Source organism: Komagataeibacter diospyri (genome assembly GCF_006538165.1).
In the GTDB taxonomy this organism is placed as follows: domain Bacteria; phylum Pseudomonadota; class Alphaproteobacteria; order Acetobacterales; family Acetobacteraceae; genus Komagataeibacter; species Komagataeibacter diospyri.
The window spans coordinates 1-55,891 of the sequence record NZ_BDLU01000062.1; the positions used below are offsets into that span (position 1 = coordinate 1).

At 59.0% G+C, this 55,891-nt stretch carries 42 protein-coding genes and 1 tRNA gene; 25 read left to right on the forward strand and 18 right to left on the reverse strand.

What is annotated here, in order from left to right; all coding sequences use genetic code 11:
• Positions 1-72 precede the first annotated feature (72 nt).
• A tRNA-Met gene (locus tag MSKU9_RS13785) sits at positions 73-149 on the forward strand.
• 178 nt (positions 150-327) lie between these two features.
• Positions 328-840, forward strand: coding sequence for a hypothetical protein (locus tag MSKU9_RS13790; protein WP_141261969.1), 513 nt, complete (start codon positions 328-330; stop codon positions 838-840).
• On the opposite strand, the gene MSKU9_RS13795 is transcribed toward MSKU9_RS13790, so the two are convergent.
• A complete protein-coding gene (locus MSKU9_RS13795; RefSeq protein ID WP_227001092.1) occupies positions 837-1,550 on the reverse strand; it encodes a TetR/AcrR family transcriptional regulator in 714 nt (237 codons plus the stop codon). The two genes, MSKU9_RS13790 and MSKU9_RS13795, sit on opposite strands and share 4 nt — an antisense overlap.
• Positions 1,551-1,743: 193 nt before the next feature.
• Between MSKU9_RS13795 and MSKU9_RS13800 the strand changes: the two genes are divergently transcribed.
• From MSKU9_RS13800 to MSKU9_RS13815, 4 genes are all read left to right on the forward strand, one after another.
• On the forward strand, positions 1,744-2,886 hold the full coding sequence (locus tag MSKU9_RS13800) for an efflux RND transporter periplasmic adaptor subunit (protein WP_141261970.1): 1,143 nt from the start codon (positions 1,744-1,746) through the stop codon (positions 2,884-2,886).
• Between the two features lie 6 nt (positions 2,887-2,892).
• On the forward strand, positions 2,893-6,018 hold the full coding sequence (locus tag MSKU9_RS13805) for an efflux RND transporter permease subunit (RefSeq protein ID WP_141261971.1): 3,126 nt from the start codon (positions 2,893-2,895) through the stop codon (positions 6,016-6,018).
• Complete coding sequence (locus MSKU9_RS13810) at positions 6,018-7,520, forward strand: efflux transporter outer membrane subunit (protein ID WP_141261972.1); 1,503 nt, start codon at positions 6,018-6,020, stop codon at positions 7,518-7,520. Before MSKU9_RS13805 ends, MSKU9_RS13810 begins: the two co-directional genes overlap by 1 nt.
• 385 nt (positions 7,521-7,905) lie before the next feature.
• A complete protein-coding gene (locus MSKU9_RS13815) occupies positions 7,906-8,571 on the forward strand; it encodes an HAD family hydrolase (protein ID WP_141261973.1) in 666 nt (221 codons plus the stop codon).
• 482 nt (positions 8,572-9,053) lie between these two features.
• Here the strand turns inward: MSKU9_RS13815 and MSKU9_RS13820 are convergent, their stop codons facing one another.
• The gene (locus tag MSKU9_RS13820) at positions 9,054-10,202 is read right to left on the reverse strand and encodes a hypothetical protein (protein ID WP_141261974.1); all 1,149 of its coding nucleotides are present in this window, start codon (positions 10,200-10,202) and stop codon (positions 9,054-9,056) included.
• A gap of 56 nt (positions 10,203-10,258) precedes the next feature.
• On the reverse strand, positions 10,259-11,230 hold the full coding sequence (locus MSKU9_RS13825; protein ID WP_141261975.1) for a glycosyltransferase family 2 protein: 972 nt from the start codon (positions 11,228-11,230) through the stop codon (positions 10,259-10,261).
• A gap of 660 nt (positions 11,231-11,890) precedes the next feature.
• On the opposite strand from MSKU9_RS13825, the gene MSKU9_RS13830 reads away from it, so the two are divergent.
• The 4 genes from MSKU9_RS13830 (at position 11,891) to MSKU9_RS13845 (ending at position 16,400) form a co-directional block, all read left to right on the forward strand.
• Entirely contained in the window at positions 11,891-12,610 is a 720-nt protein-coding gene (locus MSKU9_RS13830) for a helix-turn-helix transcriptional regulator (RefSeq protein WP_141261976.1), read from the forward strand.
• A gap of 281 nt (positions 12,611-12,891) precedes the next feature.
• The gene (locus MSKU9_RS13835) at positions 12,892-14,460 is read left to right on the forward strand and encodes a hypothetical protein (protein WP_162853824.1); all 1,569 of its coding nucleotides are present in this window, start codon (positions 12,892-12,894) and stop codon (positions 14,458-14,460) included.
• Positions 14,457-15,257 carry a glycosyltransferase family 2 protein gene (locus MSKU9_RS13840; protein ID WP_141261977.1) on the forward strand — a complete coding sequence of 267 codons (801 nt, stop codon included), beginning with the start codon at positions 14,457-14,459 and terminating at the stop codon, positions 15,255-15,257. The genes MSKU9_RS13835 and MSKU9_RS13840 overlap by 4 nt, the downstream gene beginning before the upstream one ends.
• A gap of 177 nt (positions 15,258-15,434) precedes the next feature.
• Complete coding sequence (locus MSKU9_RS13845; RefSeq protein WP_141261978.1) at positions 15,435-16,400, forward strand: glycosyl transferase; 966 nt, start codon at positions 15,435-15,437, stop codon at positions 16,398-16,400.
• A gap of 146 nt (positions 16,401-16,546) precedes the next feature.
• On the opposite strand, the gene MSKU9_RS13850 is transcribed toward MSKU9_RS13845, so the two are convergent.
• Genes MSKU9_RS13850 through MSKU9_RS13855 form a run of 3 tightly spaced genes read right to left on the reverse strand, consistent with a single transcriptional unit; the run spans position 16,547 to position 17,282 of the window.
• Positions 16,547-16,792, reverse strand: a complete 246-nt coding sequence (locus MSKU9_RS13850) for a hypothetical protein (RefSeq protein ID WP_141261979.1) — start codon at positions 16,790-16,792, stop codon at positions 16,547-16,549.
• Between the two features lie 29 nt (positions 16,793-16,821).
• The gene (locus MSKU9_RS18285) at positions 16,822-16,977 is read right to left on the reverse strand and encodes a hypothetical protein (RefSeq protein ID WP_162851960.1); all 156 of its coding nucleotides are present in this window, start codon (positions 16,975-16,977) and stop codon (positions 16,822-16,824) included.
• Between the two features lie 20 nt (positions 16,978-16,997).
• Positions 16,998-17,282: a hypothetical protein gene (locus MSKU9_RS13855; protein ID WP_141261980.1), complete on the reverse strand. Its 285-nt coding sequence runs from the start codon at positions 17,280-17,282 to the stop codon at positions 16,998-17,000.
• 133 nt (positions 17,283-17,415) lie between these two features.
• On the opposite strand from MSKU9_RS13855, the gene arfB reads away from it, so the two are divergent.
• Together arfB and MSKU9_RS13865 are read left to right on the forward strand one after the other, a co-directional pair.
• The gene (arfB, locus tag MSKU9_RS13860; RefSeq protein WP_141261981.1) at positions 17,416-17,823 is read left to right on the forward strand and encodes an alternative ribosome rescue aminoacyl-tRNA hydrolase ArfB; all 408 of its coding nucleotides are present in this window, start codon (positions 17,416-17,418) and stop codon (positions 17,821-17,823) included.
• Between the two features lie 563 nt (positions 17,824-18,386).
• Complete coding sequence (locus MSKU9_RS13865) at positions 18,387-19,706, forward strand: site-specific DNA-methyltransferase (RefSeq protein ID WP_141261982.1); 1,320 nt, start codon at positions 18,387-18,389, stop codon at positions 19,704-19,706.
• A gap of 50 nt (positions 19,707-19,756) precedes the next feature.
• On the opposite strand, the gene MSKU9_RS13870 is transcribed toward MSKU9_RS13865, so the two are convergent.
• Positions 19,757-21,031 carry a histidine-type phosphatase gene (locus MSKU9_RS13870; RefSeq protein WP_162853825.1) on the reverse strand — a complete coding sequence of 425 codons (1,275 nt, stop codon included), beginning with the start codon at positions 21,029-21,031 and terminating at the stop codon, positions 19,757-19,759.
• 174 nt (positions 21,032-21,205) lie between these two features.
• On the opposite strand from MSKU9_RS13870, the gene MSKU9_RS13875 reads away from it, so the two are divergent.
• The 5 genes from MSKU9_RS13875 (at position 21,206) to MSKU9_RS13895 (ending at position 28,775) form a co-directional block, all read left to right on the forward strand.
• Positions 21,206-21,883, forward strand: a complete 678-nt coding sequence (locus MSKU9_RS13875; protein WP_141261983.1) for a hypothetical protein — start codon at positions 21,206-21,208, stop codon at positions 21,881-21,883.
• 53 nt (positions 21,884-21,936) lie between these two features.
• Positions 21,937-23,394, forward strand: coding sequence for a mannose-1-phosphate guanylyltransferase/mannose-6-phosphate isomerase (locus tag MSKU9_RS13880; protein ID WP_141261984.1), 1,458 nt, complete (start codon positions 21,937-21,939; stop codon positions 23,392-23,394).
• Between the two features lie 234 nt (positions 23,395-23,628).
• A complete protein-coding gene (gene pstS / locus MSKU9_RS13885) occupies positions 23,629-24,639 on the forward strand; it encodes a phosphate ABC transporter substrate-binding protein PstS (protein WP_162851962.1) in 1,011 nt (336 codons plus the stop codon).
• Between the two features lie 162 nt (positions 24,640-24,801).
• On the forward strand, positions 24,802-26,493 hold the full coding sequence (locus MSKU9_RS13890) for an OprO/OprP family phosphate-selective porin (RefSeq protein ID WP_141261985.1): 1,692 nt from the start codon (positions 24,802-24,804) through the stop codon (positions 26,491-26,493).
• 149 nt (positions 26,494-26,642) lie between these two features.
• Entirely contained in the window at positions 26,643-28,775 is a 2,133-nt protein-coding gene (locus tag MSKU9_RS13895) for an EAL domain-containing protein (protein ID WP_227002506.1), read from the forward strand.
• A gap of 117 nt (positions 28,776-28,892) precedes the next feature.
• Here the strand turns inward: MSKU9_RS13895 and MSKU9_RS13900 are convergent, their stop codons facing one another.
• The 3 genes from MSKU9_RS13900 to MSKU9_RS13910 form a co-directional block, all read right to left on the reverse strand.
• Positions 28,893-30,221: an ATP-grasp domain-containing protein gene (locus tag MSKU9_RS13900; RefSeq protein ID WP_141261986.1), complete on the reverse strand. Its 1,329-nt coding sequence runs from the start codon at positions 30,219-30,221 to the stop codon at positions 28,893-28,895.
• Between the two features lie 53 nt (positions 30,222-30,274).
• Positions 30,275-31,510: an NAD(P)-binding domain-containing protein gene (locus tag MSKU9_RS13905; RefSeq protein ID WP_141261987.1), complete on the reverse strand. Its 1,236-nt coding sequence runs from the start codon at positions 31,508-31,510 to the stop codon at positions 30,275-30,277.
• Positions 31,511-32,017: 507 nt separating this feature from the next.
• On the reverse strand, positions 32,018-32,299 hold the full coding sequence (locus MSKU9_RS13910; RefSeq protein WP_141261988.1) for a hypothetical protein: 282 nt from the start codon (positions 32,297-32,299) through the stop codon (positions 32,018-32,020).
• Between the two features lie 682 nt (positions 32,300-32,981).
• Between MSKU9_RS13910 and MSKU9_RS13915 the strand changes: the two genes are divergently transcribed.
• From MSKU9_RS13915 to MSKU9_RS13945, 7 genes are all read left to right on the forward strand, one after another.
• Entirely contained in the window at positions 32,982-33,182 is a 201-nt protein-coding gene (locus tag MSKU9_RS13915; protein WP_141261989.1) for a hypothetical protein, read from the forward strand.
• Positions 33,182-36,031 carry an ATP-binding protein gene (locus MSKU9_RS13920; RefSeq protein WP_141261990.1) on the forward strand — a complete coding sequence of 950 codons (2,850 nt, stop codon included), beginning with the start codon at positions 33,182-33,184 and terminating at the stop codon, positions 36,029-36,031. Before MSKU9_RS13915 ends, MSKU9_RS13920 begins: the two co-directional genes overlap by 1 nt.
• Positions 36,028-36,744, forward strand: coding sequence for a response regulator transcription factor (locus tag MSKU9_RS13925; protein WP_141261991.1), 717 nt, complete (start codon positions 36,028-36,030; stop codon positions 36,742-36,744). Before MSKU9_RS13920 ends, MSKU9_RS13925 begins: the two co-directional genes overlap by 4 nt.
• 495 nt (positions 36,745-37,239) lie before the next feature.
• Entirely contained in the window at positions 37,240-42,477 is a 5,238-nt protein-coding gene (locus MSKU9_RS13930) for an autotransporter domain-containing protein (protein WP_141261992.1), read from the forward strand.
• A 67-nt stretch (positions 42,478-42,544) separates the two neighbouring features.
• Positions 42,545-43,198: an invasion associated locus B family protein gene (locus MSKU9_RS13935; protein WP_162515744.1), complete on the forward strand. Its 654-nt coding sequence runs from the start codon at positions 42,545-42,547 to the stop codon at positions 43,196-43,198.
• A gap of 85 nt (positions 43,199-43,283) precedes the next feature.
• Positions 43,284-43,697, forward strand: a complete 414-nt coding sequence (locus tag MSKU9_RS18950; RefSeq protein WP_141261994.1) for a helix-turn-helix transcriptional regulator — start codon at positions 43,284-43,286, stop codon at positions 43,695-43,697.
• A 90-nt stretch (positions 43,698-43,787) separates the two neighbouring features.
• Complete coding sequence (locus MSKU9_RS13945; protein ID WP_141261995.1) at positions 43,788-44,168, forward strand: hypothetical protein; 381 nt, start codon at positions 43,788-43,790, stop codon at positions 44,166-44,168.
• Between the two features lie 58 nt (positions 44,169-44,226).
• Here the strand turns inward: MSKU9_RS13945 and holA are convergent, their stop codons facing one another.
• The 4 genes from holA to MSKU9_RS13965 all read right to left on the reverse strand — a co-directional run bounded on the left by holA (position 44,227) and on the right by MSKU9_RS13965 (position 49,383).
• Positions 44,227-45,246 carry a DNA polymerase III subunit delta gene (gene holA, locus MSKU9_RS13950; RefSeq protein ID WP_141261996.1) on the reverse strand — a complete coding sequence of 340 codons (1,020 nt, stop codon included), beginning with the start codon at positions 45,244-45,246 and terminating at the stop codon, positions 44,227-44,229.
• 5 nt (positions 45,247-45,251) lie between these two features.
• Positions 45,252-46,109: a hypothetical protein gene (locus MSKU9_RS13955; protein WP_141261997.1), complete on the reverse strand. Its 858-nt coding sequence runs from the start codon at positions 46,107-46,109 to the stop codon at positions 45,252-45,254.
• Between the two features lie 3 nt (positions 46,110-46,112).
• Positions 46,113-48,746 carry a leucine--tRNA ligase gene (gene leuS, locus MSKU9_RS13960; RefSeq protein ID WP_141261998.1) on the reverse strand — a complete coding sequence of 878 codons (2,634 nt, stop codon included), beginning with the start codon at positions 48,744-48,746 and terminating at the stop codon, positions 46,113-46,115.
• A gap of 103 nt (positions 48,747-48,849) precedes the next feature.
• Positions 48,850-49,383 (reverse strand): DUF3576 domain-containing protein, encoded by a 534-nt coding sequence (locus MSKU9_RS13965; protein ID WP_141261999.1) that lies wholly within the window; start codon positions 49,381-49,383, stop codon positions 48,850-48,852.
• Between the two features lie 230 nt (positions 49,384-49,613).
• Here MSKU9_RS13965 and MSKU9_RS13970 point away from each other — a divergent pair, with 230 nt between their 5' ends.
• The gene (locus tag MSKU9_RS13970; protein WP_141262000.1) at positions 49,614-51,650 is read left to right on the forward strand and encodes a glycoside hydrolase family 3 protein; all 2,037 of its coding nucleotides are present in this window, start codon (positions 49,614-49,616) and stop codon (positions 51,648-51,650) included.
• 152 nt (positions 51,651-51,802) lie between these two features.
• Here the strand turns inward: MSKU9_RS13970 and MSKU9_RS13975 are convergent, their stop codons facing one another.
• The 4 genes from MSKU9_RS13975 to hemW all read right to left on the reverse strand — a co-directional run bounded on the left by MSKU9_RS13975 (position 51,803) and on the right by hemW (position 55,704).
• Positions 51,803-52,864, reverse strand: coding sequence for a lytic transglycosylase domain-containing protein (locus tag MSKU9_RS13975; protein WP_141262006.1), 1,062 nt, complete (start codon positions 52,862-52,864; stop codon positions 51,803-51,805).
• A 32-nt stretch (positions 52,865-52,896) separates the two neighbouring features.
• A complete protein-coding gene (locus tag MSKU9_RS13980) occupies positions 52,897-53,340 on the reverse strand; it encodes a DUF1489 family protein (RefSeq protein WP_141262001.1) in 444 nt (147 codons plus the stop codon).
• 14 nt (positions 53,341-53,354) lie between these two features.
• Positions 53,355-54,422: a nucleoside hydrolase gene (locus MSKU9_RS13985; protein WP_141262007.1), complete on the reverse strand. Its 1,068-nt coding sequence runs from the start codon at positions 54,420-54,422 to the stop codon at positions 53,355-53,357.
• Between the two features lie 109 nt (positions 54,423-54,531).
• Positions 54,532-55,704, reverse strand: coding sequence for a radical SAM family heme chaperone HemW (gene hemW, locus MSKU9_RS13990; RefSeq protein WP_141262008.1), 1,173 nt, complete (start codon positions 55,702-55,704; stop codon positions 54,532-54,534).
• Between the last annotated feature and the right edge of the window lie 187 nt (positions 55,705-55,891).

Genomic DNA, 55,891 nt, shown 5'->3' on the forward strand with positions numbered 1-55,891 from the left:
GCGCCCATGATACTGTGCCTCAAGGCACGGGAAAGTCGGTCGCCGCCAGGTCTTCCAGTCACCCCTCACCACCGCGGGGTGGAGCAGCCCGGTAGCTCGTCAGGCTCATAACCTGAAGGTCATAGGTTCAAATCCTATCCCCGCAACCATGAATAAGTCCTTGATCGGACACAAAAAACCCGCCCTCACACGGCGGGTTTTTTGTATTTGGTCTCCAAAAGTCCTTATGTAGCCAAATGCAGCCCTGCCTAACGGTTTTGCGATCTCCTGCTCTGCTTTTCCTTACAGTATCGTGAAGGCAGGTATGTGTGGGAAAGGGGAAGCCACATGAATCAGACATGGGGCGATTTTCAGGCGGTTGTCCAGTTATCAGCAGGCTTGAATGTGGCGATTCTCAGCTTTGTAGATATCAGTCTGCCCGCCATAAAAGAGCGCCGGCGGGTGTTTGCAAAGGCGCAGCAGGAACTGGACATGCATCGTTCTGCACCGGGCAAGGTGACCAGTGCGGCACAGCTGGAACATGACTGCCAGGTGGATGAAATGAACGAGAAGCTGTATATGCTGTGGAAGGAATCATCCGCCTTCAGTAATGAAGAAGATTCCCTTATTCATTCTACTGGCATTCTTGGTTTTCTGGGCGCTGTCCTCAGCATGTTTTTGCTGTGGTATTCAGCGGAATATTATGATGTCGTCATTGGCACGACAGGAAAAATAGTTATTTCCCTGTCATTCTGCTCGCTCATCGGAGCATTTATCATCAACTTCATGACGGCATCACAAGCCAGCGTCTTTACTAAAAAGTGTAACGCGATCCGGCAGGAAATGCGCCAGAAGCTTTAGGATTCCTGTCGGAATGAAGTAGCGAACGTATTACAGTCCTGCTGGAAACCTGCCAGGAAAATTCGCGCCGCACGGTGAAAGCGCGGGCGCATGTTTTCTTCAATCCATGAGGATTCGGATGCGCAGGCCAGGCTCTGCAGCATCAGGTCGCCTATGCTCATGCCAAACAGCATGTTGCTGTACATATATATGTCTTCCACCACATAATGGTGCTGGCGTACATAACGTTCCAGCCAGCTGGTCAGCACGTTTCCCTTTCCCCCCGCGCGCAGGCTGGTCAGGATCTGCCGGATATCCGCTGATTCCTGTGATTCGGTAATCAGGGCACGGATCAGGCTGATCCGGTCGGGACGGAGAATGATCCGGCCAAGGTTCATCAGCAGTTCCGTCAGTTCCTCTGCCGGGTTCTCACGGTAGTGGCACTCATCCGGCGTGACGTTGAACAGCCGGCTGTTAATCAGGGCATGAAACAGGTCCTGCTTGGAATGGAACATCTGGTACAGCGTGCGCTTGGACATGGCGGAATGCTGCGCCACCTTGTCCATCGAGGCCGCATGGTAGCCGCATTGCTGCAGCACCTCGCTTGCGGCATCCAGGATTCGTTCCCGACGTTCGCATTCTTCCATTTCTGGCGGTCGGCCCGGTCCACGTCGGCGGTTTTCGCAATCGTGCGGCGCAGTCGCGGGGGCGTTATGTTCATTCTTGCTCATTCGTAATATGCTCCGACCGCTTTTGTGTGGGTGTCCTGCTTGACCGGCTTATGGATACGATATAGTTTTCTATTCATTGAAAACCAAATGGTTTCGTTATTTGGCTTTCTTATGGCGGCTATGTGCGGGAAAACGGCATACCCGTGATTCAGAAACATTTTATATATAACGGCCTACAAGCCGGTTGGTGACCATGATGCATTATTCCCGTGTCGTAGCCCCGGCGGCTTTGATACTTGCTCTGGCAGCATGTCAGCGGCATGCTGCTCCCCCCAAGCTTCCGCCACAGCCGGTCAAGATCGTGACGCTCAAGGCGGAACCGGTGGAAATCCACACGATGCTGCCGGGGCGTACCGAAGCCTTTGAAATCGCGCAGGTCCGCCCACAGGTCAGCGGTGTCATCCAGCAGCGCCTGTTTGTCGAAGGTACCGATGTGCAGGCAGGGCAGCAGCTGTACCAGATCGATCCCCGTGTGTATCAGGCGGCAGTGGATAGCGCACAGGGTCAGCTCCTGCACGCACAGGGCAGTGAAGTCACCGCCCGTGCCAAGCTGAACCGCTATGGGCCATTGCTCAAGGCCCATGCCGTCAGCCAGCAGGAATATGATGATGCGCTGGCCGCAGAACGCGCAGCACAGGGTGATGTCCTGACCGCCAGGGGGCAGCTGGAACGTGCGACGGTCGATCTGGGCTATACCCACATGAATGCGCCGATCACCGGGCGTATCGGCCGTTCCATCCTGACCGTGGGTGCGCTGGTGACCGCCAACCAGACGAATAACGTTGCCATCGTGACCCGGCTTGACCCGATTTACGTGGACGTGAACCTGCCCGCGACCGAACTGCTGCGCTTCAAGCGTGAACTGGCGCAGGGTCGGCTGACGCGTGCAGGCGATAACGCCGCCGCCATTACCATTTCGCTGGAAGACGGTACTACGTACGAACACTCCGGTCGGATGGAATTTTCGGAAGTGAATGTTGACGAATCGACCGCCACGGTCGTGGTGCGTGCTGTCATGCCCAATCCTGACCGCCTTCTGCTGCCGGGCATGTATGTCCATGCCCAGCTGGCCGAGGGAACAGACCCCAACGCCCTGCTGGTGCCGCAGCAGGCGGTGCAGCGTAACTCCCATGGTGACCCGCAGGTATGGGTGGTTGACGCCGATAACAAGGTAAATCTGCGGCCCATCACCGTCAGTCAGGCCATCGGCACGAACTGGCTGGTGACGGACGGCCTGAAGGGTGGCGACCGTGTGGTCGTCGAGGGCCTGCAGAAGATCCATCCCGGCGATACCGTGACCCCAGCGGATGTGTCCGCCCCGTCCAAGGCAGGATAAGCCCCCATGTCTCTGTCGCGCTTTTTTATTGACCGGCCCGTTTTCGCATGGGTGATCGGGCTGATCATCATGCTGGTGGGCGCGGTTTCGATCTTCCGCCTGCCAATCGCCCAGTATCCCAGCATCGCCCCGCCACAGATCGCGATTTCGGTCACCTATCCCGGCGCTTCGGCCGATACGGTGAACGATACGGTCGTGCGCCCCATCCTGCAGCAGATGTTCGGGCTTGATCATCTGGAATATATTTCCTCGCAGTCTTACGCATCAGGACAGATGGAAATCGACCTGACCTTCGCACAGGGAACCAATCCCGACATCGCGCAGGTGCAGGTGCAGAACAAGCTGCAGCTTGCGCAGCCCAAGCTGCCGCAGGAAGTGACGGCACAGGGACTGAGCATCACGAAGGCCGTCAAGAACTTCATGATGGTCATCGCATTCATTTCGACTGATAACAGCATGAGCGGTGCGGATATCGCCGATTACGTGGCGTCCAACATTTCCGATCCGCTCAGTCGTGTGACGGGTGTGGGTGACCATACGCTGTTCGGTTCTGAATATGCCATGCGCATCTGGCTTGATCCGTCGAAGCTGTACAAATATGGCCTGACGGTGGGCGATGTACAGGCCGGCATCCAGACACAGAACATCCAGGTTTCGTCCGGTGAACTTGGCGGCGTGCCTGCCGTGAAGGGCGCGCGTCTGGATGCCACCATCATCGGGCCGACGCGTCTGCGCTCCCCCGAGGAATTCGAGAAGATCCTGCTCAAGGTGCAGCAGGACGGATCACAGGTGCGTATCCGCGATGTCGCCCATGTGGAACTGGGGCCGCAGACCTACAATACCCACTCCTTCTATAACAACATGCCAGCATCGGGCATGGCGCTGAAACTGGCGCCCGGGGCCAACCAGCTTCAGACCGAAACGGCGGTGCGCGAGCAGATCAAGGAACTGGAACAGTTCTTCCCGCCGGGGCTGAAGACCGTTTATCCACTGGATACGGAACCCTTCATCGTCCTGTCGATCAAGGATGTGATCATTACCCTGATCGAGGCGATCGCGCTGGTGTTCCTGGTGATGCTGGTGTTCCTGCAGAATTTCCGCGCCACCCTGATCCCGACCATTGCGGTGCCGGTGGTGCTGCTGGGTACGTTCGGCATTCTTGCCGCCCTCGGTTTTTCCATCAATACGCTGACCATGCTGGCCATGGTGCTGGCGGTCGGCCTGCTGGTGGATGACGCCATCGTGGTGGTGGAAAATGTCGAGCGCGTCATGACGGAAAAAAAGCTTTCGCCCAAGGAAGCCGCCCGTCAGTCGATGGATGAGATTTCGGGTGCGCTGGTCGGTATCGTGCTGGTGCTGACGGCGGTCTTCCTGCCCATGGCGGCCTTCAGCGGGTCAACCGGGGTGATCTATCGCCAGTTTTCCATCACCATTGTCGCGGCCATGTGGCTGTCGGTGCTGGTGGCCATGGTCATGACGCCAGCCCTGTGCGCCACGATGCTCAAGCCCGGCAGTCATGAAAAGACCACCGGTTTCGCTGGCTGGTTCAACCGTCATTTCAGTCGCCTGACCAACAGCTACCAGAAGGGCGTGTCCCGTGTGCTGGGCCATGTCGGCCTGTCCATGCTGGTGTTCGTACTGATTACCGTGGGCGTGGGCTGGCTGTTCATGCGCCTGCCTGGTGGCTTCCTGCCCGATGAGGACCAGGGCCTGATCTTTGGTCAGGTCACAATGCCCGCCGGGTCCACGCTGGAGGAGACGGCAGCGGTCAACCGCAAGGTTGCCGACTATATCCTCAAGACCGAGGGCAAGAATGTCATATCCGTCTATTCCATGAACGGGTTCAACTTCGCGGGGCAGGGACAGAGTGCAGGCGCCTTCTTCATCCGGTTGAAGGACTGGGACGAACGGCCAGCCGCCAGCCAGACATCGGCTGCGATCGCCATGCGCATCATGATGCATTTCTGGATGGATCCGGTGGCGCAGATCTTTGCCATCAACCCGCCCGCCGTGCTGGAACTGGGCAACGCCACCGGCTTCGATCTTGAACTGGAAGACCGTGGCCACCTTGGCCATGCCAGGATGCTGGAAGCGCGCAACATGGTGCTGGGCATGGCGGCGAAGGATCACCGCCTGACGGCCGTGCGTCCCAATGGCATGGAAGACGCGCCGCAGTTCCACCTGAACATCGACCGTGAAAAGGCCAATGCGCTGGGCATCACCATCGCGGATATCAACACCACGATCGAAGGCGCGCTGGGGTCGATCTACGTCAACCAGTTCCTGCGCGATGACCGCGTGAAGCAGGTTTATATTCAGGGCGAACCGGATGCCCGCATGATCCCCGACGACCTGAACAGGTGGTATATCCGCAACGCCACGGGAGGCATGGTGCCGTTCAATGCCTTTGTGTCCGGTGAGTGGATCATGGGACCGCAGAAGGTGGAGGACTATAACGGCCTCAACGCCTTTGAAATCCTTGGCCAGCCTGCAGCGGGCTACAGTTCGGGTGATTCGATCGCCGCGATGAAGGAAATCCTGGCCAGGCTGCCCAAGGGTGTCGGCTACGAATGGACGGGCCTGTCCTTTGAACAGATGGCGTCAGGTTCTTCCACCGGGCCGCTTTATGCGCTGGCCATGATCGTCATCCTGTTCTGCCTTGCCGCGCTGTATGAAAGCTGGGCCATCCCCTTTGCCGTGCTGCTGGTCATTCCGCTGGGCGTGCTGGGCGCGATTGTCGCGACCCTGGGGCGTGGGCTTGCCAATGACGTGTATTTCCAGGTGGGGCTGCTGACCACCGTGGGGCTGGCGGTCAAGAACGCCATCCTGATCGTGGAATTCGCCAAGGCCTTCTTCGAAAATGGTGCAACGCTGGAGGAATCCGTGCTGGAAGCCGGGCGTGAACGCCTGCGTCCCATCCTCATGACATCCATTGCCTTCGTGGTGGGTGTGTTCCCGCTGGCGATCGCCACGGGGGCAGGGTCGGCGGCGCGTGTCGCGATCGGCACGGCGGTGGTCGGCGGCATGGTGACGGCGACGTTGCTGGCTGTCTATTTCGTGCCGCTGTTCTTTGTGGTCGTGCTGCGCCTGTTCCGTGTGCAGCGTATGTCCGAACGGACAAAGGGAGAGTAATGCAGATGACCGTTCTCCCCACACTCAGGCGCGTCGCCACGGCTGGCATGGCGGCAGTGCTGCTGGCGGGATGTACCATGATCCCGCACTACAAGCGTCCCACGCCGCCATTGGCCAAGACGTGGCCTGCCTATGCCAATACCGGCGATCCGGTGCAGGAAAATCCGCTGGCGGCTAATCTGGGCTGGGCGGAATTCTTTACCGACCCCCGGCTCAGGGCGCTGATTGCCATCGCCATTCGGCAAAACCGTGACCTGCGGCAGGCCGCGGCTGATATCCGCCGGGCACAGGGGCAGTACGATATCCAGCACGCCACCCTGTTCCCCGCCATCAGCGGCGGGGGCGAGGCGATATTTCAGGGACCTTCGGATGCTGCCGGTCTGAGCTTCGCGCCGGGTCTGGATACCGGTAACCCGCCCATGTTCAAATATTACCAGATGGGCATTGGCGTCTCATCCTACGAAATCGACCTGTTCGGGCGTATCCGCAGCATGTCGCGGGAAGCCGCGGAACATGCGCTCATGCAGCGCGAAAATGCCCGTGCGATGCTGATCAGCATCATATCGCAGGTGGCTACGGCCTATATTTCATGGCTGGGCGATCAGGCGCAGCTGCGCCTGTCGGATGAAACCATGGCGTCCCAGCAGCAGACACTGGACATGGTCAAGGCCCGTTTCGCGCATGGTGAAACGGATGAGATGAATGTGCGCCAGACCGAAACGCAGGTTGCGCAGAGCGGCGCCTTCCGTGATGAATCGCGCAGGCATGTGGCGCAGGATGAAAACCTGCTGACCCTGCTGATCGGCCAGCCGATCCCCGATAACCTGCCCCCCGCGCACCCGCTGGGGCAGCAGACCATCATGCAGGACCTGCCACCGGGCCTGCCGGCTGATGTGCTGGAACATCGGCCCGACATCATGTCGGCCGAGCATGACCTGCTGGCGGCCAATGCGGATATAGGAGCGGCCAAGGCTGCATTCTATCCCCGTATTACCCTGACCGCATCGGACGGGATCAGCAGCCTGCAGCCGCACAAGCTGTTCACTTCGGCAGCTACGACGTGGGGTGTTTCACCACAACTGCAGGTACCCCTGCTGAACTGGGGACAGAACAGCGGCAACCTGAAAGCGTCGCGCGCCATGCGGGCATCCAAGGCAGCCGCATATGAAAAAACGGTGCAGTCCGCCTTCCGTGAAGTGGCAGATGCGCTGGCCGCGCGTGATACCTACCGTGATGAAACCGCGCAGATGGACCGTTATGTCTCCACAACGGGGGATGCCTACCGGCTGGCCATGCTGCGCTACAGGGCAGGGACGGATTCCTACATCACATCCCTTGTCTCGCAGCGTAACTATCTGCAGGCGCAGCAGTGGCAGATATTCATCGCAGTGTCGCGTTACCAGAACCTTGTGACGCTATATCGCGCGTTGGGTGGCGGCTGGACCGAGCATACCCCCGCCCCCCAACCTTCCAAAGGACAGAAGGCCACACACAAGGGATAGGGCGTAGTCTTCAGGATATGTACGATACATTACGGTTCGGACATGTTGCATGCATGTCGGGCCGTAATGGCGTTCAAGTAACGTAAAAGAAATACTTAAATATATTAACAGAATACTCTGTATTATTTAAATTAAAATCCCAAATAAATTTAAAATATAAATAAATAATATCATATGTTTATGTTTTGTTGATTACGAAAAAATGTAAATTTTGTTCTTTCAATATAAAAAATCATATCATATCCTTAAATTATGGCTTCTGGCGCAATATGTTTTTGTTTCGGCGTACAGGAAGTGCATGAAAGGTAGGGTCTGAACTTTGAATTTACATAGCAAATCCGATAATCAACTGCCCGCTGCCGTGCGTCCCGATGGGAAGTTGCGCATGGTTATTTTCGATTGTGATGGCGTTCTGGTCGATGGGGAATACCTGTCCACCTGCATCATGGCGCAGGAAGCGCGAAAATATGGCTGGGACATTACGGACGAGCAGGCAAACAAACTGTTTACCGGCGGCGAACTGGCCAAGATCCGTGACCGCATCGCGCATGAAAGTGGCAGGACACTGCCTGATGACTGGGACATGCAGGTGCAGAACCGCATTGTCACCATGATGAAAACCGACGCCCAGACCGTGGATGGCGCGGAAGACATGCTGAAGGCCACACTTGATCTGGGCCTGCCGGTGCGTATCGGGTCCAATTCGTCCATGGCGGAAATGGACGCAAAATTCAGCAGCACGGGTCTGGACAGGATGCTGGATGAAGACCGCATCCATTCCGGGCGTGATCTGAACATGCCTAAACCACGGCCTGATCTGTACCTGTATGCGGCCGAACAGGACAACATTCCGCCGGGTAACTGTATCGTACTGGAAGATTCCGATGCCGGTGCCGAAGCCGCCCGCCGTGCGGGCATGGCCTGTGTGCTGCTAAGGGATCTGTCGCGGCCCGCGCCTGAGTGGCCGGGGTTGATCCGTATCGGGCATCTGTCGGAATTCGTGCCATTGCTTCAGCGCATCAGGGCGGAACAGAAGCAGGCAGCGGCATAAAAAACTGTTGGGGCTGGCATAGGTAAGAAGACGACCCGAGCATTCCAATCAGGATGCCAGCCCCGATAAAAATAAAAGTTTTTTTGGCGCCGCTTTTTTGAAAAAGGCGGCACCCTTTGAACGTCTAAAAAACACTCATCAAAAAATATTTTTTATATGTTCTCAGTAATGGAGCGCCGATTGCTCCGGTCTTATCCCAATATATCCTCTTTTGACGGTCAGATGTTCTTCTGCTGCAGGTTCATAGGTTACCGTGCAAGGGTATGCCCTAGCCCCTGCGGTACATACAGAACCCCTGCCTGACACTGTCGTTACCACATGATTTATCTGCCCAGCATATGCTGGATGTATGTATTCATGCTTATGGTATGATCAATATAATAATGCCGATAATCAGGTGACACCTGTGGCCTCATGCCCAGAATGAACGCAAATACATCGAATGCGAATAATATGATTGCAAGATATGTATATTTCTTCATTTAAATAAGGGCAATATGTCCATGGAACCACAGTTCAATAACAACGATATGCAGGGCAAACAGTAACGTCAAGATTGACCAACGCCTGACCCGGGCCTGCGTCAGGGTCAGGAAGGCCAGAAATTCAATCATCAATGGGTTTGAAAAGACATAGCGTTCGATTGAATCCAGACCTGTCGATCCCACCATCAATGCAACAAATGACATGATGGAAAAATTCAGGTACCATTTTTTTGCCAGCATTCCATAAATGAAATAGCAGGAAGCTATAAAATAGAGGCCCAGCTTTATTTTCTTTGCCTGCAGGAATGAATTAATAAAATTGGTCAGGAAAAAGCTGAAATGCTTTTCCCACCCTACTTCCACATGAGAAAACGCAAACCCGTCCCCCATGAGATGATAAAGATAGATCACGAAAATCGACAGCCCCGCCCCGGCTGCGGAAATCAGCAGAAAACTCTCCTGCACGGGAACAGCCATACGCTCCCAGGTAATGGAACGTGTCCGGAGGGTGATGCCAGTACGTCTGAAAAACCACCAGCCTGCAATCATGACCGCAGTGGGAAACCCGGTTGGACGGGAAAAACTAAGCAGGAAACAGGCAAATGCTGCCCCTAATATATGGTTTTTCCGGAGCAGGATTAGCGTGCCGATCAGGAATACACCATAAATCCCTTCCGAATACTGTGACGTATACCAGATATTGAAGGGATATATGACACAGAAAAGGGTGAAGCCGATCCGGTCCACATCAACTGCGCGTGCTGCAAGTTCCCTGTAACACAGATAAATCAGCACCGGCCATAGAGCCAGGTTAACCAGCAGTTCGGCCCACAACGTACTGATATGCAGGCCCATCTGTGTTGCGTAGGACATCAGGGGGTAAAGTGGAAAAAATGCCCAGTTCGCCTGTGTCAGTCCATCACTACCGTGTAACTGTGGTAATCTGTCGTACCCATTGCGGACAATACCCGTGTACCATTTACAGTCCCACTGGCATGTCGCGTGTGCGATATCGGCATAATAGGAAAAATGGGCAATCAGGGAAAGAAAACCAGAATTAAGTCCGCATAGCGCAAAAACGAAAACAAGAAATGCTATGCTACTCCTGTCTATATATTCTTTAAAATCCAGAAAATAGCGCTTCATGTTTTCTCCGGCTTTTTACGCAATGAAAATATATTATCCCTCCCAAGACATAATAACTATGATTTATTGAAACCCTCTTTTTCTTCAATATGGGACCGGGGACGCCGCTTGGTTTCCAGATATATCTTGCCCAGATATTCCCCGATAATTCCAAGGCAGAGCATCTGTACCCCTCCCATGAAGAACAGGGCGACAATAACCGATGCCCAACCCTGAATGGGATTGCCAATCATCTTGTTGATCAGCACTACCATAATGGCCAGAATGGAGATGAGACTGATGGAAAAGCCAGTCAGCGTAATGATCCTGAGGGGCATGACGGTCATGGAAGTAATACCTTCCAGTGCCAGTGCCATCATCTTGTGCAGCGGGTATTTGGAAACACCCACCGTACGTTCCCTGCGATCATAATAGACTTCTGCCGACGGGAAACCGATCAGTGGTACAAGGCCGCGGATATAGATATTACGCTCATGATATTCCAGCAGCGCATCACGCGCCCGGCTGCTTAAAAGACGGAAATCCGCGTGATTGAAGACCTGCTTGACCCCCATTACGGTCATGAGCCGGTAAAAAACCTCCGCCGTCATGCGCTTGAAGGCCGTGTCCGTCTGGCGCGAAGCCCGCACCCCATACACGACATCATGTCCGGTGGCATAAGACTTCACCATTTCCCCAATGGCGTTGATGTCATCCTGCAGATCAGCATCTATACTGATAATGGCATCGGCATCATCGGCATTGGCCAGACCTGTCAGCAATGCGGCCTGATGACCCTTGTTACATGACAGTTTCAGGCCACGGACGTGGGCATGGTTCCGGGTTGCGACACTGATCTGCTGCCACGTATCATCAAGGCTGCCATCATCCACGAATAATAGATAGCTGTTGGGACTGATCATCCCATCACCGATCATCTTACCAAGATAGCCGTCCAGTTCCATCAGGCAATAAGAAAAGACTTCCGATTCATTGTAACAGGGAACAACAATGGCAAGACGAGGCAGAGAGGGCGGCTGGGAATTCATATAACCTGACCTGAAACCGGAAGCACAAATGGTTAAAATCATAAACAGATAATGATAGAATTAATTTCCGGCAGCGTCAAAAAATGGAAACAGGTACGGCAATGCGTCCTGCCCACGCGCGTATATCCTTTCCTGTCTGACACGATCGGGGCGACAATATCTGTCGGTCGGGCCTGTGTTCTGTCCCCGGCATGTCACGGACAAAACTGCGTCCCGGAAGATCAGGATTTTTCCATAATAATGGAACCGGCTGTAAAAAATCGTTCAGACCAAAATAATAATAGATTGTTTGATTGTTCAGTTTATGATGACATCTTGAAATAAGAAAAATTTTTGAGGAAAGTTTTTTTAAAATATTCAGAAAATATCATATTTAAAAAATAATACCTAAAAACTTTCGCACGCAGTTCAACGGACAGGCATCATGCACACGCTGTTATTCTGCCCATTCCATCCGGAATGGCCCAACGTGCCCGGACAGGACGTCGGGACCATTTTCTCCACAGGTCTGATGCCCTTTTCTGTTCTGTAAGCCTTTGATTGCATTATCACGGGTGCCTCCTTATCGCGCATTACTGGGTATTGGTGTCATGTCCGCGGGTATGATAGGCGTGCAGAGGGAGACAATTTCATAACCAGACTGATTGCAGGATACGTTTTTTGAATCGCGACCTTTTTAACAGCCAGGCCATGGATACGCTGGACGCGATGCTGAACACGCGCACCGTGGATGAACTGGCAGCCCAGTTCCACAAGGCCGTCAGCCAGATCGGGGATTTCTACTGCGTTGCGGGTATCATAAAGAAATTCCGGCCCGGCGGCCTGCGTCCCACCACATCCAGCTATCCCACCCACTGGACCAGTCATTATATGGGTAGCAATTACGGACGGGTGGATCCGGTGATACGCCGCGCCATGACCAGCCATACAGGGTTCGGGTGGCATGCATGCGATCCGGTGAGGAAGCAGGAAAAGGCACTGGTCGCCGACATGCATGACCTGGGCATGCAGGACGGGTTTGTCATGCCAATCCATGGGCCGGATTCTTCGGTTTTTCTGGTCAATTTCGGACAACTGGCACGCAAGATGGTGTCGCGGCGTGTGCAGGCGGCCCTTTCAATGCTGACCATGCAGTATTACCAGCATTATCATTATCTGACGGCGTCACCGGAACCGGAAGCCCCGCCGCTGACACAACGTGAATGCGAATGTCTGTCATGGGTGGCGAATGGCAAGACTACAGTGGATATCGCGGATATCCTGACGCTAAATGAAAATACCGTAAAATTTCATCTCAAGAACGCACAGCGCAAGCTGGAATGCACCAACCGCGTCACGACCGTGCTCAAGGCCATCTCGCTTGGTCTGATTGTCATCTAGCATTCCCTGACCGGGCATTGTCCATGCTACCTGTCAGCCCTCCCCTTATGGGGTGGCAGGCTGAAGGATATGCCCGGCGCACCTGCATTCCGACAGTGTGATTTATGTAATGCCGGTACAGGATACGCCCTGTAACCCACGCTTCACCTGTGATCCGGGTAAAAAATAAGCGGGCCGGATAATCAATTATTAATTGATCTGCCCTAGCAGAATGACTGTGCGCGCCCGACTGGCGGTGTTGCCGCCCGTTATTCCATCCCGTCCCAGCCAAGGTAAAGACATTGTCCGCGGAGCCGCTCCTGACATTGACCCCGACCGAGCAACAGGATCTTGAAACCATAGAGAAATCAGGTCTGTTTGATGCTGATTTCTATCTTTCGGTGCATCAGGATGTTGCCGGGTCGAACATCGATCCCCTGCTCCATTACGTCAGATACGGCTTCCGGGAAGGACGCCAGCCCAACCGCAATTTTCGTCCCGCATCATACCTGCGTCAGTATCCCGATGCAGGCACAAAAAACCGCAACCCCTTCATCCATTTCCTGAAAACACATGGTGGTTGCCATATCGCCCATCATGGGCTGTTGCCCCGCTTCCATCTGGAAGACCTGAGTGTTGGTGCAAGAACGCTGGAACAGTTGCCGTTCTTCGCCCCTGATCTCTATCACGACATCAATCGCGACATTGAACGTACGACCACGGATATGGCCGAACATGCCCTGTTGTATGGCGTGCCGGAAGGGCGGCGTATTTTCGGTGCCCTGCATGTCTCACGCACACTGGGCGCGCTGTGCGCGGCCAAGGGGCTGGATGATGCAGATTACATGGCCCCCGATGGGCCGGTGCCCGACAGTATCGGGGTCTTTTACAATTCCCACGGGAATGTATTCATTCATGAAATCGCATCCGATCTTTGCACAACTTTGCGCGAAAGCGGCCTGAACTGTGTCCTGCTGGATGAAACCGGCAATCCCGATGACCGGCCCGAACTATGCATTTTCGTGGCCCCGCATGAATTCTTCCATCTGGGACAGGGCCAGGGCTGGGCCACGGGCGCCATTATCCGTGACGCCATCATGTTCAATACCGAACAGCCACAGACCCTGTGGTTTGAACGCGGCATCCCCTTCCTGCTGATGGCGGCAGGCGTGATCGACATCTGTCACCAGATGGCGGAAGGCTTCCGGCAGGCCGGGTTGCCCGCCATCCATTTCACCCCCAATATCGGCACGGAACGGGATTACCTGCAAAAAGGTGACATGCAGCATGCCATGGTGCGCATCCTGCCGCCTGCGTGTCGCAGGCGTCCCGACCGGTATACGCCCTTTGCCGACCGGCAACTGGATGTCAGTTTCTTTGGCGGCGTATCGGAACACCGGGAGAAATTCTTTTCCCGTAATGCCGGGTTCTTTGCACAATTCTGCAATTACTTCTATTATCGTAAATTCACCACACCGATCGACAGCAGTCCACGGGATAATCCCCTCTCACGCCTTGCGTCGCATGTTGCGGGGCATTCCCGTATCGCGCTGAACATTCACCGTGATGATTACGGATTTTTCGAATGGCACCGCATTGTCAAGGGTGCGATGGCCAATGGCAGTGTGGTGGTATCCGAGCCCTGCCTGCCGCACCCGGTCTTTCGCCCCAATGTGCATTTTCTTGAAGAAAGCGGTCGCCACATTCCCAACCTGATCGAATGGCTGCTGAACACGCCCGATGGTCAGGCAAAGGCGGAAGAAGTGCGCCTTGCCGCCATGCAGGCAATCGAGACCCCTGCCCTTAACCGTGCGCGCTGCACACGGATACGCGGGTTCATTTCGCATGTATGGAGCACGCCGGAGGCATGAGCATCACCGCCCCATGGATGGCCACGGGCCAGACAGCGTTTACATTCCGCAGCCGCCGCAAGAAACCGGCTGACCTTGTCAGCATATGCATCACCAATTTCAATTATGGCCGGTATGTTCTCGAGGCCCTTGATTCAGTCATGGCCCAGACGCATGCGGCCCTTGATCTGATCGTGGTGGATGACCATTCGGACAGGGATGAATCCGCAGCCCTGATTACCGCATGGATGGAAGAAAACCGTGAGCGTTTCTGGCGTTGCACCCTGATCGTGCATTCCCGTAATCAGGGACCATCCGAAGCCCGCAATACCGCCTTCAAACATGCCGTCGGCGCGTTTGTGTTCGTGATGGACGCGGATAATACCATCTATCCCCGCGCCATAGCCCGGCTGCATGATGCCGCGCGCGATGGCGGGTTCGACGCCACCTACAGCCAGCTTGAATATTTCGGCAAGGAACAGCGCATCGGATCGGCCGACATATGGGACCCCGCCCAGATGGCGCGCGAGAATTATGTTGATGTGATGGCCCTGATCCGCCGACAGGCATGGGTGGATGTGGATGGCTACAGCCATATTGACCAGGGCTGGGAAGATTATGATTTCTGGCTGAAATTCATCGACCATGGTTTCGAGGCCGCTTATGTGCCCGAAATCCTGTGCCGCTACCGCATGCATGGCAATTCGCGTACCACGAACGATGCATGGGCCGCCCATGAAAGCCTGCGTGCCATCATGGCCTTCCGTCACCCTGAACTCAGCGCACGCTATCATCTGCTTCCTGCCGCGAAGCCATGAAGGATAAAAAAGCAATAAAAGTTTCTGCTGATGCTTTTTTCAAAAAGCTTCGAAGCATGCCGTATTTTTGGAAAAAGGCAGCACGCAAAAACCTTCTGTAATTTGCCTGATATCTCAAGGCGGGTGCTGAAAACAGCTTTTGACAAAGGGATATTTCCGCCGTCCCGGCTTATCCCTATGATGCCGGGCATGACGCTGCATGCCCCCTGTGCCACACCTCCCGCCATCGGTCGCCGGATTATCGTCACCGGATGCGACCACACCTATTTCCATCTGGTGGACGAACTGGTCGCTTCCATACGCGATCATGCCGATACCCCCATTGGGGTAATCGATTGCGGGATGACAGCGGAACAGGTAGCCCGGTTACAGGGACAGGGCATACAGATCATCGCGCCCCATATCCCTGATTATGCCCCAGAACGCGCCATCCGGAATCGGCCCAGCCTTGCCATTAACATAAGCAAGCTGTGGCTGGACCAGATGCTGCCGGAATTCGACCTGATCGCGTGGCTGGATGCCGATACATGGGTGCAGGATGGACGTGCGCTGGAACAGGTGTTTGCTGCGGGTGAGGGGAGAGCACTGGCCATCGTACCGGAAATCGGCGCCAAGATCGCCAACCTGCTGGGGGTGCGCTGGATCTGTCCGGGGTGGATGCAGATCCGTTCTTTCCTTTACAAGAACGCCAGTCGCGCCCGGCTGCCGTTTCATATCCGCAAGCGCATCGGCGCAAAGCCCCTGCTGAATGCAGGCGTATTCTGCCTGCATCGCAATGCCACGATCTGGCCCGTGCTGCGACGGTGGCAGGCGCTGATCCTGCCACGGCGCGGCATGGCCTTTACACAGGACCAGCTATGCATGGCGCTGGCGGTCTATATCGATGGCCAGCCCGTCACCTTCCTTGATAACAGCCACAACTACCTTGGTCCCTGGCTGCTGGACGAAACCACCGGGCAACTTGCCAACCTGTTTTTTCCCCATCCGCCCGTGGGCATCGTGCACATGGCGTCCCAGAAGGCCATGCGCAGCGCGCTGGAAAATACCATGACCATTCCCACCGTTCAGGGTGGGCAGGTGGCGGTCAACCTGCGTTATGCTGGCATGCGTCAGTTCTGGCGGAACAGGTCAGAGACTGTTTAAAAAAGCCCGCTCAGGAAACATCCCGTTATCATTGGAAAGTTTTTGGTGAAGCTTTTTTCAAAAAGCTTCGAAGAACGCTGCTTTAAAAAAAAGCAGCACTCAAAAACTTTTATTGTTTTTTAACAGCCTCTCAGCCTCTCAGCCTCTCAGCCTTTTTTGTCTGTACGTGCCGCCTGCACGCGTTCCGCGGCATTGCGCAACTGTTCGGCAAGGTTAAGGGCCAGTTCCGGCGGCAGTACGGTCACAACACGTCTGTTACCCTTGGGCATGTGTTCGGGCGACGTTGCCATGAACAGATCCATGACCACGATGGAATCCTGCACCGCTTCGGCACCGCAACTGACGGTGGGATAGACCACAGCCCGACCGGCTGCATCGCGTTCTTCATTCATGATGGGAAATACCTTGTCATGCCACCGTGTCAGCGCGCGGTGGGGGGACGTGTCTGCTCACGCCGCAGTTTCAGGTTAAGGTCCTGTATCGTCTTGCGCGCCACGGCCAGTTCGTCACGTACACGCGCCAGTTCCGTCTTCAGCGCCGCGATTTCGGCCCGCAGGGCGGGGGGATGATCAGCCATCTGCACACTTCCTTATGATATCAGGAGGGTTTGACACCGGATGCAAACCGGGCGCGCACCTGTTCAAACAGGGTCCGCGCCGCCATGTCCTTTGCATCGGTATGGTCGATATGATGACGCATGCGTGCGGCGATTTCATCCGCATGCAGTACCTTGGCATCCACCAGCATCTGCATAAGGTCCATGACCACAAGCTGCTGGGCCGCAATCATCTTGACCACGGGCATCACCTTGGCCTGTGCCGCATCGCCCGCTGCCTGCGCAAGGGCCTTGCGCAACTGGTCCGTGACAGCCTCATCGTTCATGATTGTGCTACTCCGCTCTTGTCATCGTGCGGCAGGCATGGTGATAGCAAACGGCCGGCACAGCAATGCTGCCCATGCAGGGCCGCCCATAAGCTTACGATATACCTTCCGCCCGACAGGACCGTAAACCGCCATGTCATCCCCCATCATACCCGATGATGAATTACATGTGACCTACATACTGGCATCCGGCCCCGGCGGGCAGAATGTCAACAAGGTTGCAACAGCGGCCCAGCTTCGTTTTGATGCCCGCAATTCTCCCACCCTGTCTGGCCGGGTCAAGCACAGGTTGATCGAGGTGGCGGGCAGCCGGATGACAGCCGACGGCGTGATCGTGCTGACGGCCCGGCGTTTCCGCAGCCAGATCCGCAACCGCGAGGACGCGGTCGCCCGCCTGCAGGACATGATTGCACAGGCCAGCACGGTGCAGGCTTACCGCGTGCCCACCCGTCCTTCACGCACGCAGCGTAAAAAACGGATGGACAACAAACAGCATCGCAGCCGCATCAAGCAGGGTCGTAGCGGCCGTTATCCAGAATGAAGGCAGACGGGTTCCCGCGTCGCAACAGGGCGTTTGGCCAAACATAAAGAAGTTTTGGTGACGCTTTTTTTTAAGCGTCAAAGAACGTCACCTGTTTCCAGAAAAACCGGCACCCGGATTTTTTTATGAATTGCGGGGTATTTCAAAGACCGGCTTTTCAAACGGTCTTTTTTGAGATGTGCGGACACCCATCCACAAAATGAAACCGGCGCAGTCTGTATTGATGGCAGGAATATCCGGGTTCCCTGTGCTTTCCGCTGGTCTGTCCAGACAGATAAAGTCTGATTGAAAGGGATGCATGATCTGTCGCGATCCTGTCAGGACTGGCGGGATGAAAGGGCGTGATGGCAACGGCATATTCTGTGCTGTCGCCTGAATTGCGGGCCAGCACCTGTGTCCGGACCATAATCTTTTTTTGTTATTATCGACTGTAACATATATGGAAAAAGACCCGTTCACATCCGGCTATGTCCGGTCCTGGCGCGCTGTGCGCAGGTAGCTCTCCCCTTCCGGTTCGCATTGCGGGATAGTGGGACCGGCATAAGGCAGGAACGGGAGGACACGTGGCCACGCTGGAATGGGAGGGCAAGCACGCCGTTACGGCCTGTCTGGACCGGATGCGCGCGGGTGTGCTGCAGGTTGATCCCGCCCTGTGCCGTGGGGCGGCGGAGGGGACCGATATGGTCATTCTGGGGGATAATCTGGCAGCCCTTGGCGCGCTCATGCCCGATCATGAAGGGCAGGTGGACATGGTGCTGATTGATCCCCCTTATAATACCGGGCGGCGCGACTGGCTGTATGATGACAGCGTCAGTAATCCCGCCGCCCTGCACTGGCTGGGGGACGTGCTTGGCCCGCAGCGGGCGGCCAGCCTGTCACGACAGGACCGCTGGCTGTGTCTCATGTATCCGCGCCTGCTGCGATTGCGGCAGCTTATGGCTGAAAATGGCGTGATTGCCTGCTGTATTGATGACCGTGAATACCCCCGCCTGCGCCTGTTGATGGAGGAGGTATTCGGACCCGGAAATTTTCTGGCGACGTTTGTCTGGGTCAATACCGGCAATATCGACAACCATAGTCGCATCAAGACCAACCATGAATATGTGGTGGTGTTCGCGCGTGATGCCAGACGCTTCGTGCCCGGCTGCGTGCTGGCCCCGCAGGTCGGTGCGCGCAGCAAGCTGCGACGGCCGGTCATCCGTAATACCATCATCAAGAACGGACCACGCAATCCGGTATCCGACCTTGTGCTGCCCGCAGGCTTTCCCGCCCGTTTTGACGATGGCGTTATTCCCGTCCCCACCGATCCCGGCTTCTGGCCGCGTTTTGACGTGCCGATCGTAGTCAGGAACGGGCGTCTGGCACAGGCCGTGACCCTGCGCAGTGGCTGGAGTTCGCGCCGCCAGTGCGCGGCCTTCATCGCGGCGGGGTTTCGTGACATCACCGACCGGCAGGGCCTGAAAACCCGTTTTTACCTGACCCCCAGCGGGGCGGTCTTCATGGAAAAGGACCGGCAGGCGCAGCCCAGCCATATCCTGACCGTGCTGGAAGGCATGGGGACGGTGCAGCAGGCCGCAACCGAACTGGCGCAATGTGGCGTGTGCTTTGATTATCCCAAACCGCTTTCGCTGGTGACCTACCTGCTGCGCGCATTGTGTCCCGCCCCCGATGCGGTAGTGCTGGATGCCTTTGGCGGTTCAGGCACGACAGCGCAGGCCGTCATGGACCTGAACGCGGCGGATGGCGGCACACGCCGTTTTGTCGTGATGGAAATGGATGAACGGATCGCCACGACCGTGACCCAGCCCCGTCTTGCGCATGTACTGGCGCGTCATGCCCGGCCGGGGGCGGGGTTCCGGTTCTGTCGGCTGGGAATGCCCTGAATAATCTTGCCAGGTAATTCCTTGATTTTCAGATTGCATGACAGGCAGCGTCACCTGTGCTGATAGGCATCAAGGCGTTCGGTAAAGGTCCGCGTGAAATCACCCAGCGTACAACTGCCATCCTGTCCGGGGTGGCAGGCCGGCAGGGGCAGGGTTTCAGGTTCCGCCGTCATTGACTGTTCCGTGCGCAGGGCATCCAGCCCCTGATGGAATATGACGGCCCGCACCCGGCGCTGGCCATCGGGCATGCGCCATGTCTCGAACCCCAGCGTGGTGTCGGGGCCGGTAGGGTCCGGCAGGTCTGAAAAGGACCAGTCCAGACCAAAAATCGCCGCCAGCATGTCCAGCGTGCTGTCATGTCCCGCAAACAGGATAATCGGCGTGGTGGCCGCAATCATGTCGCCAGCGGGTCCACGCACGGACCCGCCTGTCAGCAGGTCCGTTATCATGCCCGCCAGAATATGCCCGCGCGGAAAGGCCAGGACGGGCAGGCGGCGGACCAGTCGGCTGGCATGGTTATGGGCGGGCTGCAGGACATCAATGACATGGCGCATGTCCGGATATCCCCAGCCGATATCCGCGCATGACATGCCCTGCGCATATTCCAGCAGCATGTCTTCCGCCACATCAGCCGACTGTGACAGCCCACCGGACAGGTGCGGGGCGCCCTTGTGCCATGTGGCCCGATCCGGCTGCGTGAAGCAGGGCGAGTCCGTAGTGCTGCATCCGGCGGGCTGTACCACGGCCTGCGCCATTGCCTGCGCCTGGCGCACATTGGCCGGGCGTGTTTTCTGATCCTGTGCCAGCGTGGTGGACAGTTCAGTCATGATGGCATGCTGCAGCGCGGGACCGGCCTGCGTGGGCAGGTCATTGAAGACCGGGTCATGCGTGCCGGGGGGCAGGCTGCCGGGTGTGACCGGACAGCCGGGTAACAGGGCATGGGCCATGATGTTTCCGGTCTGCAGCGTGCGCTGGTCCGCCGCATCAGACCAGACCGCCAGCACCCCCGCAGTACATCCCCGTGCAGGCAGCACGCCCGCCTGCCGGTAATGTTGCCCCAGCGCCGCCCCCATCAACGCCAGGTCGCGCTGTCCATGCGTGGTCAGCTGGCCCGGGGCCACGGGCCATGCCTGCCATTGCCTGTGGGTATGGGCATCCAGTTCCGCAATCGGGTGGGTGGGGCTGCGTATGCCGTGGCGCGCGACCAGCACCACGCGTTCCAGTATGGGTGCGGCAGGCTGCGGCGCGGGTGTCGCCGCCTGTGCGCTGCCCGTCTGCAGCCAGATGCAGGACAGGATGGCAAGGTCGCGGAACAGGCGGGACATGCGGGCACGATCCAGATCGGGGGGGCAGGGAATATATCCCTGCATGACAGCAACATGCCGGTTCTGCTAGTATGTCAGCGCAGAAAAACGGCCTTGTCTGCAAGGGGCAGGAAACTGCCTGACGCATGATGCATTCCTGTCAGGGCGGGGCATACAGTCAGGGAGAACCGGTGGATGATGATCTATCATCCGGTGCAGGCACTGGAGCGCACGGGTATGTGGGCGTTCATGAGGCGGCACTGGTGGATGTGCATGGCCCTGCCGGTCCTGTTGTGCCTGGTGGCGGGTTTTGGTGTTTATCTGGGCTGGAGCAGCCAAAGCGACGCCAATTTCGCCAGACATAATGTCCTGATGAAGCATTCACAGGAAGAAGCCGCCTACGCCCGGCAGCTTGCGGACTATGATGCGACGATCATACGCGACCGCCGTGTCTTCCTTGATATCACGCGCGCCGATTTCGCCCGCATCGCCCCCCCGGTACAGATGGCGTGGCTTTTGCAGGAATATCGCAAATTCGATATCAGCCGCGTCAAGGTCTATGACGGGCACGAAACACGTCCCTTTGTCCCGGCGCCCTGTTCCGTGCAGCTATGCTTCGTTCCGATTTTTGTCGAGGAACTGCATGATGATCCCGTCCGCCATACCAAATACGTACAGGTGGGTGCGCTGGAAGACATGTCGCGCACGTTGATTGTCGATGCCGAGCAGTTCTGGCGCCTGCGCAAGCTGGTCATTCATGTCGACGCCATCCTGTTCGCCGCCAAGCGTCAGGAAATGGCCAATTTTGAAAAAGCAATGCAGTTGCGTGACTCCCTGGACATGCTGCGTGCGACGGCACAGAAAGTTCACTAGGCGTTTCCTGCGGGCCGCATCATGCCCCGATTACTGGTTTTTCAGGAGTGAGAATGGTCGTTTCCGTCACGCATGCAACATCGCAGCCTCCCTCCACACCAGTGATACCCGTTATCCTGTCCGGTGGCAGTGGCAGCCGGTTGTGGCCGGTTTCACGCAGTTCATACCCCAAGCAGTTCTGGCCGCTGGTCTCGCAGCGGACGATGGTGCAGGAAACTGCGCTGCGCAGTCAGGGCGCAGGGTTTGCCATGCCCATTATCGTCTGCAATAACGAACACCGCTTCGTCATGGCCGAACAGCTGAAGGAAGTCGGCATTACCGCGCCGCGCATCCTGCTGGAACCCGTTGGCCGTAACTCGGCCCCCGCCATTGCCGCGGCTGCCCTGCTGGCTGCTGAAACCGATCCCGACGCCGTGCTGTGGGTCATGGCTGCGGATGCCGCGATCCAGAAACCGGAGAATGTCGCGTCCGCGCTGGATATTGCGGTCAGGGTGGCGCGTGCGGGCCGGATCGTGACATTCGGCATGACGCCTACCAAGGCGGAAACGGGGTATGGCTATATTGAAAAGGGCGCGCCGCTGGACGGGTATGATGGTGCCTGCAGCGTTGCACGCTTTGTTGAAAAACCTGATGCCGCGAATGCCGCCCGCATGCTGGAATCAGGGCAGTTCCTATGGAATTCCGGCATGTTCGTGTTCACTGCGCGCACCATGTTGCAGGAAATGGAAAAATACGAACCTGCCATCCTGACCGCCGTGCGGCAGGCCGTGCAGGAACGGAAGTCGGATATTGATTTTGAACGGCTGGATGCGACAGCCTTTGCCAGTTCGCCCGATATCTCCATTGATTACGCGGTGGCCGAGCGTACCAGTCTCATGACCGTGATCCCCGGTGATTTCGGCTGGTCCGATGTGGGAAGCTGGGACGCATTATGGGAACTGGGGCCGAAAGACGACCATGGCAACGTGACCATTGGTGACGTCGCGGTGTTCAACACATCCAACAGCTACGTGCGCACTGATGGCGTCCTGACGGCCGTAACCGGGGTTGAAGACCTGCTGGTGGTGGTCAATGACGATGCGGTGCTGGTGACACATCGCGACCATGCGCAGGATGTAAAGGCCATCGTGTCCCGGCTGAAAAAGAATGGCCGTAAGGAAGCGACCACCCACAGCCGCTGTTACCGCCCGTGGGGTTTTTATGAGACCCTGATCGAAGGCAGCCGTTTTCAGGTCAAGCGGATCGTGGTGGAACCGGGGGAGAAACTGTCGCTGCAGAAACATTATCACCGTGCCGAGCACTGGGTGGTGGTGGAAGGGACGGCGCAGGTGACGCGGAATGAGGAAATGATCCTGGTACGTGAAAACGAAAGTGTTTACCTGCCGCTGGGGGCCGTGCACCGTCTGGAAAATCCCGGACGTATTCCCCTGACCCTGATCGAGGTGCAGTCCGGCCCCTATCTGGGCGAGGATGACATCGTCAGGCTGGAAGACGCGTACAGCCGTCCCTGATCCGTTCAGTCAGGTAAACGAAAACGATCCTGTGTGGGGCATGGAGTGGCTGCGGTTATTCCATGCCTTTTTATTTTGTAGTGCCCTCAGTGGGGCAGGAAATTTCATTAATCCTTCATAAAACTGTCATGGACATATCATTGTTATTTGTTTCAGCAGTTTCCTAATGTTCCCTCCATGTCTGTTGGATAGCCAGACACGTCTGTCTTCTTCATGTCGGAGAACATGAGTATTATGTACTTTCCTGCTCGAATTCTTACATGTGCCCTGCTGGCGACCGCATTGCCGGTCATGGCGCATGCTGCGGATATTACCGGTGCCGGCTCCAGTTTTGCCGCGCCCATTTACGGGGCATGGGGGGCTGACGGACGGAGCGCTGCTGGCGTCAACCTGAATTACCAGACCGTGGGATCCAGCGCCGGACAGAACCAGATTCTGGCGGGCACGGTTGATTTTGGCGCATCCGATGTGCCCATGGATCGCCAGAAGCTGGAAAATGCACACCTGTTCCAGTTCCCGACCGTCATGGGCGGGATCGTGCCGGTCATCAACCTGCCAGGCATCGCCGCCAACCAGATCCAGCTTGATGGCCCGACACTGGCCGCCATTTACCGTGGCGAGATTGAACAGTGGAATGATCCGAAGATCGCGGCCCTCAACCCCGGCCTGAAGCTGCCTGATACCCCCGTCGCCACCGTGCATCGTGCGGACGGATCGGGTACGACGGCGGTTTTCACCGGTTATCTGGCCCGTGTGTCTCCGGAATGGCGTGAAGGGCAGGGGGCAGGCGCTTCCATTTCATGGCCCGGCGGGATTGGCGCACGTGGCAATGACGGCGTGGCCGCGTCCGTGCGCAATACGGAAGGGGCGATTGGTTATGTCGAATATGCCTTTGCCGCCAATGCGCACATGACCACCGTCAAGCTGAAGAACCACAGCGGCGCCTATGTTGCCCCCGGCATGGACAGCTTCAGCCGTGCGGCCGAAGCCGCGGACTGGAAGGATGCATCGCATTTCGCCGTTGATCTGCTGGATACCAGTGGGGCGGGGGCATGGCCGATTGTTTCCCCCACCTATGTGCTGGTGCCAGTGCCGACGAACAAGACCGAACATGGACCCGCAGTGCGCAAATTCTTTGGTTATGCGCTGAAAAACGGGGACGCCGCTGCCTACCGCCTTGATTATGTGCCGGTGCCGGCGAATGTGAAAACCGATATCCTGCAGCAGTGGGATGCGGCCAAATAATATAACCGCAGAGTAATGACAGTATGAAGCCGCCCGGTTTCCGGGCGGCTTTTGTGCATTCAGGACTGTCATAAATCCTTAATAAAACTGTATCGGAAACATAACACACAAAACTGTGCGCCCATTCTAAATGAACTCACCCTTCATTACGGAATGATTAATATGATCCGCTGGTCCGCTGTTTCGCTGTTGCTTGGTTCATCTGCCCTTTGGGGCGCATCCTCCTTCCATCAGGCTCATGCGGCATCCGCGTCGGATGCCCAGCAGATACAGGCCCTGCAGCGTGAGATGCAGGAAATGCGTCGTGAAATGTCTGGCCAGATCAGTGTGCTGCGCCAGCGTCTGGTCCGTGCCGAAGCCCGCAATACCCCCGCAGCTAACGCGGCACAGGCCCGTCGGGTTGCAGCAGGCAAGGGTGAGCCGCTGCCCGACAGCTACGCACGTGATATCCATATCGGTGGCGATAGCGGCACGGGCACCGGAATGGGCAGCCTTATGAAGCGGGCCGATCTGGGCACGCCCCCGTCTGACCGTGGCGTGACGTCGTCCTGGGAATCGTTTCGCGCCGCGACGGAAAAGGAAGAAGCCCTGCATATGGGTGGCATGATGGTGGGTTTCCCCGGCGGGCGCCCGACCATTTCATCTGATGACGGCATGTATGCCATGTCCATCGGCCTGGCCTTCCATGAAGATATTGGTGGTTTCATGGGCATGTCCCCGCGTGGTGGGGAAAAGAAGGGCGATTACGAAGGCCTGACTGAAAACGCCCGTCGCCTGCGTATCCCCATCTCGTTCCGGTACAAGAACTGGATTGCGAACATCACCCCGGATTTCGGGTCGTCCAATGCAGATGGTTCGGCCACGCTGTATGAGGCGAACCTGAACTATGCCGGCTTCCATAACACAGTCATCACTGCAGGTTATTTCCAGCCGCGCGTGACGGAAGAAGATTCCGAAAGCTCGAACGAATTCGAGATGATGGAACGTCCCGCCATTACCGATATCGTCCGTAACATCGCCGCCGGTGACGCCCGTATGAGCGTGGGCGCCCTGCATTATGGCAAGCGCTGGTGGATCGCGGGTTACCTGACGGGACAGAGTTACGGCAAGCGTGCCGCCGGGTACGACAGCCAGACGGGCGGCACCTTCCGTGTCGCGGGCCGCCCCTATGTGTCCAAGGACATAGATGTGCATGTCGGCGTGTCGGCGATCAGCGCCTTCAAGGTGGCGCAGACGACGGCGTCTGACGACCGTTCGGCGACATTCGCCGAACAGCCGGAAGTTGACCTGACCACCACCAAGCTGCTGAGTGCAACTGTTGGCAACGTGGGCAGCATCTGGTCGGCAGGCCCGGAACTGGGCTTCCGCTGGAAGCGGCTGGTGCTGAAGGGTGAGTACTATAATATCGGGGTCACGCGCGGAAACAATTCCAGCGCCAGTGCTGCCGATCAGGGTACGGTCAACTTCACCGGTTACTATGGTGCGGCCAACTACACCATTTTCGGCAAGCCGCGTTCCTATAACATCAAGGAAGGCGCATTTGCGGCGCCCGGCGTGGATCATGCCTTTGATCCCGCAAATGGGTACTGGGGCGCGCTGGAAGTCTCCGCGCGTTACAGCGTGACTGACCTGAACAGCAACCTGAACTCGGCCAACGCCATCCGCGGCGGCCAGCAGACGGTCTGGTCAGCCGGGCTGAACTGGTATCCCAACCGTCACTTCCGCTTCATGCTTGACTTCAACCACTTCATTGTCAGCGATGATAACAAGGCGAGCAGTGGCAGCACCTCGCTTTATGACATCATGGGCCGTCACGGCAACTCCGTCGCCGGACGTATCCAGGCAGCGTTCTAAAACGCTTTCCATCATTTCATGATGTCATGCCTGCCAGTGCCATACGGGTACTGGCAGGCTGCTTTTTCATAATGCCCAGGTTTTGCTCAGCAATAAGTTATTAAATAAAAAAATTACAACAATAAGTAATTGATGTGGGGAATGGAATAATGGATATTTCTGCACAGACAGGGCCGTCTCCCTTTCTTGTCATGGGGGACATCGCCAGGAAGGGTCCCGTCATCAGGCCTTCTGATCTGGGGGAATGTCTTTTCGATCTTTTTCATGCAGACCCTGAACTGATGCTGGTTGCAGTTGTGGGTGAGGATGATGTGCCTGTCGGTCTGGTTGAGCGGCAGGCTTTTTTTCTGAAAGTATCAGGCAAATTCGGGCACGCGCTTTTCAACCGCCGCCCCGTCGCCTTACTGATGGACGCCAGCCCGGTCATGATTGATGCACGGGTATCGGCATCCGATTTTACGGCCCAGACATTGATGGGTCAGCCATCCGACCTGATACGCGGTTATATTGTTACGGAAAATGGATATTACCGGGGGACGGGATCGGCGCTGGACCTGATTAACGCATCCCATTCCCATGCGGTGGCGTCCGCCGCCAGCCTTGAAGATGCAGCGGAAGAACTGCGCCGGGCAAATAAAAAGATATTACGCGACAAGTTATTCATTGATACGATTGTAGAAAATATCCCATCCGCCCTTGTTGTCCGTTCCGTGCGGCACGGGCATCCCGTGCTGGTCAACCGTGCGGCCGAGGAGATGATGGGATGCAGGCGTGACCTGCTGCTTGAAAAGGATACCGCGCAGGTTTTTTGTGCGGATGAAATCGGGTTTCTGCTGGTCAGCCGCCCCGATGCGGAACAGCAGGGGGTGCGTGAACAGGTCCTGTGCAACCAGCACGGCGAACAGCGCGCCATTTCCACCCGCCATGTCACGATTACGGATGAACGCGGGGGGCCGCGCTGGGAACTGTGCGTGGCCGATGATGTCACGGAAAGACGCAATGCCCAGCATCAGGTCGAACAGCTTGCGCATTATGACCCGCTGACCGGCCTTGCCAACCGTGCGCTATTCAGTTCCCGGCTGGATGCGCTGTGTGCGGGCGGGCAGGGTGCCACATTACTGTGTATCGATCTTGATTACTTCAAGACGGTCAATGACGTGTATGGCCATGCCGCAGGGGATGCGCTGCTGCGGCTGGTGGCGGAACGGCTGCGGGCATGCAGCCGACCCGAAGATCTGGTGGCCCGGCTGGGTGGGGATGAATTCGCCATTATCTGGCCGCTTGTTCCCGAACCGGTGGAACTGACAGGCCGGGCACGTGAAATTGTCGAAACCGTCAGTAAACCCTATATCATTGACGGCCATCATATTGTCATTGGCGCCAGCGTGGGTTCGGCGCTGTACCCGCAGGATGCGGATAACGCCGAAACCCTGCTGCAATATGCCGATATAGCCCTGTATCGCGCCAAATCACAGGGGCGGAATGGCTTCCAGTTCTTTGATGCGGCATTACGTGATGAAATTCAGACGCGTGTGCGGCTGGGCAATGAATTGCGTGCCGCCATTGCCAGCAGCGAAATCAGCCTGCATTTCCAGCCCCTGTATTCAATGCCGGGTAACCGGATCAGCGCATGTGAAGCACTGGTGCGCTGGTACCATCCCACGCACGGTATGATCCCGCCGGACCAGTTTGTGGGACTGGCGGAAGAAAACGGCCTGATTCATGATCTGGGGGAGTGGGTCCTGCGGGCGGCCTGCATGGAAGCGGTGGACTGGCCCGCACAGGTCAAGATCGCGGTGAATGTGTCCCCCATCCAGTTACGTAATCCACGTTTCCTCAGCATCGTCGAAAATGCGCTGGCGTGTTCAGGTCTTGCGCCACATCGGCTGGAAATCGAGATTACGGAAAACATCTTTGTCCAGAACAGCGCCACCAACCGCGACATCCTGAAACAACTGGGCCGGATCGGATGCAGTATCGTGCTGGATGATTTCGGCACGGGCTATTCCTCGCTGGGATACCTGCGTTCCTTCCAGTTCCAGAAAATCAAGATCGACCGTTCCTTCGTGCAGGAACTGCCCGAACGCAGCGCATCGGGCATCATACAGGCCATTATCAGCCTTGCGCAGAGCATGGATATCCCCATCACGGCGGAAGGGGTGGAAACACATGATCAGTGGGCGCACCTTAATGATCTTGGGTGCAATCAGGTTCAGGGCTTCCTGCTGGGTCGGCCACAGCCATCCGACATGATCCGTCAGTCCATCCTTTCACATGCCTGAACTGTTTCAAAAGCCTGTCTGTGAAACGTAAGGAAATTTCTGGTGAAGCTTTTTTCAAAAAGCTTCAGAAGACGCCGCCTTTCTGAAAAAAGGCGGCACCCAGAAACTTTTAATATTTCACAGGGCGGCCATGGGCATGTCCGTGACCATGCCTGCCCGCAGCAGCGTGGACAGTTTGCCCAGAGCTTCCCCCCGGTCCACAGACTTGCCATAGGGCATGTTGGGCCGCAGGCGTTCCTCCAGCCGCGCGACCGACCCGCGCCGGGGCCACGGACGGCGCAGCAGTTCTTCCACCAGTTCAGGGTATCGCCACGGAATGTCGATCCATGCAGCCGTGCTGTTCAGTGTCTCTGGCTCGGTGCGCAGGATCTGCGGGAACAGGGCGATCATGGTGCGTTCGTGCAGTTCCATGGCGGCGGAGGGTACGGCCACCTGCGCCCTGCCACGCACATGCTGCAAAAGGCGGCGGATCAGGGTATTGCCGCCATGGCACAGATGCCCGATCTGGGTCAGTCGGGGATTCATTTCTATGAAATGATAGGTGCCGGTTTTTGCGCAACGTACAAAATCCAGGCCAAAAAAACCCGACAGTTTCAATGTGGCGCAGGTGACCCGTGCCGCGCGTTCCATATCGGCGGACTGTGTGATCTCGATGACTGTCGCCGCCCCCGTGCGCCCCTGATAGGACACGACATTGACCCCAAGCGTGCCAAGCACTTCCCCCTCCCAGCAGGCCACCATGATATTGGCGGGCATGCCGGTTACATGCGCCTGTGCCATGACAGGCAGCGGACGGCGCTCTGTCGCTTCCATGAAGGAATAGATATCGCGGTCCGCCAGAAGCACACGCAGCGCGCAGACCATGCGCACCGGTTGTGACAGGCGATGAAAGCCGCTTTCAGCTTCCTGTTGCGTATCGGCAATCACTACGCCGGACCCACCCCAGCTACGGTCGCGCTTGAATACCCATGGTCCGGGTGTGCTGGCGCACCATCGCCTGACATCATTCATGGTGGCAGGGTTGGTGGCGGCGGGTGTGGGAATACCCTGTTCGCGCAGGACATTGATCAGGCTGAGCCGTGTCTGAGCATAGGCGAAATATTCGTGCCGCCCCAGTGACCGTTCGATCGTGTCGCGACACAGCCGGCCCATGGCCGTTGTGGGGTCGGCTTCACCATAAACCTGGTGCAGGGTTACGACGACCCGGTCATCCGCAGGGATGATCAGGTCGGGCCGGATCTGCGCAATGGCGCCAGCCAGCGCCACGGTCGGCGCGACATAGGGATAGTTCCGTATGCTTTCGATCGCCTTCAGGCAGCGCAGGGAATGTCCCGCCGGGCAGATGGCGTGGACCTCCACCCCACTTTCGATGAATTCCACCGCGGCGCGCGTAATGGCGGACCACCACACGGAAGAGATGATGAGAACTGTAAAATCGTTTTTCATGTTTCGGGACTTTCCAGCTCATGTCAGGATGCAGGATCAGGCGCGCATGGGTGTCACGACGCGAATGCGGGCTGTGGGACAGGCTGTGGCACGGATTGCCGCCCCAGCCGGGCGCTGAGACGGCGTGCGGCAAAGCGCGCGCCCCAGGCAAAGCGTAAAAGGGGACCAAAACTGCCTGCCGCCATGGGGCCGATGAAGTAAAGCCCGGGCACACTTGATTCAAAGCTGTGCGACAGGGCGGGCATGTTGTCTTCGGTGCGGATGGCGCGGGCCAGTACGCGGTCAAGGAATGGAATGCGTTCCACATCCACTTTGACCCCGGTGCCCAGGAAAACATGATCGACATCCACGACACGTGGCTTGCCTGCCTGTGTATCGCGGAATTCCAGATGCACGACGTTATCGTGCATCCGTGCCGATTGCAGATCGACGTTCAGCCAGATCGGCACCTGGTCGCGCACGACCTGACCTGTCACCCACCCCGCCGCCGGTCCCAGATGGCCACGCGTAATGCGCAGGCGCAGGCGTGCGGGCAGCATGTGAAACACATCGGGCAGGTCACAGGCCATGCGTGACCGCCACCCCGTGCCCAGACCTGAAATGGGTTTCTTGAACCGGGTCCACAGCAGCTTCAGGCCGCTGATGTCGCGGGGGGGATGATTGATCCAGATCTTGGGCCTGCGGGTACAGATAAAGGTCTGTGCGCCCGCTTCATGCAGGAAACACGCCGTATCCACCGCTGACGAACCTGCCCCGATCACGGCGACTCGTTTGCCCGCGAAGCGTTCGAACGCGATTTCATCGAATGTATGGCTGATCCGCTCGGGCGGCAGGCTGCGCACGGCCGGGGGTGTATAGGCGAAATGTTCGATCCCCACCGCCATGACCACATTACGCGCCATGACGGTTTCCCCATTGTCCAGATGCACGACAAACCCTTCCAGCGTGCGCGACAGGTGCGTGACATGGCATGGTTGCAGTTGCGGCACATGGGTTTTCTGGAACGTTTCGCCATATTCCCTGAAAACCCCGGCGGGAATGGGCACCCCGATGGGGGCATAGGGATATCCCCGTTCCTTGCAGAACCGTGCAAGGGTTGACCGGCGGGCGGGGTCGAACAGGTCCAGTGCGAACCCTTCCGCCTTCAACCGCAGGCTGGCGGGGACATGTTCGCGCCAGAACCCCATCGGGCGTCCGAAAATACGAAAGTTTACTCCCCTGTCGTGCAGATGGGCAGCGAGGGAGAGTCCATAGGGGCCAGCCCCTATAATGGCTACGTCGGTATTCATCAGAAGTCCACCAGCCAGTAAGTCCGAGAGCGGAGCGTTATTTGGTAAATGACAGGAAACGCATGTTTCTATTTGCACCGTGAACAGAACACGCGCACATTTTTTGCTTCAGGCCCATCAGAACCTGAAAATGATTAGAACGGACATCATGTTCCGCCACATCTTAACCATACATTTACCGTATCTCAGACAACAATCACAAAAAAAACAGTTCGGTTCAGGAATGGCGGGACTGGTACAAATCACACACTTTCGACGGTTTTCCATGCCCTGAATCGGGCCATGATATATTTTTGTTCATAAATTATTGTAGTCAGGGAACTTTTCTGCTGTTCGCATACTTTGTTCAGGCGGGTATTTTTTGTTCGTTACAGGGTTATTATGTATAAAATAGAATAGAAATATTTTGTTAATTTTATGAATGCATTGATGTTGATTTTATTTTTTATTGCATACTCTTTATATTAATAATGAATTACTGTTTGAAAAAATAAGTAATAATATTTTTTAAATGCACTTTGTAAAAATTATTTTCGAACATTTGAAAAATTTATGGAAAATAGAAATAAAACTTTTTGGTTTCTGATTTTTTTTAATATTTTCCGAAACTTCCATATGATTGCAGGATATTTCCGAAATCGATTTTTTTAACTGTCCCCAAGCCGTGCAGGGGACATAATGCATTGCGGGCAACCTGCGCCCTGAAAAGGTTGCTGCTTTCAGAACAGCTTGTTCCGCAGGACCGCCTTGTGAAACATGCTGTCCGGCCGTCGTAGAGTTTTTCGCCATGGCGACCGCTATCCCGAAAATCACCCTGAGTTCGTCTCGTGACATCTCCCTTCAGCAGGCTGGTGTCGTCGTAGTCCAACGTCCGGCGCGTGAAATCAGGACTATCGATTGAGGCACTGGCTCGCGATATCGAACAACGAGGGCTGCTGCATGCAGGGCCTGCATGTCCGTTCCGTCGCATGGCGGCGCAGGGACTGCGACCAGGTGCCCGCCGGCATTCGGTGAAAGGCTCCGCGCCGGAGAAGTGGGTCCGGGAGAAGCCCATGATGATGGGATCATTATACTGGCGCCCCTGCCCCGGACAGGTTTGTCCGGGACCGCCTGTGCCGTCCACCATGTCGGACAGGCCGTACAGGATTGGGCAGCACTTCATGAATGGCTCCCGACGCGGCTGTAGACCGTTACGGCAGGGGCTGCTTCAGGCGGGAAACAGCACGCGCCATCGTGCCGCCTGTCGCGGAAAGTTCCTCCGCCGGAATGAATTGTCAACCTGCGTTGACAAACTCACCGTATTTTCGATTGTCACGCTTGTGCGCCGGGGGCAGACTATACCCATACTGCATAGGTCCTACGCGCTCCTGAAACAGTAGCGCCAGCACCATGTAATTACAAATCAGCTGGAAGTGGAGCCCGAAAATAAAGCTTTGTCAGAGATACATTTCGATTGTCAGGTGCGTCTGTCATGGCCGTACTGGCGATTGGGGCCGTGCATCTGCGTCAGGCAATATACCGGGCTGCGGGACGTTATGTGCGGTTTTTACAAAAAACGATCCATAATCAGGAAGTATTTAAGATTACGTCCGGGTTCCTGTGTCCGTCCGTGGTTCTTCTGATGTGCGGGCAGGCGATCACGCCCGACAATGCGCCGGCAAAGGGGACGTGATGCATTTCCAGCATCTTCCGGATGGCCGGGGCTGGCATTTCTGGTCAGTAGTGATCCTGTTGGTGTCGGTTGGTCTGGTTGCGACCTTTCGCACTTCGGGGGGCGTGGCCGAGGATATGTATCGGGCGGTCGTACGCAATGGCGTCATTGATCTCCAGCAGTGGGATGCGCGACACACCATTCCCCTTGATGGTGAATGGCAGGTTTTCTGCAGACTGGACGGGGCGCGTCTTTCCCTGCCATCGGGGGATGCGCTGGTGCCGGACGGAACGCTTCGTGTTCCTGGCCTGTGGAATGCCAGTAGCGTCTGTCGGCAGGGCAACGATAATCGACCCGCTGGATTTGGGGCCATTACCTATCGTATGGTCGTGCACCTGCCGGGTAACGTCCCGCAGCTGACACTCCAGATCCCGCAGATCCTGTCGGCCTCGCGCGTGTGGGTGGACGGGCATGTGGTTTCCCAATCAGGGACGCCGGGCCTGCGCGCGGGCAATGAAACGCCGCGTACCCTGCTGAATCAGCTCGTATCGATCGAACCGGGGCATTCCACGCTTACCCTCGCCGTGGAGGTTTCCAATCATTTTCATTTCGAGGGCGGGATCCTTGGTTCCGTGCTGGTCGGTGCCCATGATGACCTTTGGCAGGCCCTTGAATTCAGGCTTGTCTTTGATGCCGGGGTGTTGGGTGCGCTCCTGATCCTTGCGTTCTATATCGCGGCTTTTGGCGTGACGACCCATTCACGTGGCTGGGGCTGGCTGCTTGTACTGATCATATTCCTTGCCGCGCGGCTGGGTTGTACCAGTGGCCTGCTGACGCGGATGTTTCCTTCGCTGTCGGCTACATTTCTCTATCGGCTGGAATATCTGACTATCTATATGTCGTGGCCGATCTATTTCCGGCTGCTGTGGGAATTTTTTCCGGGTTGTCTGCATCGTTTCGCGGGACGGTTTATCCAGGTTTCGGCGGCGATGGGATGTCTGCTGACGATCCTGACCCCGGTGGCGCTGTTTACCCGGTTTCGCGATGTTTCCATCCTGTTTTTGATATGTTCCGCCTGGTATTACACATGGTGCGTCGTCAGGGCGATCCGCAACAAGGAAATCAGCGCCGAAATCCTCGGTCTTGGTGTCGTGATCTTCATTACCTGCGTCCTGCATGACGGCATGATGTATGCCCACTGGTGGCGGTATGGAACCGACCTTGCGCCGCTTGGCGGGCTGATGCTGCTGTTCTTTCACATCATTATCCTCGGGCAGCGTTTTGTGGCGTCCCTCAGCCATGTCCGTATTCTTTCGAACGACCTTGCGCTGCTGAATGCCAGTCTGGAGGCGCAGGTATCTGAACGGACGCAGCAGATCGAACAGACGTTGGCCGAACTGCATCGCGCCAAGGACCGGGCGGAGAACGATGCACGGAACAAGGACCGTTTTCTCGCGCATCTGAGCCATGAGGTGCGGACGCCGCTGAACGCCATATTCGGCATGACAAGCCTGATGCTGCGTGATGGCCCGCGTGAGGACCAGAGACGCAGGCTTGAACTCATGCGGTTCGAGGGGGCGGGTCTCGTGCGGCTTCTGGATGACGTACTTGACATGTCCAGTCTGGAGACAGCCCGGATCGAGATCGTCCATGTGCCTTTCAACCTTGAAAATCTGTGCGCACGGTTCGCGGACGTCATGGTTGAACGGTGCGCGGAAAAGGGGTTGGGTTTTACCCGCGAATTCGATTTTCTGCCCACGGCGATATCGGGCGATCCGACAAGGCTGCATCAGCTTTTGGGGAATGTTCTGGATAATGCACTGAAGTTTACGAAAACAGGGTCAGTTCGGTTTGTCGTCCGGGCATGGCGCCGTGGTCCGGGCGTGTGGGAGGTCGTATTTGAACTGACCAACACCGGCCCCGGAATTCCGCCGCATGTGCTGAACCGCGTGTTTGATGAATTCGTGCGTGGCCCGGATACGGAATTCGTGCCCGGGTCGGGACTGGGTCTTGCCATCGTCAGCAGGCTTGCGGTCGCGATGGGCGGGCGCGTCTCGCTGGATAATATCGAAGGCGGCAGCAGGTTTACCTTCACCCTTCCCCTCAGGGAGGCCGGTGCGATCCCGGTCGGGACCACGCAGGACGCACTGACGCCCCGCGCCGGCCTGTCGGTTCTGCTGGTGGAGGACACGCCGGAAAACCGGCTGGTCATGCTGGAAATGCTTGTGCCTTACGGGATGAATATCGTCGTCGCCGCGTCCGGGGCGGAGGCGCTGTCGCAACTGGAGGATGGATATTTCGACGTGATGCTGCTCGACATGGTGCTGCCGGACATGCCGGGAGAAGATGTGGCCCGGCATGTCCGTGCGAGTGTCGACGCCACGACGGCGGCCATGCCGATCATCGCCGTGACGGCAAACGTCATGGGGCCGGACATCGTACGTTACCGGGTGAGCGGTATTAACGAAACCGTTGCCAAGCCGGTCTCCTTCGATGTGCTTTTATCCACTATTGCCGGTCTGTGTGGTGGCGACATGCGCAGGGGGGCGGACACATCGGACGCCGGTTTTTCCATCGCGGCGGAAATGCCTGTCTTTGCCGCGGCGTGTCGGGAATGCCTGTCGGAGATACGCGACGCCATGGCTAACGAGGACGGTGAGCGTATACGGCGCGTGGCCCACCGGATGAGGGGCAGCGCGCCGGTTTTTGGTTTTGCTGGCCTCGGGCGGATTGCGATGGACGTCGAAAAAGTGCTGTGCGCGGATCCGGCGCGGCTGGATGTGGCGCATCACCTGATGGTGGCGCTGGAGGCGACACTTACGCGCGTCACTCCTGCCGAACAGACCCTTTCCGGAAAAGTAGTCACATGAAACACGACGGCCCCATGGCTGAGGCGCAGTCGATCCTGCTCGTTGAGGACGCCCCGGAATTGCAAGGTGTAATGCGGCGTTATCTGGAACGGTGCGGCTACCGGGTTATCGTTGCGGGCAGTGTGGCGGAAATGCAGGAGGAATGGAGCGCCAGCCTGCCGGATCTCGTCCTGTGCGATATCAACCTGCCTGATGGCGACAGCCGGGAGGCAACGCGCAGGCTGCGCATACACGATCATGCGGCGCTGATTTTTGTCACCTCCCGCGATGAGGTGGCCGACCGTATCCAGGCGCTTGACGGTGGTGGCGATGATTATGTGGTCAAACCGGTCATACTTGATGAACTTGCCGCAAGGGTGCGCAGCGTTCTGCGGCGCAGGGGCGGCAGGTCCTCTTTCCTGATGGTGGGGAACTGGCGTCTTGACCTTGTGCGCAAACAGCTTGTCTCCCCCGGGGGGGAGCAGGCATCAATGACGGCGGGGGAGTTTTCGCTGCTGATGGCGATGGGCGTATCGGTCGGGAATGTCGTGTCGCGTGACGTGCTGCTGGAGGCGATTGGCCGACGGGAGGACCGCGATGTCACCGCGCGCACGGTCGATACGTTGATAACGCGGCTGCGTCGGAAAATACCGCCGGCTGCCACGGCGCGGGATCTGCCGCGTCCGGTTATCCGTACGGTGCGGCGCAGTGGATACCGTCTCGACCTTGTTTGAAAAAACGGCTGATATATCCGTCCAGTATGTAAAGTTCTCTGATCGGAACGACTTGTTAACGCAGGTTGACAAAACCGCCGTCTTTCCGGTTGTCACCATCCGCTGTCGCGGGCAGACTTCGCACATGAATTGACAGGATGCCCGCGCCGTAGACCGGATGCTGCCGGATGTGCGCGATGATCCCGGAACGACAGGGGTGTGGAATATGAAATTGAACAACTTTTCAAAAGTATAAGAAAAAATAAATTCATGGAATGCTGTGTGCCCGAAGGCAGGGACATGGCAACCGCGTGAAGGGTGTCGGGATCGACCTGCGATGCCCTGTTTCATGCCTGTTTTTCATAAATTTGTTCCTGTCCAGAAATGATCTGGATTCATGTCCTGAAGTCAGGGACCGTACCGGACATAAAACGTTCCGATATTGCAACATAATATCGTTGGGAATGCGCGTTTTCCCCATCATTGCCAATGCGATGTCACCCAGGATTTGTCTTGATGCATAACAGCCCCTTTTCTGCCCGGGCCACCCGTTTTCCTGCGGGTGGTAACCCAGGGTCGTGCCCGCGCCTGCAACATGTCCTGCGTGCGGGTACCAGCCTGTCGCGTGTCGTGTCGTCTTCGCCATGGTCGGTTGCCATACTCGCAGCGTTTATCAGCACGGGCATGCCGCACATGGCCATGGGGCAGAGTGCCGGTGGAGTGGTTGCGTCGGCCGGTTATGGTGGCGTGGGCGGCGCCGGTGACGGTGGCGGTGGCGCTGGTGGTGGCTGGTCCGCCACTTCGCTGGATGGCGCGGGTGCCGCGTCGTCCGGCGGCGTGGGTGGTGCCGGGCATGACGGGCTGAGTCTTGGTGAGGAAAGTGGCGCGGGCGGCGTGGGCGGAGCCGTGGGCTCATCGGGAACCACGGCGCTGGACAATAGCTTCAACGCAGGTGGTGGCGGTGGCGGCGGGGCTGGTGCGGTTGAAAGCGCGGGTGCATCCGTTACGTCCTCCATCACGGGCGGCAGCGGCGGCAACGGCGGGAACAGCACCTGGAATGGCGGTGGCGGCGGTGGCGGTGGCGGCGGGGCCGGTGTCATTGCGACCGACAGCGTCACGGTTTCTGATGCCGTGACCGGCGGGGCCGGTGGGAATGGCGGTGCGGCAGGCGTCTCGAGCGAAGGCGGCGGCGGTGGCGGTGGCGGTGGCGGTGACGGCCTTGACCTGCTCGCCAGTGGGAACGCCACGACCACGCGCAGCACCAACAGCGCGAACATTACCGGTGGCGCCGGTGGCACGGGTGGCGCGGGTCCAGGTGTCAGTGGCGCGGCCAACACGAATGGCGGCGGTGGTACCGGTGGCGTGGGCGTGGCCTTCATGGGGCAGGGACTGAGCCTCGCCAACGCGGGGTCGATCACGGGCGGCGCTGGTGGCACGGGCGGGTCGGTCGGTGCCGGTGGTGTCGGTCTTGTCATGATGGGCGGCGATACGGTGGACAACTCGGGGTCCATTAGCGGCGGGATGTCAGGTGATGGCATGACGCAGGCCGATGCGATCCTTGCCAACGGGGCTGGCAACACCCTGCTTCTGGAGAGTGGTTCGACACTGTCGGGCAATGTTGAAATTGCCGCGTCCTCCGGTCTTGCCATCGCGCCAGAGGGCACGGACACACTGGCCAATGCCATTGTAATGGATGATGCGTCGTCCGCGCTGTCTTTTGCCAAAGGATCGGGCGACACGCTTGATGTTTCCGGCGTGATCTCCGGTGCGGGCACCGTTACGGTTGCGGACGGTGCGCATGTGGCCCTCAATGGTGCCAGTTCATACGCGGGGGGCACCACGATTGATGGCGGCAACCTGTCGATTTCGTCGGATTCCGCGTTGGGGAATACGGCAGGCGCCATCACCCTGACGAATAACGGAAGCCTGGAGACAACGGCAGATATCACGACCGCCCGCAACATCACGCTTGGTGCGGGCGGCGGGGAAATCAGCCCCGATGCGGGTACGACCCTGTCCGTGGCTGCGCCCGTCGGTGGCGCGGGTGGACTGACAATGGATGGAGCCGGGACACTGGTGCTGGAAGGCACCAATACCTATACCGGCATCACGACGATCAGTTCCGGGACGCTGGAACTCTCGGGTCTGGGTTCGATCGCGACATCAGGCGGGGTCGTGGATAACGGGACGCTCGATATTTCAGGTTCTTCCATATGGACGAACTCGATTACATCCCTTTCGGGTAACGGCACTGTAGCGTTGGGGCCAGAGGTGCTGGTGCTGACAGATGCCAGCGGAACATTCGATGGTGTCATCGCAGATGGCGGCGTGGCAGGGGGGGCTAGCGGAAACCTGAACCTGCAGGGCGGAACCGAAACGCTGACGGGCGTCAATACCTATACGGGCGAGACGGAGATTTCGGCAGGAACGCTGGCGCTGGCAGGTTCCGGAAGTATTACGGCTTCCAGTCAGTTATTGATGGATAGCGGCAGCGTTTTTGATATCTCCGGCACATCCGCGGGTGCATCCGTCACGTCTGTCAGTGACGTGGGCGGTTCAATCGCACTGGGCGGCAATACCCTGACACTCGGGGCCGGTGCAAGGAATGTGGAATCGCCCGAGATTATCCTCGCCGGCGGTGTCGTTGGCGATGTGGTGAACGTGATTGTCGGTCCGGTCGTGGATGGCGGCATCAGTGGTGGCGTTGGGGGGGGACTGACCCTTACGAACCCGGATCCGTCAGGATCGGTCGTCGCGACTGTCATGAATGGAGAGAATACCTATACCGGGGCGACGACGATCGAGACGGGAACCGCTCTGTTGCTTGCTTCGGGGAGCATGATGGGGATGCTTGACGATTCCCCGCAACAGGCCAGCATCGCATCATCGAGCCGTGTGGTGGACAATGGTATACTTGATATCTCGCTCAATGGGATACTGACGTCCACCGGGACGGATGCAAACGGCGATGTCGATGACACGGAACCGACGATTGCGACGTATTCCACTGCGATCACGTCGCTGGCCGGAAATGGCGTCGTGGCACTGGGTAGCCAGAACCTGCTGCTGACGAATGCATCGGATACTTTTTCCGGCACAATTACCGATGACAGCATCTTCAATGAAGAGATGGACGCGCAGGGCGGCACAACCGGCGGTAGCCTGACGCTGGCGGGCGGGCATGAGACGCTGACGGGCGTCAATACCTATACAGGTGGGACCACGATCGAGGCTGGTACGCTGACCGGCACGACGGCGAGTTTCGGCAGTGGTGCGATCGTGGATAACGGTACCCTGGATATCGACCAGTCAACCGATGGGACGCTGGCGAACCCCGTTTCGGGCACAGGCATGCTGGTCAAGGACGGAACGGGCACGCTTACCATCTCGCAGGCCGAGGCCTATACCGGGGCCACGACGATCAACGCGGGCGCGCTGGCGCTGTCAGGGGATGGCAGCATCGCGACATCAGGCGCGGTTACGATCAATGGCGGCACATTCGATATTTCCGGCACCACGAACGGGACGTCGATTACCTCCCTGTCCGGCAATACAGGCGGCGCTGTATCGCTGGGGGAGGGAACCCTGACCCTGACCGATGCGGCGGGAAGCTTCGCGGGCACCATTTCAGGTACGGGTGGCGTGACGCTGGTCGATGGGCATGAGATGCTGACGGGCAACAACACCTATGCGGGCGGAACCACGATCGAGGCTGGTACGCTGACCGGCACGACGGGGAGTTTCGGCACCGGCGCCATCGTCGATAACGGCACGCTGGAACTCAGCCAGTCAACGGATGGTACGCTGACGAACGCGGTTTCGGGTACCGGTGCGCTGCTTGTTGACGGCACGGGCAACATGACGTTGTCCGGCGTGAACAGCTACACGGGTGGCACGACGCTTGCCGCGGGGGTGCTGACGGTTGCCAATGCCTCGGCCCTAAGCACGGGCGCGCTGAACATGGCGCAGGGCACGGCCCTGAATTTCGGTGCGGACGGACTGGTGCTGGCGAATGCGGTTATCCTGAACGGTGACCCCACCGTAAATGTGACCAGCGGTCAGGACACCCTGTCGGGCGTGCTCTCCGACGGTACGTCGCCGGGTGATCTGGTCAAGACCGGGGCGGGAACACTGGTCCTTTCGGGGGACAGCACCTATAGCGGCGGAACCGAAATCGCGGATGGCACGCTGGAAGTCGATGGCAGCATCGTCAGCCCTGTCGTTGCGGATGCGGGCACCACCCTGGCGGGCACCGGCACTGTGGGTGACACGACCATTGCCTCGGGGGCGACACTCTCGCCGGGGAATGGTGGCGATGCGATGGGAACCATGACCGTCCGGGGAAACCTGACGATGGCCACAGGGTCGAATTACGTGGTCAACCTGTCCGAGGACGGCGCGCATGACCTGGTTTCAGTGCAGGGCAAGGCCACACTGGAAGGTGGCACCGTCCACGGCATCGCGGCGGATGGCGGCTGGAGCACGAATGTCCGTTACACAATTCTCAGTGCCACTGACGGCGTGACGGGGAAATTCTCATCCGTTACCTCGAACCTTGCCTTCCTCACCCCGACCCTGACCTACGATGCGGATGACGTCTATCTGCTGCTGGGGCGCAATACGGTCAGTTTTGCTTCCGTCGGGGATACACGCAACGAACGAGCCGTTGGTGGCGCGATGGATACTGTAAGCGGCGGCCCGCTGTACAATGCATTGGTCCAGACGGATGCCACCACCGCGCGTCATGCCCTGAGCGGCCTGTCGGGAGAACTGCATGCCTCTGCCCGTACGGCGCTGATCCAGGACAGCTATTATATTCGCGATGCGGCGATAGAACGCCTGCGTGGCGCGGATTGCGAGCGTGGCGCAGCCAGTGGCATGAAAACGGCATCCACCAACGGGCAGCGGACCGACGGGGCCTGCCGGTCGGAACATGCGGCGTTATGGATGCAGGCCTATGGATCATTCGGGCATAATGCGGGCGATGGGAATGCGTCGGGCATGGGCCATTCGGTCGGCGGGTTCGTGCTGGGTGCGGATGCGCCGGTGCTGGGCTGGCATGTCGGCGGGCTGATCGGATATGGCCATTCCACCTTCGACAGCGCCGGGGTCTCGTCCTATGGGCACAGCAGCAATGTCAGCCTTGGCGGCTATGCCGGGACGCATTGGGGACGCCTGGCGCTGCGTATGGGCGCGACCTATACGTGGGACATGCTGTCCATGACCCGCAATGTGCGCTTTACCGGATTTTCCGACCGGTTGAGCAGCCGCTATAACGGGGGCACCGCGCAGGCGTTCGGGGATCTTGGCTACCGCCTTGATGCGGGACCGGTGGGGATCGAGCCGTTTGCCGATATCGCCTATGTCAACCTGCATACGGACCGTTTTGCAGAACATGGCGGTGGCGCTGCGCTTGTCGGGCGGGCGATTGATACGGGGGTGACCTATTCAACCTTCGGGGCGCGCTTCTCCTCCAGTTTTCATGCCGGCGGTGTGGTGCTGATGCCCAATGCAATGCTGGGATATCGCCATGCGTTCGGCCTGACCACGCCGACTTCGCGTGAGGCCTTCATGTCCGGCGGCAATGCGTTTGAAGTGGCCGGGGTGCCGCTGGCCCAGGATACCGCGGTGATCAAACTTGGCCTGCGTGCGAAACTCAGCCGGGTTCTCGATATCGGCCTGTCCTATATCGGGCAGTATGGCCGCCGTTCCGTGGATAGCGGGCTGACGGGGAACATCCGGGTGAAATTCTGATCTTTTCCGGCATATGGGAACGGTGTGCCCCATTGCCGGACAGGTTGGAGAGTGTTGGGGAAAAATCATGAAAAGAACGACCGCGCTGGTCGTTGTCCTTGCCTCGGGGATGATGGGCTGGGGCGTGGCCCACGCCGAGCGGGCGCGTTCGGGCAAAAATGCCGGGTCAACTAACGTGGCGGCGGCGCCTTCGGCACCCCCGGTGGAAACCGGGGTGAAAGCCGCACCCGCCATGGAAACCCTGTCACAGACATCGGGCCCATGGCTTGCCCGCTGCCTGTATCCACATGGGGGCACCAGTGGTCCGGCGTTATGCACCGTACAGCAGCGACTGGTTGCGCAGAACGCGCGGAAACAGCCGGTCGTGATGGGTGCGGTGACATTCAGCCGGGAACGCGCGGCGGGGGCATCCTCGCTCGGGCCTTATACGCTGATGGTGGAACTGCCGCAGGGGCTGGCGCTTGGGAAGCCCGCGACAATCGCGGTGGATGGTGGGGTGGCGATCCCGCTGTCATGGATGACCTGCATGGGGGCGGAATGCATTGCGAACCATCCCGCGCTTTCCGATGCGGTCCTGGCGGAATTCGGTCATGGCAAGACCGCGCACCTGCGGTTCACTGCGCTGCATGGCAGGGACATAACGCTGGAACTGACGCTGAGGGATCTTGATACGGCCATGGCGACCCTTGCCGGATGGGCAGGCAGGAAAGGCACGATGTAGAGCATTTCTGTTTTTTGAAGAAGGTTCTCCACAGGAGTTTCCAGATGCGTGGACACACTCTGTGACGGCACACTATTTCTGGAATATGAACACATTTACTTTTGATGATGGAGCTTTCGGGCATCTGCTGACGCTCCGTCAGGCCCGGGAAAGAGCTGGAATCGCGCGGACAACCGTTTATCGACGCATCAAGGAAGGCACTTTCCCGGCATCCGTTCGGCCAGGTAGCCAGTGTTCGTTGACGTTCCAGCGACCTGATAGCCTGGATGGAAGTTCTACCGACTGGCACTTCGCCCGCAGCTCTGAAGCCTTCAAGAAAGAGGTCAGTCCACTACCGGGCGATAACGCGCCGTGCTGCAAAATGTTGGGCGCGGCTATAACTCGCTTCGACCCTGTCTCGCGAAGAATGGGTCAGCATCATATCGATCATTGGTCTGTCAGACGGTCTTCGTTCATTCATGATCGTCAAGCAGGACGACCGGAAGCCGTGCAGGGCTGAAGACAGCTATATCCCCCCACTTTCCAAACCGGAGCCCCAGGCGATCCCTCCAGATGACGCGGATTGGGGAGGGCGGACAGGACTCGAAACATGAAAAAATGGCAGATCAAAGCCAGTTTCGGGACCAACTGGAACGGTTTGGGAGTGTATGTTGGTGTCCGCGGCGGGATTCGAACCCACGGCCCCAGGATTCATACCACTTCGGCTTTCACCGCCGCCATAGGGGTATGGCGTTCGTGGTCTGGACTGTCCCTTCACCATAAACCGCATGCGGTTGACAGGTGCTGCCCATCCAGTCTCTACACCTTGCCGGAAAACCGGCCTTGGCTCGGGATTGGCACGGCAATTGCCAGAGCGTTCCCCGAATTTGAGCAGATCCGCCACGTGGTTTCCCGTCGTGACGCCCAATTGCAAACCAGGAATCCTGTGCTCTATCCGGCTGAGCTACGCGGACACACCCGATTTTTCTAAACGAGGCCGTGCAACGCGGCAAGATGTTTCACGAACAGGAAGGGAATATTTTCGTTCCTCAATGTCGCCTGCGCATCTGCTGCGCCTGTGCGCACAGGCGGGCGACATGGCGCAGGCAGAGTACGATATCGGGGCTGCCGGTCTGTTTGCAGGCCAGTTCCAGCGCCTGTGTTTCTTCGGCTGCGTGCAGCAGGGCGCTGGCCGACCATATCGTCATGGCCTGCCCGAAGCTGTCGGTGCGTTTGAAGAATACGGGGGGACGCAACTGCCGCATGGCATCCGCCCGGCTGGCCCCCCCATCCATTGCAAGTCGTGCCCGGCGTAGCCGGTGTATGTGCGACAGCAGCACGCGCGTCAGGGCGATGGGGCTGCTGCCATCGGTGGTCAGCGCGCGTTCGGCTGCGGCATCCGCCCCCCTGCGGTCCCCCGCCATGGCGGCAAAGGCGGCATCTTCCAGTGATACGCCTGCCGCGTCCCCAACGCAGGCACGCACATCCTCCAGCCCCAGCCTGCCACCCCTACCCGCGAACAGGGCCAGTTTTTCTACCTCGCTACGTGTCGCCGCGCGGTCCGGGCCCGCGCGTTCCACCATCCACCCCAGCGCATCGGGGTCGATACCGACCTCCTGCGCCGACAGCATCTGCCGGATGGCGGCTTCCAGCGCCCGTCCTTCTTCTGGGTAACAGCCAATAACCCCGCATTGCCTGTCCTTTTCTGCAAAGACGCGCAGTCTGGAGCGCGAGGCAAGCCCCGGGGCTTCCATGATGATTAGCGTATCGGATGACCGGGTCAGGCTGCGCTGCAATGCCGCCAGCACACTGTCGCCCGCTTCACGCAGCCAGACCACCCGCCGCCCCCCCGTCAGGGCGAGAGCGGTTGTTTCTTCCTCCAGCCGGTCATGGTCCTCACGGCCCAGAATGGCGACGCGGAAGGGATCCTGCAGGTCGGGACAGACCGCTTTCGCCGCTGTCGTGGCCCGTTCACGGATCAGGCCCGCGTCTTCCCCATGCAGGATGATGGCCCGCAGCGTCCCCGGTGCCTGCAGGGTTGCATTGGTGCTGCGGGCATCGACCTTCATCGGATCTAGTCTCCACCGCCTATGCTGATGCCCGAACCGGGGACGGTATCGCTATCCGGTGACGTGGCGCCGGACCGCGAACCGCCCTGGCCACTACCCGAGGTGGATTGCGGTATGTTGTCCATCGGCCCGCTTTCGGTGGTCAGGCTGTTGCCTTCGTTGTTTTCCTCATTCAGCTGGGAATCTGTCCGGCCTGTCGCCAGTGCTGGCAGGCCATCCGCCCCAGGCTGCTGGGACGGCATCTGGTTATTGGGATTGATGATGCTGTTGGGATCGACATAGCGTGGCTGGTTCTGGCCATTCGCCGTTTCATCCACCGCCGGGGTGGCATGGGTACGGAACCATGTCGCAACCTGCTGCGTCACCTGATCGGCCATGTTCTTGGCCACACGGGTGCGCACGGTTTCCAGGTTCAGCGTCAGGGCGAAATACTGTTCATATGTATTGTTCACCCCATCCACAACTGACGCGTCCCCCCCCGCCAGCAGGCGCGGCGTATCCCCCAGCAGGTAAAGCTGCCAGTGGGCGAAGGCGGTTGTACGCGTGCGGCCGCTGGTATTGTCCGCATGGATATCCACGGCTTCGTTCATGAGGTAGGTGCGGATCTGCAGTGCATAGCGGGTCGGATTTTCCGGTGACGCCCCGCTCAGGTCCTGCTGCAGGAACTGCCGCAACTGCTGGCCGTACCGTTCCTTGATGACCGGTACGTACACTTCCTTCAGTTCCGCCAGCACATCGGTCACGGTGGGTTTGCCATCCGCACCGATATGCTTTCCCGTCGTCTTGTACATGGGCGAAAAGCCGCACCCCGCCAGCAGCAGCAGGGTGCCCAGAATGACGGGATGACGGACAGGACGGGTCATGGACTATTTCGCGACCACGAAGTTGACGATCCGGCCCGGTACGTGGATGCGTTTTACGATCCGTGCCCCTTCCAGCAGGCGCGCGACATTCGGCTCGGCTTCCGCCATGGCAATTACCTTGTCCGCAGGCAGGTCGGGCGCCACGGCAATGGTGCCGCGCAGCTTGCCCATGATCTGTACCGCAATGGTCAGTTCATTCGCCTTCAGCAGATCGGCAATGGCGACCGGCCAGGTGCGTTCCACCACCGGCTGGCTGCCGGGTTCAAGGTGCGCCATCATCGTTTCCGCCTGATGGGGCACCATCGGTGCGCTCAGCAGCGCCAGCGTGGTGGCGGCTTCGCGCCGGGCGAAGGCCATGCCATCCTCGTCTGCCGTCTTTTCCGCTTCGGCCAGGGCGGAGGTCAGTTCATGCAGGCGCGCGACCGCCACGTTGACACTGAAGGTTTCCAGCGCATCGGTCACCGCCGCAATGGTGCGGTGGGTGACGCGGCGCAGGGCATCGGCATTGCGGGACAGTGTTGCGGGGCATGCCGCGCCCGGCTGGGTCTGTTCCGCCACGGTGCGGACAATACGGAACAGGCGCTGCAGGAAGCGGGCGGCTGCGGCAACGCCGGATTCCGTCCATTCCATGTCGCGTTCCGGCGGGCTGTCGGACAGCACGAACCACCGCGCCGTATCCGCGCCAAAGCGTTCGATGATGGCGACGGGGGCCACCGTATTGCGCTTGGACTTGGACATCTTTTCCACGCGCCCGATGGTGACCGGTGCACCATTGTCGCGGCGCACCGCCCCATCGGCCTGACGCTCGACTTCTTCGGGGTAAAGCCAGTTACCTTCAGCGTCGCGGTAGCTTTCATGGTTGACCATGCCCTGCGTGAACAGCCCGTTAAAGGGTTCATCCACATGCAGGTGACCTGTTTCATGCATCGCGCGGGTAAAGAAGCGGGCATAGAGCAGGTGCAGGATCGCATGTTCGATCCCGCCGATATACTGGTCTACCGGCAGCCAGCCATCGGCTGCGGCAGGCACGGTAGGTGTCGCAGCATGCGGCGCGGTAAAGCGGGCGAAATACCATGAACTGTCAACAAAGGTGTCGCAGGTATCGGTTTCGCGTTCGGCAGGCTTGCCACATTTGGGGCAGTTCACATGTTTCCATGTCGGGTGGTGGGCCAGCGGGTTGCCGGGACGTTCAAACGTCACGTCCTCGGGCAGTTTGACCGGAAGCTGGTCATCAGGCACGGGCTGTGCGCCGCAATCCGTGCAATGGATGACGGGAATGGGGCAACCCCAGTAACGCTGGCGCGAAATGCCCCAGTCACGCAGCCGCCAGTTGATGACGCCCTGACCGATTCCCATGCCTTCCAGCCGGGTAATCGCCTCCTTTTTCGCGGCTTCGGTGTCCAGACCGTCAAGGAAACCGGAATTGAACAGCGTGCCGTGCCCGTCACATGCCTTGTCAGCCATGGTGAAGGTGGCGGCGTCCGCCCCTGACGGCAGGATGACGGGGGTGACGGGCAGGTTGTACTTGCGCGCAAAATCAAGGTCGCGCTGGTCGCCGCACGGGCAGCCGAATACCGCCCCCGTGCCGTAATCCATCAGCACGAAATTCGCGATCCAGACCGGGAAGGACTTATCGGGCATGAACGGGTGGCTGACCCGCAGGCCGGTATCGAAGCCGCGCTTTTCCGCTGTTTCGATCGCTTCTTCCGACGTGCCCAGACGCTGGCATTCGGCAATGAATTCCCCTGCTGCCGCGTTTTTCGCCGCAACCCTGGCCGCCAGCGGATGATCGGCAGCAATGGCAAGGAAGGACATGCCGAACAGCGTATCGGGACGGGTGGTGAACACCTCGACCGAATCAAGATCGGTATCGAAACCGGCGGGTGGTTCATGCAGGCTGAAACGGACCTTCGCCCCTTCGGACCGGCCAATCCAGCGTTCCTGCATGGTGCGCACGCGTTCGGGCCAGCGCGGCAGGGTGGACAGGCCATCAAGCAGTTGCGGGGCGAATTTCGTGATCTTGAGGAACCACTGCGACAGCTTCTTCTGTTCGATCAGCGCACCTGAACGCCAGCCGCGCCCATCGACCACCTGTTCGTTTGCCAGAACGGTGTTGTCCACAGGGTCCCAGTTGACCCAGCTTTCGCGCCGTTCAACCAGTCCGCCCCTGAGCATGTCGAGGAACAGCTTCTGCTGCTTGCCATAATATTCCGGCAGGCAGGTTGCGATTTCACGGTCCCAGTTGAATGAAAAGCCCAGCCGCTTGAGCGTCGCGCGCATGGCGGCGATGTTGTCCATCGTCCACTGACCCGGATGCACACCGCGTTCGCGCGCTGCGTTTTCCGCCGGCAGGCCGAAGGCATCCCAGCCCATCGGGTGCAGCACGCTGAAACCCCGCGCACGTTTGTAACGCGCCACCACGTCACCCAGCGTGTAGTTGCGCACATGACCCATATGCAGCTGACCCGACGGGTACGGGAACATTTCCAGTACATAGTATTTGGGCCGGTCGGCAGGGGGGACGTCGGGGACATTGAAGATGCCTGACGAGGCCCAGCGTTCCTGCCACTGTGGTTCAGCCGTGTGGAAGTCATAGGCGGGGGTGGCGCTGTCCGGTGGGGTGCTGGTTTCGGTCATCTTCTTCTGGTTCGGTATGCGGTGGGCAGGGATATCCCCGCCGGAAAGGTGCGGGTTGCGCGCACGCGCTACCCGGTGGATCGGCAACAGGCCGGGCAGGGGATTAGTGCTGCCCGCTATCGGTGCGCAACTGGCGCGCGCGTGTCAGGATACGCGCGGTGATGTCGGATACGGTATTGGCCGCGACCGGGGTATCGACCCACTGGTTGTCCTGAAACACCTGACGGAACACCGATACGCGCACCGCGTCCGAACGCAGGCTGCGCGACAGGATGAAGCAGGTGATCTTGAACCGTTCATCCTTGGTCGCGGGCGGCGTGTACCAGTCCGTCAGGATCACGCCCGCCACCGCATCGGCGGAAGCGAAGGGCATGAAGGACAGCGTATCCAGCGCACCACGCCACAGGAAGGCATTGACCCCGTTGCTTTCCAGCGGGGTTGAGCCGCCATTGGCGCCCCGGTCTTCTTTCAGCAGGCGATTCTGGGGAATGGCCAGCCCGCTTTTGTCGTGCTGTGGCGCGCTGCCACAGCCCGCCAGCAGGCTTATGGCCAGAAGTGCAGGGGCTGCCGCGCGTGGCAGCAGGTGGTGGCCCGAAAGGGCGGCGGGAGGGGCAAAACTGGGCGGACGAAGGGTCATGATGCCTCTATGGACGCCGGGGATGGCCCCCGCATGTGGTAATCCAGCCATGCGCCTGAACTGCCGGCCATGCCGGGCAGGGTACGTTCTGGCCTGTCGCGTTATCCGTTCTTCATATCCTGCCCCGCCTGTCCCGCCAAGTCGCACGGCCACTTTACCCTGCGTTGCGTGACAATCCGTGCCCACAGGCGCAAAAATGGCGTCATCTTTCAACAGCAATGGGACATGAATTGAGACATTCAGCCAAATGGTACGTCGCCACCCTGTGCATGGGTGCTGTTTTTCTGCCGCCATACATCATGCAGTCCCACGCGGCCGCGGTGGCGGGTGGTGGCACGGGGGCGTCCCACGCGGCGGACATGGCGGGACGTATGCAACCTGCGGAACAGCAGGCGGTGGTGCAGGCCCGTCCCGCCCCGGCACCCGGGACGGGGGGGACTGCTGACCTGCTGGCATGGCCGGGCGTACCCCGGCTGGGACTGCCGGTACTGCGGATGCCTGATTTTGCAGCATCTGCCGCGCCCGCCGCTGGCGCTTCCCTCCCGCCATTGCCATGGCTGGCGCTGGCCGCGACATGGGATCCCGACCTCGCCCGCCGTGCGGGCAGCGCACGGGCAAGGTCTGAATGGCAGCAGGCGCGTGCGGTGCTGCGCGTTGGCGGTGTTGACCTTCTGCCATCAGGACGCCTGCAGGCAGGCGAGGACCAGGTCCTGGCCGGTAGCATGGTGGGCATGATCGGCGCGGGACTGCTGGCGGGGCATGTCCTGCCGGTTTTCGGTTCGGTTGCCAGGGAAGAACATGCCCGTGCTGATGGCGCCGTGCCCGACCGCACGACGCAGGTGTCCGTGGCCCGCCTTGCATCACAGAGCCTGCTTGGCGTCGCCATGGCGCTGGAAACCGCCCATGGGGGCGCAATATTGTGCGGTGGCCTGGCACCATGCCAGACCGTAACCGGGCTTGGGGCCATGGTGCATGATGCATGGCGTTTTCCCGGTATGGTCATGACGCCGCCCGGTGGGGCCGGCATGATCAGGGATGCGGATATCGCCCCCACGCTGGCCGCCGTGGCGGCGGGGGTGGATATGGAACAGGTGGCACAGGACGAGGGCAGTCATGATGTCTTCGGCGCCGCCCTGCGGCAGGCGGTGCGCGATGGCAGCGTGAAACCGGCGCAGGTACAGGCCATGGTCATGCATATCCTCGCCTCGTTCTACATGTCGGGCAGTCTCGAACATCCCCCCTCTTTCGCCAGTGTGCATAATGGAGCGCAGTCCACATCCGCCGATACGCTGATGGCGGATGTGGAGGCACAGGGCGCGGTCCTGCTGCAGAATGAAAACAGGGTCGTGCCGTTTGATCCCGCCTGGGGACCTGTCCTGATGCTGGTCCGTCCCGCGCTGCGCCCGGCTGCTGAAAAACTGGCGGACGCGCTGCGCCATACGGGGCTGAACGTGACGTTGTCCGTCACGACGGAAGGGGCGGGCGCCCCGGGTACCCTGCCGCCCGCCACCGCACAGGCCGCGCGCACGCTGGTGCTGAGTGACGGTAATGACGACAACCGGATGATTTCCACGCTGGCGGAAATGGGCGGCCATGTCGCCGTCGTGCTGGTGGCTGATGACCCTGACCGGCAGATGCCATGGCTGGATACGGTAGACAGCGTGGTGCAGGCATGGGCGTGGCGGGATGAATATGCCCAGCCGCTGGCGGCCCTGCTGTCGGGACAGCAGGATTTTTCCGGTCACCTGCCGGTCACGCTGACGGGCGGATTCTACCCGCCGGGCATGGCGGATGCTGATTATCGCGCATTCACACGCGCCCATGTCATCCCGCTGTTCCCGTTTGGCTATGGCCTGTCAACGCATGGGCACCTGACGTTAAGCGATCTGCGTGTCGTGCGTGACGGGAACCATATGATCGCAAGCTTCGCCGTCACCAATCCCGATGATGCGCCGGTGCGCGCGGTGCCGCAGCTTTATGTGGAAATGCCCGATGACCTGCCCGGTGCCGGTCGCAGGCTTGCCGGCTGGCGCAGCGTCATGGTGGCCCCGGGCCATACAGTGCGGCTGAGCGTGCCGGTCAGCCTGCGGCTGGTGGGGCAGTGGAACCCGGCGGGTGGTAACTGGACCGTGGCGGCGGGGGATTATACCCTTTCGCTCGGGCTGTCTTCCGTCATGATGATGCGGCATGCGACGCTGCACCTGCCCGCGCTGCATGTGCCCGGTGCGCTGGACAGCACGCCCGCCCCGGCTGTAACGGCTGAATAGGCGATAAGGTGGCCTGCGCTGATGCGACGTCTGTTTGAAAATTAAGAAGTTTCTGGAGAAGCTTTTTTCAAAAACTTCGAGGAACACCGCCTTGGGAAAAGGGGGCAAAAACTTTTGTCTTTTTCATCAATAAATTAGATTCGGGCGTACCCTTACTGTCCCGGCCGGATCACGGCGCAGGGCAGCCCCTGGTTTTTCAGTGTGGCGCAGGCCTGCGTGGCCGTTGCCTGTGACAGGCCGGCAAGGCGCGCGCGATAGATCACGCCGCCAGCAGGCTTGTTGACCGGGATGACCATGCTGCGCGCACCCTGCAGGGCAGCGAAATCTCCCTGTCGTGCCATGGTTGTGGCGAAGCGGGCCTGCCCTTCGGCGGTGAAGGCCCCGACCTGCACCATCCATGCGCCATAACCGGTCCCGGCGCTGGGCGCGGGTGCGGCGGCGGTGCGGGCATCGGTATGGCATGTGGTGTTGGAAGGGTCATACGCCAGGTTGGCGTCCTGCACGCAGGCGGTACGGTGCTGCACGGGAGCGGGCGGGTTGAGGGTGGCGTACTGGATATAGGTATGGTCGGGCTGGATCTTGGTATTGACCGGGCCGAGTGCTGGCGGGTTGGCTGCAATCCGCTGGCCTGCGCCCCCATAGACCGCCAGTGGTCCGCTCAGTGCCACTTCGTTGCCAAGGTTGGGGGTAATGATGCGCAGGTAGCGCACCGTCTGGCTGGGCAGGGGACGCCCGTTTTCAAGATAGTCATTCACCCGCTGCGTGCCTGCGTTATAGGCCGCAAGGAACCCCGGCGCGCCATACAGGCCGTACAGGATGCGGATATAGGCCGTGCCCGCAAGGATGTTGTCATGCGGGTTGTACGGGTCGGAACCAAGGTGGTTGCGGCGCTGCATGTCGGCATAGGTCGGTGGCATGAGCTGCATGAGGCCGATTGCCCCGCTGGCCGAACGGGTCAGGTGCCCGTCGATATATTCATGGCCGCCGGATTCCTTCTGGATCACGGCGCGAATCCATTCCTGCGGCACGGAAAAACGGGTGGAGGCATCGGCAATGTAGGGCTGCCACGGGTCTGTCTCGGGACCCGGCGCGCGATAGGCGGCCTTGCCCTGGTAATAGCTGTTGTAATGGGATGTCCTGCTTCCCCCACTCCCTGAACTGGCGCAGGCGGCGAGGCCGATGCCGGTCAGCGCCAGCAGGCCAAGGCGCGTCATGCCCCGGAGGGAGGGAAAGGTTAAGGGCATGTTCAGATCAGGCACAGTTCCGCCAGTTCGTTGCGTAGGGCTTCGGGCAGCACGTCGCCCGTATGGCTGTTGGCCAGCAGGTCGGCCGGCGCGTCTTCGGGCCGCAGGTAGCGCCACCCCTGAAAGGGACGCATGGCGCGGGGCTGGACGGGAATGATGTCGGGCGCCATGACCACCAGCGCGCAGGGCGTGCCGTCTTCACGCGTATCTGGCTGGATGGCGGTAATGCGCTGGCGGCACAGGATGCGCCCCGCGATTACGCGGTAGATCGATCCTCCATCGAGTATTTCCGCAGCCCGGCGGGGATACATGCGCGTGCGGAACCATGGCATGCCGGCAGCACTGGTGCCGTCCAGATCATCGACTGGCGGGGTCTGGAGGGACTGGCGCGCGGCCAGATCCTCGATGGACTGGATGCCAACCGCCAGCTTGACCATGTGCAGCATGCGGTGCGTGCCCCTCAGTGGCCCTGAAGAGGCAGGTCGATCTGCGCCTGCCGTGCGAAGGTGTCACGGAAGCGGTCGGCATCGATGCTGCGCACGATATGCATGGTGCGGATGGGGCTGTCATGCGGGGCAAGCGAATCGGGAACGACGAAGGCATGGCCGTAATGCGGGCCACGGCTGGTGTCGATATCCATGCGGGCGTCCACGGCTGATGTCACCAGCGAAGGGTCGGCTGCGATGGCGGTCGTCATTTCATCCCACATGGGCAGGGGATCGTAATATTTCCCGATATAGTCGGTCAGCGCGGTCTTCTTTTCCGTCAGCCGCGCCAGATACTGTTTCGACAGCATGAGGTCGTTGGAAACGCTGCCCACCACGGTAATCTGCTTCCACGGCGCGGTCAGTGTGATATGGGCGGCCTCGGGATCAAAGATCATGTTGAAATCGGAGGCGAAATCCGCATTGCCGGTAATGGACATCATGCTGGTGTCCAGCATGCCGCCCATGAAGACAAGCTGTCTGGCCGTTTCGGCAAAGGTCGGGTCCTGGCGGATCGCCAGCGCAAGGTTGGTCAGCGGACCTGCTGCGACAATCGTGACCTCATGCGGGTGGGCATGCACCTGCTCGATCAGGAACTGCGCCGCACTCTGCGCCACGGGGGCCAGGTGCGGGGCGCCTTCCTTCATGGCCGGAATGACGGGCTGGGTATCGGGGGCCTTGTCGATCGGGCCGAGCGCACCCCATGCGCCTTTCCACGGAATGCTGCCATACTGCTGTTCATGCAGCTTCATTTCGGCGCGTGTGTTGACCAGCGGATAGACCGCGCCATCAGCCACCGGTACGTCGGTGCGGCCCATGATTTCCAGCAGGCGGCGCAGATGCGCCGATTCCGCGTTTTCCCATCCATCCCCGCTTACGACCGTGAAGCCCAGCACGCGTACATGCGGGTTGGCCAGCAGCGGAATGATGGAAAGCTGGTCCGACCCGCCCGGACCAAGGAAATCATTATCCTCGATCACCAGTTCCGGCCCCGTCGTGGCGGGGGCCGGGGCGGCAAAGGCGGAGGTGGTGACCAGCACGATTGCCGTGGCGCATGCGGCAAGCCGCGCGGTCAGCGAAAGGGCGGATGAAAACACGCGGCGTACTCCATTGGCTTTCGGGTGGCAGGAAGCCATCGTATTGCCAAAATGGCTAAAGCACCAGCGCGGCCAGCAGGCTTTCCAGCCGAAGCCTGCCCGCTTCCGTGGCCCGCAGGGTATGCTGGATGGGATCAGTGACCAGATAGCCTTCCTCGATCGCAGCCGTCATGATGTCGGCATCGGTCGCGTCGCGCACCGTCATGCCGGTGCGGCGGGTAAACCGCGTGGTGGAAATCCCCTCTGCCAGACGTAACCCCATCAGCAGCATTTCGCGTGCCCGGTCGCGGTTATCCAGCCGTTCTTCCGCATGGGCGCCGGTGCCGGTGTGCTCCACCCGTTCCGCCCACGGTTCGGGTGCGCGGTGGCGGCGCGTCGCACAGGTTACGCCGTTACGGGTCAATCGCCCATGCGCGCCCGGACCAATGCCCAGATAGTCACCATACCGCCAGTAGGTCAGGTTATGGCGGCTTTCAGCACCGGGGCGGGCGTAATTGGATATTTCGTACCCCAGCAGCCCGTGGTGACCGGCTATTTCAGCCGTCAGTTCATACAGCCGGGCCGCGTCATCCCCATCCGGCAGGCGGAAGCGGCCCTGACGGTACAGGCTTTCAAATTTCGTGCCGGGTTCAATGGTCAGCTGGTACAGTGACAGGTGATCAGACACCAGCGACAGCGCCGCCTCCAGCTCCGTGCGCCATGCGGCTTCATCCTGCCCGGGGCGGGCGTAGATCAGGTCGAATGATATCCGGTCGAACAGGCTGCGCGCCGTCTCCAGTGCGGCAATGGCCTGTGATGCGTCATGCTCGCGACCCAGAAAGCGCAGGGCTTCGGCATCAAGGCTCTGGATACCGACGGAAATGCGGTTGATCCCCGCATCACGGAAGGCGCGCAGCCTGCCGGTTTCCACGCTGGTGGGGTTGGCCTCCAGCGTGATTTCGACATTGTCCGTCAGGCCGAACAGGGCGCGGGCATCCCCAATCAGCCCGGCCACCGTTTCGGGCGCCATGAGCGACGGCGTGCCACCACCAAAGAAAATGGAGCTTATGGTCGGGCGTTCGCTCCGGCTGTCGCCCATGCGCGCAGCCTCATGCGCCAGTTCGCGCCGCAGGGCCGCGCCAAAGCGCGCACGGGGGATTTCATCGCGCACATGGCTGTTGAAATCGCAGTACGGGCATTTGGACAGGCAGAACGGCCAGTGCACATACAGCGCCAGCGGTTCCGCCATGCTGGATGCGGGATTGTGTAAAAACCCTGCCAAGGCGACTCCTTGCAAACTATCAGAAGTTTTTGGTGAAGCTTTTTTCAAAAAGCTTCAAAAAGAATGCCGCCTTTCTGGGGGCTGTTGGGAATTGAGTTTTCTAAAGGGCCATGATGTGTTTCAAAGACCATATGGATCGCTTCATACTGACGGA

Coding starts and splice junctions, on each gene's coding strand:
- MSKU9_RS13915 (WP_141261989.1), top strand. CDS start 32,982: ATGGCCGTACTGGCGATTGGGGCCGTGCATCTGCGTCAGGCAATATAC.
- MSKU9_RS13815 (WP_141261973.1), top strand. CDS start 7,906: ATGGTTATTTTCGATTGTGATGGCGTTCTGGTCGATGGGGAATACCTG.
- hemW (WP_141262008.1), bottom strand. CDS start 55,704: ATGGCGGAACCGCTGGCGCTGTATGTGCACTGGCCGTTCTGCCTGTCC.
- MSKU9_RS13905 (WP_141261987.1), bottom strand. CDS start 31,510: ATGAATACCGACGTAGCCATTATAGGGGCTGGCCCCTATGGACTCTCC.
- MSKU9_RS13825 (WP_141261975.1), bottom strand. CDS start 11,230: ATGAATTCCCAGCCGCCCTCTCTGCCTCGTCTTGCCATTGTTGTTCCC.
- MSKU9_RS13875 (WP_141261983.1), top strand. CDS start 21,206: ATGATGATCTATCATCCGGTGCAGGCACTGGAGCGCACGGGTATGTGG.
- MSKU9_RS13925 (WP_141261991.1), top strand. CDS start 36,028: ATGAAACACGACGGCCCCATGGCTGAGGCGCAGTCGATCCTGCTCGTT.
- MSKU9_RS13800 (WP_141261970.1), top strand. CDS start 1,744: ATGATGCATTATTCCCGTGTCGTAGCCCCGGCGGCTTTGATACTTGCT.
- MSKU9_RS13975 (WP_141262006.1), bottom strand. CDS start 52,864: ATGACGCGCCTTGGCCTGCTGGCGCTGACCGGCATCGGCCTCGCCGCC.
- MSKU9_RS13820 (WP_141261974.1), bottom strand. CDS start 10,202: ATGAAGCGCTATTTTCTGGATTTTAAAGAATATATAGACAGGAGTAGC.
- MSKU9_RS13855 (WP_141261980.1), bottom strand. CDS start 17,282: ATGAACGATGAGGCTGTCACGGACCAGTTGCGCAAGGCCCTTGCGCAG.
- MSKU9_RS13870 (WP_162853825.1), bottom strand. CDS start 21,031: ATGTCCCGCCTGTTCCGCGACCTTGCCATCCTGTCCTGCATCTGGCTG.
- MSKU9_RS13840 (WP_141261977.1), top strand. CDS start 14,457: ATGAGCATCACCGCCCCATGGATGGCCACGGGCCAGACAGCGTTTACA.
- MSKU9_RS13920 (WP_141261990.1), top strand. CDS start 33,182: ATGCATTTCCAGCATCTTCCGGATGGCCGGGGCTGGCATTTCTGGTCA.
- MSKU9_RS13900 (WP_141261986.1), bottom strand. CDS start 30,221: ATGAAAAACGATTTTACAGTTCTCATCATCTCTTCCGTGTGGTGGTCC.
- MSKU9_RS13805 (WP_141261971.1), top strand. CDS start 2,893: ATGTCTCTGTCGCGCTTTTTTATTGACCGGCCCGTTTTCGCATGGGTG.
- arfB (WP_141261981.1), top strand. CDS start 17,416: ATGTCATCCCCCATCATACCCGATGATGAATTACATGTGACCTACATA.
- MSKU9_RS13790 (WP_141261969.1), top strand. CDS start 328: ATGAATCAGACATGGGGCGATTTTCAGGCGGTTGTCCAGTTATCAGCA.
- MSKU9_RS13880 (WP_141261984.1), top strand. CDS start 21,937: ATGGTCGTTTCCGTCACGCATGCAACATCGCAGCCTCCCTCCACACCA.
- holA (WP_141261996.1), bottom strand. CDS start 45,246: ATGAAGGTCGATGCCCGCAGCACCAATGCAACCCTGCAGGCACCGGGG.
- MSKU9_RS18950 (WP_141261994.1), top strand. CDS start 43,284: ATGAACACATTTACTTTTGATGATGGAGCTTTCGGGCATCTGCTGACG.
- MSKU9_RS13965 (WP_141261999.1), bottom strand. CDS start 49,383: ATGACCCTTCGTCCGCCCAGTTTTGCCCCTCCCGCCGCCCTTTCGGGC.
- MSKU9_RS13845 (WP_141261978.1), top strand. CDS start 15,435: ATGATGCCGGGCATGACGCTGCATGCCCCCTGTGCCACACCTCCCGCC.
- MSKU9_RS18285 (WP_162851960.1), bottom strand. CDS start 16,977: ATGGCTGATCATCCCCCCGCCCTGCGGGCCGAAATCGCGGCGCTGAAG.
- MSKU9_RS13930 (WP_141261992.1), top strand. CDS start 37,240: ATGCATAACAGCCCCTTTTCTGCCCGGGCCACCCGTTTTCCTGCGGGT.
- MSKU9_RS13850 (WP_141261979.1), bottom strand. CDS start 16,792: ATGAATGAAGAACGCGATGCAGCCGGTCGGGCTGTGGTCTATCCCACC.
- pstS (WP_162851962.1), top strand. CDS start 23,629: ATGTACTTTCCTGCTCGAATTCTTACATGTGCCCTGCTGGCGACCGCA.
- MSKU9_RS13980 (WP_141262001.1), bottom strand. CDS start 53,340: ATGCTGCACATGGTCAAGCTGGCGGTTGGCATCCAGTCCATCGAGGAT.
- MSKU9_RS13910 (WP_141261988.1), bottom strand. CDS start 32,299: ATGGCGAAAAACTCTACGACGGCCGGACAGCATGTTTCACAAGGCGGT.
- MSKU9_RS13890 (WP_141261985.1), top strand. CDS start 24,802: ATGATCCGCTGGTCCGCTGTTTCGCTGTTGCTTGGTTCATCTGCCCTT.
- MSKU9_RS13945 (WP_141261995.1), top strand. CDS start 43,788: ATGAAAAAATGGCAGATCAAAGCCAGTTTCGGGACCAACTGGAACGGT.
- leuS (WP_141261998.1), bottom strand. CDS start 48,746: ATGACCGAAACCAGCACCCCACCGGACAGCGCCACCCCCGCCTATGAC.
- MSKU9_RS13935 (WP_162515744.1), top strand. CDS start 42,545: ATGAAAAGAACGACCGCGCTGGTCGTTGTCCTTGCCTCGGGGATGATG.
- MSKU9_RS13795 (WP_227001092.1), bottom strand. CDS start 1,550: ATGAGCAAGAATGAACATAACGCCCCCGCGACTGCGCCGCACGATTGC.
- MSKU9_RS13955 (WP_141261997.1), bottom strand. CDS start 46,109: ATGACCCGTCCTGTCCGTCATCCCGTCATTCTGGGCACCCTGCTGCTG.
- MSKU9_RS13810 (WP_141261972.1), top strand. CDS start 6,018: ATGCAGATGACCGTTCTCCCCACACTCAGGCGCGTCGCCACGGCTGGC.
- MSKU9_RS13895 (WP_227002506.1), top strand. CDS start 26,643: ATGGATATTTCTGCACAGACAGGGCCGTCTCCCTTTCTTGTCATGGGG.